Here is a 56,042-nt window from a genome sequence, read left to right as displayed (position 1 = left end):
GACCGACTGGTCTGCGCGCTCGATGTTCTGAACGACGACGCCAGACATCAGAGTTCATCCACGGTGCGCGGGTAGATCGACTGGAAGCCCTCGGCATACTTTGCCGGGCGCCCGCCGGCCTGGCCGCCGGAGTTGCGGGTGAAGTGGTTGGCGCGGTTCTCCGCGACATTCTTGTAGTAGTGCCAAAGGTGTTCCTGACCTTCCATGCACTGGATGGCGGCCCACTTCTTGTCCCAGACGTCGGTGATGTCGAGGAAGACGTCCGGCTTCCACTCCATCTGCTCGGTCTGGTGCGGTTCGAAGAGATAGACCTGCGGCGCGCCGAGGATCTTCTGGCCCGGATTGTGGCCCCAGGCCTGCGCGATAGCGCGGCACTCGAGCGTCCACTGCGACACGTACATGTGGTCCGTGTTGTACGGATCGTACTTGGAGTGGGTCATCATGAAGGACGGCTGCACCGCGCGCATGACGTCGACCAGGCGATCCTTGGCCTCGCGGGTCATCTCGAGCGGGTAGTCGCCGAGGTCGAAGAACTGGATGTCATGGACGTCCAGCGCCTTGGCGGCATTCTCGGCTTCCCGGCGACGCTCCGACTTGACCTTATCGAGGGTCATGCCCGGCTGCTTCCAGAGCTTGGCGCTCTCGCCGCGCTCGCCGAAGGAGAGGCAGACCACGGTAACGTCGTAGCCCTTGGCCGCATGCAACGCGATCGCGCCGCCGCAGCGCCACACGAAGTCGGCGGAATGTGCGGAAATGATGAGGGCGGTTTTCTTCGACAAGGCTTAAGCCTCCTTCTTCTTGACCGGCGGGGTGCCGTGCGTGTGGAAAGTTTCGATGGTCTTGAGGCCCCAGGCTTGGCCCTTCTTGCGCTCAGCCTCGGTCCAGGCGACCGGCTCCCAGTCGGGAGCGAGGATCAGGCGCGCGCCTGCATTGGCGAGCTCGATGCGGTTGCCGGCGGGCTCCCAGACGTAGAGGAAGAACGAACCCTGGATCGCATGCTTGTGCGGGCCGGTTTCGATGTGGACGCCGTTCTCGAGGAAGATGTCAGCCGCGCGCAGGATGTCCTCGCGCTGGTCGGTCGCGTAGGTGACGTGATGCAGGCGGCCATCGCCACCACCGCGCTCTTCCGAGCAGACGGTGTCGTAGGTCTTGTTGTTGCAGGAGAACCAGACGCCACCCAGACGGCCGTTGTCGAGCTGGATGTACTCGGTCACACGCGAGCCCAGGCAGGTTTCCATGAACGCGCGGAATTCCTTCACGTCCTCACCGAGCAGGTTGACGTGATCGATACGGCGCGGCGAGACGCCCTGAGCATGGAAGCGGCTTGCGTTGTTCTTCAGCGCCGGCTTGTCGGCCTCGTCCGGCACGTAGCGACGGGTATCGTAGTAGATCTCGAAGACGTGGCCGAACGGATCCTCGAATCGGAACGCCTTGTTGCCGCCGTGGCCGATGTCGCCGTCGATCCAGCCGATGACCTTGTACTTGGAAGCCTCGATCGCCTTGACGCGGCGCTCAAGCGCAGCCTGCGAAGAGCAACGGTAGGATACATGCCCGATGCCGGTCGTATGCGACCGGGTCAACTTCATCGAGTGGAACTCGTAGTCGTCCCAGGCGCGCAGGTATGCGCTGTTCTCGTCCTGCCCCGACAGCTTCAGGCCATAGACGCGGGTAAAGAAGTCCAGGCTCTCTTCGAACTTGTCAGTCAGGACTTCGACATGCGCCAGATGCGCGATGTCATAGCAGGGCTCGGAACCGCTCATACGGCATTCTCCTCCACGAACTTGATTGTTTGTTCCTGACCTAGCCCCTCCACGCCGCGAGAGCCAATCGAAAGGCGAACCCTCCACATAAGTTTTGGCTACAGACCATACCTAACCGAGGACTCAAGGCGCCTGTGGGTGAAGCTGCGATTACGTTATCGTCCCCGCGATCGGAGGATAACGGTAGGTCTTTTATGTCCGCGCTCATGGCCGACACTCTGCGCCGGTGAGACGGTCATTCTCATTGTGAAACAAAGGGTTGCGTCGGATCGGAAGCGTTTCCGCCCTACTCGGAGCAAGCACCCCCGAACGATAGTCCGGTGGCAGCATTCAGGAGACAACCCACAGCCGAACACCAGCTGCAGGCCATAAATCCCATTGCGTACCGCTGCAAAAACGAAAGGCCGCCCTCCGGCTTCGGAGAACGGCCTTACCATATTCATTCCGCGGTCCGGAGCATGTCCGGACGCCGTTGAGCCAATCAGGCAGCGGCGACAGCCGCCCCGGTCTGCTGATTGCACCACTCGGCGCTGGTCTTGATGCCGCCCAGCGGGAAGACGTGGACCTGCGAGATCAGGCTGTTCGGGTTCTTCGCCTTGTACGCAGCGAGATCGCTGAGAATCTCGGTCGGCTCGAACGGAACCATCAGCTTGGTGAGGTCCATCGCACGGCGCTGCAGGACGCGCAGCGACGGGCCAACACCGCACGACACGGCGAACTTAATCAGCGTCTGCAGCTTGGTCGGGCCGGCAATGCCGATGTGGATCGGCAGCGTCACGCCCATCGCCTGCAGGCGCTCGGCCCACTCGATTACCGGTTCCGCCTCAAACGCGAACTGGGTCGCGATCGCCATTTCCGCGTCAGTGCGCTTGGAGAACTCCTGCTTCCACTTCACGGCAGCATCGACATTGGCTGAACCGCCGTTCGGGTCGATGTCCTTGTTACCCTCCGGGTGGCCGGCGACATGCAGGCGCTTGAAGCCGTACTTGTCGAACAGACCGGTCTCCATCAGCTGCATGGAATTGTCGTAGTCGCCATGCGGGGTCGTGACGCCGCCGCCAAGGAGCAGCGCCTGGTTGATGCCGGCGGCATCAACATAACGCTTGATCCAGTCCTCGAGCGTGTCGCGGTCCTTGATGATGCGAGCGGGGAAGTGCGGCATGACCGGGAAGCCTTCCTCGGTGATGCGCTTCGCCGTCTCGACCATTTCCTCAATCGGGGTGCCGTCAATATGAGCGATATAGACGCGCGTACCGGCCGGGAGGATCGCACGGAAGTCCTCGATCTTGGCCGCGGTGCGCGGCATCACCTCGATCGAGTAGCCCGACAGGAAACCTGCAACCTCGGCGCTGGGGGCGGTGTCGCCACCTTCCGACCGCTTGAACATATTGAGCAACGACACAGCTTCCTCCGCAGTCTGTTGAATGCGACCTGTATACAATAGGTATCAATCCGGCCGCAACCGCATTTCGACGTCGTGTCCGATGTACGGGAGGCGATACCTGCTTGCACTCGATTTGCCAGCTTTTGCGGCACGGGACCCGCTTGAAAGACGACATTGCGTGTCGTTGCTGCAGAACCCGCATCGCCTGGATTGTCATTCCTAGAGCACTTCGAAGACGGAAATGCGGACGCTCGACGCCTCGCGCGCACCGGTGCCGACGAAGATGCAGGTGTTGATCCAGCGATAGCGGTCATCGCCGGTTTCGAAGCGCGGGTGCGTGCGCATGTAATACAGGCTCGGATCGACATTCTCGCCCCGCCCCACCGCTGCCAGGACGTCAGCCGGGCCGTGCCGGTAGCCGAAATTGCGGATGTCGATCAGCGCCCCGTCCTCGGTTTCCATGGAATATCGCGTATCGAGCTCCGCGCTGCCGTCGGCAAAGACGGTCTGCCAGTCAGCACCGAGATTGAGAATCCTGCCGCGGATTCGCTCACCCGTAACGGTGCCGCCGATGATCGGAATGATCCGCCGCCTGCCCCCTCGCCCGTCGCCAAGCTCCATCGGCGCGGCGAGCTGAGCGACGATGTCGCAGAAATGCACGAGGCGCGGTTGTTCCAGCATGTCGTTCCTCCTCCAAAAATTCTCGCGAACGCTAGTTGCCCAGCGAATTGTATGCAAGTCTTGCGCGCTGGGGCCAAACCTGTTTGATACCGGCGAGGCCAGGTAGAGGAGGTACCATGCTTCAGGATCGCGCAAAGGGGCTGTCGCAAATGACAGCGGGAGCGGCGCTTTTCACCCGACTGAAGGCGCTCGGCGTCGACTACGTCTTCTGCAATTCCGGCACGGACTTCCCGCCAATTATCGAAGGCCTCGCCGAGGCTGCGGCCAAGGACCTCGACCTTCCCGAAGCCATCGTGATCCCGCACGAGCATGCGGCGATGGGCATGGCGCACGGCTACTATTTTGCCACCGGCAAGGCACAGGCGGTCATCCTGCACACCAATGTCGGCCTCGCCAACGGTTCGATCGGCGCGCTCAACGCTGCAGTCGACCAGGTGCCGGTGCTGATGATGTCGGGGCGCACGCCGGTCATGGAAGGCGGCCGCTTTGGCGCGCGTACAGTACCAATCGGCTGGGGTCAGGAGATGCGTGACCAGACGGCGCTGGTGCGCGAGGCGTGCAAGTGGGACTACGAACTGAAGTTCCCGGAGCAGGTTGCATCGCTGCTTGATCGCGCCCACGCCATCGCCAACTCCCTGCCTAAGGGGCCGGTCTATCTCAGCCTCCCACGAGAAGTGCTGTGTGAATCGACGCCGGCCGAAGGACTGGAAGAACCTCCGACGGTGCAGCCGACGGAGGTCGCCCCCTCGCCCGCCGACATTGCCGCGGCAGCCAGGCTGCTCGCCGGTGCGCGCTCGCCGCTCATCATCGCCCAGCGCGGCGCAGGCAGCGATGCGGGCTTCGCCGCGCTCGCCAGACTGGCAGAGGAATGGGCGATCCCGGTCTGCCAGTGGTGGGCGGTGGCGACTGCGATCGCGAGCGAACATCCTTGCAGTGTCGGCTCCGATCCGCTCCCGTGGATCGAGGAAGCCGACGTCATCCTGGTTATCGACAGCCTGGCGCCCTGGTCGCCGGACATCCACCATCCGCCGCAGGATGCGAAGGTCATCCACCTCGGTCCCGACCCGCTGTTCACACGCACGCCCGTGCGCACCTTCCGCTCGGATGTCTCGATCGGCTGCGCGACGGCTGACGGGCTGATCCAGCTCGAGGAGGCGATGCGTCCTTATCTGAGCCGCCATGTGAACGCGCGCATGCGGCGCAAGGATTTGATCGCCAATCGCGTCAGGGACATTCGCGCGAAGATCGCCAAGGCGGCCGCGCCGAGCTATCCGATGACCAAGGCCTATGTATCCAAGTGCCTGTCGGATGCGATCGCCGGCAAGGATGCGACGGTGCTTTCCGAGCTCGGTGCACCCCTCGATCCACTGGTGCTCAACCGCCACAATTCCTGGCATCAGGAGCCGCATGCCGGCGGGCTTGGCTGGTCGTTCCCCACCGCGCTCGGCATGCAGCTTGCCGACCGCTCGAAGCTGATCGTCGCGACGATGGGCGACGGCTCGTACATGTTCGCAAACCCGGTTGCCTGCCATCAGATTGCCGAAGCAATGGAGCTGCCGGTGCTCGTGGTCGTCCTCAACAACAGCGAGTGGGCTGCGGTACGCTATTCGGTGCTCGGCCTCTACCCGAATGGCTACGCCGCCAAGGCCAACCAGATGCCGCTGACCTCGCTGCAGCCGAGCCCCAACTTCACGAAGGTGGCAGAAGCGAGCCGCGCCTGGGCCGTACGTGTCGACCAGCCGGACAAGCTCACCGAGACGCTCCGGCAGGCAATCCGCCATATCGAAGAGAAGCGCACCATGGCGCTCGTCGAAATCGCCATCGGTTAGTTGACACGCCTCGACGGCTGTATACAACGAGACCCCATGCATAACCCCGGGAGGAGCCCGACATGAACCTGGACGACCTCGTCGCCATTGACTTCCACACCCATGCCGAGGAGCCCTGCTGCGGCCCGCGCGACGACGGCTATGACGAATTCCAGGCTGCGATGGCGAAGTACTTCCGCAATCCGGCCGGCACCAAGGGCATGCTGCCGACGATCCCGGAGACGGCCGCCTATTACCGTGAGCGCAAGATCGGTGCGGTAATCTTCGCCGTCGACGCCGAGCGCGAGACGGGCTTCCGCCGCTACAACAATGAGGAGATCGCCGAACTCGCCGCAGAGAACAGCGACATCCTGATCCCGTTCGCTTCGATCGACCCGGCCAAGGGCAAGGTCGGCGCGCGTGAGGCACGCCGTCTGATCCGCGACTTCGGCATCAAGGGCTTCAAGTTCCACCCGACGATGCAGGGCTTTTATCCGAACGACCGTTCGGCCTATACGCTCTACGAGGCGATCGCCGAGGAGAACTGCATCGCCCTGTTCCACACCGGCCAGACCGGCGTCGGCAACGGCATGCGCGGCGGCATGGGCATGCGCCTGAAGTTCTCGAACCCGATGTATCTCGACGACGTCGCGGTCGATTTCCCGGACATGCCGATCATCCTCGCCCACCCTTCGTTCCCGTGGCAGGAAGAGGCGCTGTCGGTCGCAACCCACAAGCCGAACGTCTATATCGACCTCTCCGGCTGGTCGCCGAAGTATTTTCCGCCGATCCTCGTTCAGTACACCAACACCATCCTCAAGCATAAGATGCTGTTCGGTTCTGACTGGCCGGCGATCACGCCGGACCGCTGGCTGTCCGACTTCGAGAAGCTCGACATCCGCGAGGACGTCCGCCCGCTCGTTCTCAAGGAGAACGCCGCGAAGCTCTTGAAGCTGAAGTAACCGGCGGCTGGCACAAGCCAGCCATCCGCGCCATACTCCTCCTGCTTTCCGGCAATGCGGGCGGCAGGAGGATGCGCCATGAACTGCCTCACAATTCGGATCTGCGTCGCGCTGGGCTTCGCCTTCGGTGTCTCAGTTGCCGTCGCACAGGACCGGCCGCAGCCTGAAAACACGACGGCGGTCGCCGAGCGCACATCGGTCAAAGCCAGCGACTTCATGATCGCGACGGCCCATCCGCTGGCAACGCAGGCGGGCTATGAGGTCCTTGCCGCCGGCGGTACGGCCGCTGATGCGGCAGTTGCGGTTCAGACCATGCTGGGGCTCGTCGAACCGCAGAGCTCAGGCCTCGGCGGCGGCGCCTTCTTCGTCTACCGCGACGCCGGGACGAACGAGATCATCACCTACGATGCCCGCGAAACGGCGCCGAAGGCCGCCGACGACAAATACTGGATGAACCCTGACGGGACGCCGATGGAGTTCCAGGCTGCGGTGGTGGGTGGCCGCTCGGCCGGCGTGCCCGGCACGCCGATGCTGCTCGAAACCTTCCACCGCGAACACGGCAGCATGGATTGGGCAGCGCTCATACAGCCCGCAATTGAAACCGCCCGGAACGGTTTCACCGTGAGCCAGCGCCTCGCTGCGGCAGTAGCAGAGGCCAAAGGCCTCGACACCTTCGTTACCACTTCCGAGTATTTTCTTCCCGGCGGCAGGCCTATCGCCGAGGGCGACACGCTGAAGAACCCGGCCTATGCCGAGACCCTGGAAATCTTTGCCCGGGAAGGCGCACCGCCCTTCTACACCGGCGAAATTGCTCGCGACGTCCTTGCGGCGCTGAGGACGAACATCAATCCGAGCATCCTGTCGGAGGAAGATTTTGCCAGCTACAAGGTGGTAAAGCGCGAGCCCGTCTGTGCGCCCTATCGCGAATACGAAGTCTGCGGCATGGGCCCGCCGAGCTCAGGTGCCCTCACCGTCGGCCAGATGCTCGGCATCCTTTCGCACTTTGACATCGCTTTATTGGAGGACGGCATCGAGTTCCGCCATCTCTTCGCTGAGGCCTCCCGCCTCGCCTTCGCGGACCGCGGCCTCTACATGGCGGACGGAGATTTCGTCGACGTTCCGGAAGGCCTGCTTGATCAGGACTATCTCGCCGAGCGGGCGAAGCTGATCGATCTGTCGAAATCGAGGGGTGTCGCCCAGGCTGGCACTCCGCCGGGCCTCGGCGATGACAAGCTGACGCCTGACAGCGAGCGCCCGCGCAAGGGCACCTCGCACTTCGTCATCGTCGACAAGGACGGCAATATGCTTTCGGCGACCACGACGATCGAGAGCGGCTTCGGCAATCGCGTCATGGCGCGCGGCTTCCTATTGAACAACGAGCTGACAGACTTCGCCTTCGTTCCAGAAGCCGATGGCGCGCCAGTCGCCAACCGCGTCGAGCCGGGCAAGCGCCCGCGTTCTTCCATGTCGCCGACGATCGTGCTGCGCGATGGTAAGCCGGTGCTGCTAACGGGGAGCCCCGGCGGCGCGGCGATCATCAACTACACCGCGCTGTCGCTGGTTGCGATCCTCGACTGGGGCGTGGACCCACAGGAGGCGATCGACCTTCGCCACGTCACCAACCTCAACGGCCGCACCAGCGTCGAGGAAGGCGATGGCGCCGAGGAACTGGCAGCAGGGCTCACCGCCTTGGGCCACGAGGTGGCGATCACCAACCTCAATTCCGGGCTGCACGTCATCCAAATCAGCGATAACGGGCTGATCGGCGCCGCCGACAAGCGCCGCGAAGGCGTGGTGATGGGAGACTGAGGATATGAAGCGCCGCGACATTCGCCGCGGCGCCATCTCGTGACTAGTTCGAGGCCTTCGCGAGTGCGCCGTACATGGTCTCGCCCTTTGCGGCGAGCCTGCGGCGCGCGAAGTCGACGAACCAGTCCATCGCCTTCGGGTCGCGCATCGCGTCGGGGCTGTAGGCCTTCTCAACCGGCCAGCCCATCAGCAGCTTGCGCACCGGCACTTCCATCTTCTTGCCAGTTAGCGTGTAGGGCGTCATCGGCACTGCATGCACCTCGTCGGGCACGTGGCGCGGGCTGCGTTCCGCGCGCAGACGCTGGCGGATTGCCTTGTCCAGCGCCTCGTCGAAGACGACGCCCTCCTTCAGCTGCACGAACAGCGGCATGTAGAAGCCGCCGCCCGGCTCCTCGATGCAGACGATCAGGCTGTCCTCGATCTCGGCCATGCCTTCGAGCGTGCGATAGATCTCGGCCGAGCCGATGCGCACGCCAAAGCGGTTAAGCGTCGAGTCCGAGCGGCCATAGACGAAGCAGCCGCCGCGGCTGTTGATCTTCATGAAGTCGCCGTGGCGCCAGATGCCCGGATAGGTATCGAAATAGGCTTCCTTGTAGCGCTTGAAGTCCGGATCGTTCCAGAAAAACAGCGGCATGCTGGGCATCGGGCTGCAGACGACCAGCTCGCCGACCTCGTCGATCAGCTCGTTGCCGGCGTCGTCGAAGACGCGCACGTCGATCCCCAGGCAGCGCGCCTGGATCTCACCGGCGTAGACCGGCTGCGTCGGCGTGGCGCCGACGAGGCCGCAGCAGAACTCGGTGCCGCCCGACTGGGAGGTGACCCAAAGGTCCTCCTTCACCGCATCGTACAGCCACTTGAAGCTCTCGGGTGTTGCCGGCGAGCCAGACAGCATGATGCTCTCGATCGCCGACAGGTCGAAGCGCTCCTTCGGCACGATGCCGTGCTTGCGCATGTTCTCGACGAAGGTCGGGCTGGCGCCGAACGAGGTGGTCTTTGTGTCGGCCGCGAGCTGCCAGAGCAGGTCCGGCCCCGGATGGGTCGGGCTGCCGTCGTAGAGCACGGCGCTGCCACCGACCAGCGGACCCCACATCAGCGAGTTCCACATTACCCAACCGGTGGTGGAGTAGAAGAACATCCGCGAGCTGGCCTTGAGGTTCAGGTGGAACACGGCCGACTTGTAGTGCTCGAGGATGATGCCGATGTGGCTCTGCACGATCGCCTTCGGCAGGCCCGTGGTGCCGGACGAGAACAGGATCCACAGCGGGTGGTCGTGCGCCACGCGCTCATAGCGGAATTCCTCGCGCGAAATGGCCGGCCCTTCGAGAAGCTCTGCAAAGCGCGTAACCGACTTGCCTTCAAAAGCAGGTGCGGGCTCGTCAGTCAGATAGTCGAGCCAGACGACTTGCTCGAGGCTCGGCAGCCCGTCAACGATGCCGCTGACCTCGGCGCGGCGCCAGAAATCCTTGCCGGCGAAGCGGTAGCCATCCGCGGCAAACAGCACCTTGGGACCGATCTGCGAGAAGCGGTCGGCGACGGTTCCGACGCCGAACTCCGGCGCGGCCGACGACCAGATCGCACCGATCGCGGTCACTGCCAGCATCGCCGCCATGGTCTCTGGGATGTTCGGCATGTAGGAGACGACGCGGTCGCCCGGAACCACGCCCATCGCGCGCAACCGCGTTGCGATCTTGCGCACCATGTCGCCAAGTTCGCGCCACTTCATGCCAGCGAGCGGCCGGATTTCCGAAAGATGGTGCACAACCACCTTCTCCGGATCGTCCGCCTCGTGGCGCAGGATGTGCTCGGCGTAATTGACGCGCGCTCCCACGAACCACTGCGCACCAGGCATCTCGCGCTTTGCGAGGACCGTCTCGTACGGTGTGTCCGACATCACTTCGAAATAGTCGTAGATCGCTGCCCAGAATGCCTCGATCTCCTTGGCGGACCACGTCTGCAACTCGCCGTAGTTGGCGAAGTCGAGGCCCCGCTTCTCGCGGAGCCAGCGCAGGAAATCAGCAACCCCTGTCGACTGCTTGAAGGCATCGCTGCCTTCCCACAGGAAATCCCCCTCCTTCAGCATCCGCTCCTCCTTCGAATGTATACAATGCGGGTCGTGGCCCTGTATTACAGGGATGGGGGCGCCGGGTCCACTGGCCGTCGCGCTAAAAATTTTGGAGGATGGTATGCCGCGCTTTTCGATCAATCTGTCGATGATGCTGCAGGAGCATGCCTTCCTCGACCGCTTCCAAGCGGCAGCCGATCTCGGCTTCAGGGGCGTCGACATCCAATTCCCCTATGATCATCCTGCGGAAGAGATTGCCGAGCGCGCGCAGAGCGCAGGCGTCGAGATCGTTCTGATCAACATTCCGGCTGGGGATCTGATTACCGGCGGCGACGGCCTCGCCTGCGTGCCTGGCCGGGAGGAAGGGTTCGCGGCTGGTCTGGAAACCGCGAAGGCGTACGTGCGGGCACTCCGCTGCCAGCGCGTCAACGTTCTGACGGGTCGGGTTCCCGTCGGCGTCTCGCAAGCGGAGGCCGAGGAGGCGTTCGTCCGGAACCTGAGGCTTGCGGCCGACGCCTTCGCGCCGCTCGGCGTGACGGTCATGATGGAACCCTGCAACCAGCGCGACGTCCCGCGTTACCTGGTAAGCCGTACCGAACACGCCCTCGCCCTGATCGACCGGGCGGATCGCGAAAACCTTGCCCTGCAGTTTGACTTCTACCACCGCCAGATCACCGAGGGGGACCTGATCGAGGGTTTCCGCTCCTCCCTACCCCGCATCGCCCACGTGCAGTTCGCCGACAATCCCGGCCGACATGAGCCCGGTACCGGCGAGATCAACTACGAGCGGATTTTCGAAGCGATCGACGTCTCAGGCTACACCGGCTGGGTTGGCGCCGAGTATCGGCCGAGCGGCCGCACGGCCGACTCGATCAACTGGCTGCGATCAGCCAGGAATCTCGAGAACCAATAGCCCGCTGCGCCGTTGTGGGGCGTGCCGGCAGGAAGGTGCAGGCATTCATTTTCCAGCGCAAAATTTTCGCGCGGGTTGTGGAAAAAAGGAAATCGACAAAGTCTACAAGTTTTGTAGACTGAGCTGGAAACGGAGGTCCTGAATGGTCCATTCTGATAGCTCAAGACGTCTGCCTCGCCACGCGTCTCCTGCTAGTGCCCTGAGCTACCTGCCTTTTGCACTAGCGGTCGGTTTTGCAGTCGCCGTCGTGTTCGGCCTGCTTGGCTAAAGAACTTTCAGCGACTTCCAGTCCCATCCGCGCGGCTAGCGCGGATAGACATTTCCGCGCAGCACCTGAACGAAGCCGCGATCGCCCGACGAAGCCCGGATATCGATCGGCACATCAAGCTCCAGCGTCTCCCCCGCGTCTGTCCGAACGAGGAACCGCCGCCCCTCTGGACGGTCGATAACCCGAAGGACGCTGACCGGAATTCCCTCCCCGTCAAACGACCAACTCAGATCGCCCGGGCGGGCCAGAACCTCCACCGGCCCGTCGGCAAGCCCGGATGCGGATAGCCGCGCCCCCGGAATATCCACCATCCCGCTCTTGGCGGTCGCAGTAATACGGTTGGTGTCTCCGAGGAATTTCATCACGAAGGCCGAGGCGGGCTTGCGGCAGACCTCCTCAGGTGTACCCTCCTGCACGATGGTGCCCTGATCGAGGATCACGACACGGTCGGCAAGGTCGAGCGCCTCTTCCTGGTCGTGGGTCACGAACAGCGTCGTGATGCCGAGCTCGTCGTGGATTTCCCGCAACCAGCGGCGCAGGTCATGGCGCACGTTGGCGTCGAGCGCGCCGAACGGCTCATCTAGCAGCAGAACTTTTGGATCGACAGCGAGGGCACGCGCAAGCGCAACACGCTGGCGCTGACCGCCGGAAATCTGGCTCGGGAAGCGGTTGTTCAGGCCTTCGAGCTTCACCAACCGTAGCAGATCGTTCACGCGGGCGTGAATCTCCTGCTTTGAGCGCGCCTTCTTCGACACCTTCATGCCAAAGGCGATGTTTTCGCCGACGGTCATGTGCGGGAACAGGGCATAGTGCTGGAACACGAAGCCGACGCCGCGCTCGCGCACCGGAATGTCGGTCGCATCCTCGTCGCCGAAGTAGATCGCTCCCTGGTCGGGAAATTCGAGGCCGGCCACCGTTCGCAGAATCGTCGTCTTACCGGAACCCGACGGCCCAAGCAGCGCTACCAGCTGGCCGCTGCCGATCTCCAGCGACACGCCGCGCACCGCGCGGAACGTGTCGAATTCCTTGACGACATCTTTGAGAACGATCTTCATTGCGTTCCACCCTTGTTGGCGGCGAGCGTCGGTCTGCCGGCGCGTCCCGCGCCCTGCCTCTCAAGCAGAACCTTGGCGATGATGGTGAACAGCGCCAGCACCGTCAGGATCGACGCGGCGGCAAAGGCTCCGACCGTGTTGTAGTCGTGGTAGAGCAGCTCTACATGCAGCGGCAGCGTGTTGGTCTGGCCGCGGATCTTGCCCGACACGACCGACACCGCGCCGAACTCGCCCATCACGCGCGCATTGCACAGCACCACGCCGTAGAGCAGCGCCCAGCGGATATTTGGCAGCGTCACGGTCAGGAACGTGCGCCAGCCGGATGCGCCGAGGGAAGTTGCCGCCTCCTCGAGCTCGCGCCCCTGCGCCTGCATCAGCGGGATCAGCTCGCGCGCCACGAACGGTGCCGTCACGAACATCGAAGCGAGCACGATGCCGGGCAGCGCAAACAGGATCTTGATGTCGGCTGCCTGTAGCGCCGGGCCGAACAGTCCCTGCAGGCCATAGACGAATAGGTAGGCGACGCCCGCCACGATGGGCGACACCGAAAACGGGATCTCGATGACGATCAGCAGGAAGCGCTTGCCCGGGAAGTCGAACTTGGTGATTGCCCATGCGGCGGCAATGCCGAACATGGTGTTGATCGGCACGGCAAGCAGCGCCGTCACCACAGTCAGGTAGATGGCGTGGCGCGTGTCGGGATTCGCGATTGTGGTCGTGAAATGCTCGAGGCCGAGCGAAAATGCCTGCGCGAAGATGACAAGCAGCGGCGCAAGCACGAGCAGCGTGCCGAAGATGAGCACAAGGGCGATCAGCAGGCGCCTGACGACTGCGCTGTCTCCCACCCGCGGCGGCTGTCCGGCGATCCGGTGCGATTTCATCGTCAGTCCCTCGCCGTGTATCGCAGAGCGCGCGCCTGCAGGAAATTCGTCACGGCCAGCATGACAAACGCGGCAAACAGCATGGTGGATGCAATCGCGGCCGCCGCCTGGTAGTTGTATTCTTCCAGCCGGATGAACGCGAGAAGCGAGGTAATCTCCGTCGAGTTGGGCCGGTTGCCCGCGATGAAGATCACGGCACCGAACTCGCCAAGGCTGCGCGCGAAGGACAGTGACAGACCGGCAAGCAGCGCCGGCGTCAGCAGCGGCAGGATCACCATCCGGAAAATGCTCCAGTCCGAGCCGCCGAGCGACTGCGCCGCTTCCTCCAGCGCGGGATCAAGATCCTCGAGAACCGGCTGCACCGTGCGCACCACGAAGGGCAGGCTGGTGAAGAACATCGCGATCATGATGCCGAGCGGCGTGTAGACGACGGTCACGCCGATGCTGGCGAGCGCTGAACCGAGCCAGCTGTTCTGCGCAAACAGCGCCGTCAGAGCGATACCAGCAACGGAAGTCGGCAATGCGAAAGGCAGGTCGACGATCGCATCGACGAAGCGCTTGCCGGGGAAATCGTAGCGCACCAGCACCCAAGCCAAGGCCAGCCCGAAGACGAGGTTGGTCAGGGTCGCGCCGAGCGCGCTCAGGATCGTCACGCGATAGCTGGCCACCGCGCGCGGCGACGAAACGATGCGCCAATATTCCTCCGGCCCGAGACTGGCGGCCTTAAAGATCAGCGCCCCGATCGGCAGCGCGATGATCAGTGTCACGTAAAAGAGTGTAATCCCGAGCGACAGGGGGAATCCGGGCAATACGCGGCGTCTCAAACAACTGCCCCCATGGGTGGATGCGTGGTCATTATACATGCAACCGGCGGGCTTTCACCCGCCGGCTGGCAAATTCATGGACCGGAAAGATTAACGGTCGCCGTAGATCTGATCGAGGATCGCTCCGGAAGCAAAGTGTTCTTCCGCAACCTTCGCCCAGCCGCCAAAGACGTCCTCCACCGTAACCAGACGAATCTCCGGGAACTGGTCGGCGACCTCGCCTTTCACCTTCTCGTCATGTACGCGGTTGCCGTGCTGGGCGAGAATGCGCTGGCCTTCCTCAGAATAGAGGAAGTTGAGGTAGTCAGTCGCGAGTTTGGCGGTACCATGCTTCTCGGCAACCTTCCCCACCACCGCGACGGGGAACTCGGCGAGCAGGCTGACCGACGGAACGACCGGGTCGAACTTGTCTTCGCCGAACTCCTTGGCGATGCCGCGGGTCTCTGCCTCGAAGGTGATGATGACGTCGCCGGTCTCGCGCTCGACGAAGGTGGTCGTCGCCGCGCGGCCACCGGTGTCGAACACCGGAACGTTGTCAAAGATCTTGCGGACGAACTCGCGAACCTTCTCCTGGTCGCCGTTGAACTTCTCCAGCGCATAGGCGGTCGCCGCGAGATAGGTGTAGCGCGCATTGCCAGAGGTCTTCGGATTCGGGAAGATCACCTGCACGTCGTCGCGAGCAAGATCGTCCCAATCCTTGATGTTCTTCGGGTTGCCTTCGCGAACGAGGAAGGACGGGAAGGAGAAGTACGGCGAGGCGTTGTTCGGGAACTCGCTCTGCCAGTTCTCCGACACGAAGCCGTTCTTCACGAGGAAGTCGATGTCGGTGACCTGGTTGAAGGTGACGACATCCGCCTCGAGGCCTTCAACGATGGCGCGCGCCTGCGCCGACGATCCGCCATGCGACTGGTCGACCGTGACGTCCTGACCGGTCTGGGCCTTGTAGGCCGGGACGAATGCCTTGTTCACCGCCGCAAAGAGTTCACGACCGATGTCGTAGGACGAGTTGAGGATCTTGTTGGCGGTCTGTGCATGAGCCGGCGCGGTGGCGAGCGCTGCAAGTGCGGCAGTAACGAGAAGTAGGCGTTTCATGGCTGCTCCCTGAGGCAAACGGCAATGTCCGTCATTGGGCAGAAGATATACGCGTACATGCCCCTGAGTGAGGCACGTTGATGCCATTTAGCTGACCTTGCTAGAAATGCATACCACTTTTCCGAATTCGGGAGAACATCATTCTCAAATATCCAGGAAATCTATCTCGGCGGGAAACAGCTTGCTATTTTATTGGAACCGTCACCCCGTCTCCGCCGTTTGTGGGTTCGGAGTCGGTGTGCCGGCAGGCCGCCTCGCGGCTCGGGAAGAAAATCATTCTCGCCACGGGCGCCAGAACGAATGGAAAAATCAATCGCGCGGCCAAGTTTAATGGTTTTGCGGCGCAGGAAATGCGGGACACGCCCATAGAGTAATCATGTTTCCGACAGGAGGATGACATGACCCTCAAACGCAGTTCCCTCGTTGTTGCAGCAGCAATTGCAGCAACCGTGCAGTTTGGCGGCCTCGGACTGGCCTTTGCACAGGACGCGCTGACCAACGTTTCTTACGATCCGACCCGCGAGCTCTATCGCAAGTACAACGACGCCTTCACCAAGCATTGGAAAGAAACGACTGGGCGGGACGTGACGGTCACTGCCACCCACGGCGGTTCGGGCTCGCAGGTCCGCACCGTGATCGACGGCCTGCCGGCCGACGTCGTCACCCTGGCGCTGGCCAGCGACATCCTGGCAGCCGAGGAAGCCGGCCTGATCGAACCGGGCTGGCAGAGCGAGTTCCCGAAGAACTCGTCGCCCTACTATTCCACCATCGTCTTCCTGGTCCGCTCGAGCAATCCGAAGAACATCAAGGACTGGGACGACCTGATCCGTGATGACGTCGAGGTCATCACGCCTAACCCCAAGACTTCGGGCGGCGCCCGCTGGAACTATCTTGCGGCGTGGGCCTACGAGCTCGACCGCTCCGGCGGTGACGAAAACGCCGCCAAGGACTTCGTCGCCAAGCTCTACGCCAACGTACCGGTTCTCGACAGCGGAGCGCGCGGCTCGACCAACACCTTCGTGAAGAATGGCACCGGCGACGTGCTTCTTGCCTGGGAAAACGAGGCTTTCCTGGCGCTGGAGGAACTTGAGCCGGGTAGCGTCGAAATCGTCGTGCCGAAATTCTCGATCCTGGCCGAACCGCCGGTAGCGATTGTCGACAAGAACGTCGACGAAAAGGGCACCCGCGAACTCGCCAAGGCCTACCTCGACTACCTCTACAGCCCGGAAGGCCAGAAGATTATCGCCTCGAGCTACTACCGTCCGCAGCATCCCGAACATGCGGATCCGGAGGATGTGGCTCGCTTCCCCGACCTCAAGCTGATCACCATCGATGAGTTCGGCGGCTGGAAGGAAGCGCAGTCCAAGCATTTCGGTGACGGCGGCATCTTCGACCAGATCTACTCGAGCAATTGAGCAGAAGCAGCGTGACGCGTGAGGAGCCCGCGACGGGCTCCTTGCGCGACGTTAAGGGGACATTTGCCGATGGCGACATTCCGATTTCGGGAGCCGAGCATCATCCCGGGTTTCCGGCTGACCTTCGGATTCACGATCTTCTACCTCATGGTCATCGTGATCATCCCGATTGCCGGGCTGTTCCTGAAGACGTTCGAACTGGACTGGCAGGCCTTCTATCCGATCATTTCCGGCCCGCGTTTTCTCGCGGCGCTGAAACTCAGCTTCGGCGCCTCGCTTCTGGCGGCAATGTTCAACGCCGTCATCGGCGTGCTGGTCGCCTGGGTGCTGGTCCGCTACGAATTCCCCGGCCGGCGCGCGCTTGACGCGATGGTCGACCTTCCGTTTGCGCTGCCGACGGCTGTGGCGGGCATTTCGCTCGCGTCGATCTACTCGCCGAATGGCTGGATCGGCAGCCTGTTTGCCCCGTTCGGCATCAAGATCGCCTACACGCCGCTCGGCATCTGGATCGCGCTGGTCTTTATCGGCCTGCCCTTCGTGGTGCGCTCGGTTCAGCCGGTGCTGCAGGACTTCAGCAAGGAGATCGAGGAGGCCTCGGCCACGTTGGGCGCCTCGCGGCCGCAGACGATTTCCCGCGTAATGCTGCCTGCGCTGCTTCCGGCGATCCTCACCGGCTTCTCGCTCGCCTTCGCCCGCGCGGTGGGCGAGTACGGCTCGGTCATCTTCATCGCCGGCAACCTGCCGCGCCAGACCGAGATCCTGCCGCTGCTGATCGTCTTCCGGCTGGAAGAGTTCAACTACGCGGCCGCCGCGGCGATCGCTGCCGTCATGCTGGTCGCGTCCTTCATCATCCTGCTTGCGATCAATCTCATCCAGGTCTGGAGCCAGAGGAGGTTCGGCAATGGCTGATGCAGCCCTGCATCCTGCGCGCCCCGAAGCAGCGTCCGCCTTCCGCTCGCCGGTGACCGAGCCGCTCGGCTTCCGGGTGTTCGCGATCGGCGTCACTGTCCTTCTGATGGCACTGTTCCTGCTGCTGCCGCTCGCAGCCGTGTTCGTCGAGGCGTTTCGCTTCGGCCTCGACAAGTATCTCGAGGTGTTCAAGAACCCGGATGCGATCGGGGCCATCAAGCTCACGCTGCTGGTTGCGGCCATCGCCGTTCCCTGCAACCTGATCTTCGGCATCGCTGCCGCGTGGTCGATCGCAAAGTACCGCTTCCCCGGCCGCGCCTTCCTGATCTCGCTGATCGACCTGCCCTTCTCGGTCTCGCCGGTCGTGGCAGGCCTCGTCTACATCCTGCTGCTCGGCTCGAACTCCGCGATCGGCAGCTGGCTGCTGCAGGATTTCGGCATCCGCGTCATCTTCGCGGTTCCGGGCGTCGTGCTCGCGACGATCTTCGTCACCTTCCCCTTCATTGCCCGCGAGCTGATCCCGCTGATGGAAGATCAGGGCAATGGCGACGAGGAAGCCGCAATCTCGCTCGGCGCCTCCGGCTGGCAGGCCTTCTGGTACGTCACGCTGCCGAACGTGAAGTGGGCGCTGCTTTACGGCGTGCTCCTCTGCAACGCCCGCGCGATGGGTGAGTTCGGTGCGGTCGCCGTGCTCTCCGGCAAGCTGCGCGGCGAAACGGTGACGATGCCGCTGCAGGTCGAGCTTTTCTACAACGAGTACATGACCGTCGCCGCCTTCAGCCTCGCCTCCGTGCTGGCTGGCCTAGCGCTGGTGACCCTGGTCGTGAAGTCCTGGCTGGAGTGGCGTTACGCCGACCAACTCGCGACCGGCGCAAGAACCCACTGAGGAGAGACCAATGGAACTGAGCATCCGCAACGTCCAGAAAGAGTTCGGCGGCTTCAATGCGCTGCATGAGGTCTCTCTCGACATCCGCTCGGGCGAGCTGATCGCGCTGCTGGGTCCCTCCGGCTCCGGCAAGACGACGCTGCTGCGCCTAATTGCCGGTCTCGACTTCCCCTCCTCGGGACAGATCTTCTTCGGTGAGGAAGACGCCTCGCGGAAGTCTGTGAGCGAGCGCAATGTCGGTTTCGTCTTCCAGCACTACGCTCTGTTCCGGCATATGACAGTGGCGGACAACGTCGCCTTTGGCCTCAAAATCCGTCCGGCGGCCACCCGCCCGACGCGTGCCGAAATCAAACGCCGAGCGCTCGAACTGCTGGACCTCGTTCAGCTGTCTGGTCTCGCGCATCGCTATCCGAGCCAGCTGTCCGGCGGCCAGCGCCAGCGCGTAGCACTTGCCCGTGCACTTGCCATCGAGCCGCGCGTGCTCCTTCTCGATGAACCGTTCGGCGCACTCGACGCGCAAGTGCGCCGCGAACTGCGCCGCTGGCTGCGTGAGATCCATGACGCGACCGGCCACACGACGGTCTTCGTCACTCATGATCAGGAAGAGGCGCTGGAGCTTGCCGACCGCGTCGTCGTCATGAGCCAGGGCCGCATCGAGCAGGTCGGCACCGCCGATCAGGTCTACGACAACCCGGTCTCGCCCTTTGTCTACGGCTTCATCGGCGATTCCAGCACCTTGCCCGTCCGCGTCGAACAAGGTGACGTCTGGTTCGAGGACCGTTCGATCGGCCTGCGTGCCCCGCACGTCCCGGACGGGGAAGCCACCTTGTATTTCCGCCCGCATGACGTGGAGCTCCTCGACGGCTGCGGCGGCTGCATTGCCGGCACCGCCGGAGTCAGCCGCCGAGTGGCGGGCACCAAGCGGGTCGAACTTGCCATTGGCGGCGCCGGGCACCGCGTCGAGATCGAACTGCCGGTCGACCATCCGGCGGCGACCCGCAGTCGTATCGCCTTCCGACCGCGCCGCTGGAAGCTGTTTCCGGCGCGGGAACTCGCAGCGGCTCCCGCGACGCCGCTCCCTGAACCTGTCGCGGCCTGAGAAATTCCCCCTCCTCTGGCTGGCGGTCGCTCCGGCGGCCGCCCTTTTTCTTTTGTCTTTCGCAGATTTGTTCGGTCAGAATCCTGCTTATTTTGACAGCCCGGTGAAATGAGATTCATTGGCAGCCGTCCGATCCGGAAAGGTTGTTTCCCAACGCCGCCTAAACTGCACGTTTTGCTTGAAACGCGGCGATTTCCGCCCAGCTTCCCTCTGTAGACAGAGCGAAAATCTTCGCTTTAGCTGTTGATGATGCATCGGCAGGCGGAGGAGACCATCATGGCCGAAGCTGGAAGGTTGAGCCTTCATGTCCCGGAGCCGGAGGTACGTCCCGGCGACACGCCGGACTTCTCCCACGTCCCCATTCCCCGTGCTGGCAGCGTCGAACGTCCCCCGGTCGATGTCGATCCCAGAGAGATCCGTGATCTCGCCTACTCCATCATTCGCGTCCTCAACCGCGACGGCGAAGCGGTCGGCCCCTGGGCCGGCACGCTGAGCGACGAGGAACTGCTGGAAGGCCTGCGCCACATGATGACGCTGCGCACCTTCGATGCGCGCATGCTGATGGCGCAGCGCCAGGGCAAGACCTCCTTCTACATGCAGCACATGGGCGAGGAAGCCGTGAGCTGCGCCTTCCGCAAGGCGCTCGAGCCCGGCGACATGAACTTTCCGACCTATCGGCAGGCAGGCCTGCTTATCGCGGGCGGTTACCCGATGGTCGACATGATGAACCAGATCTACTCGAACGAGGCCGACCCGCTGAAGGGCCGCCAGCTGCCGATCATGTATTCGGCGCGCGACCATGGCTTCTTTTCGATCTCCGGCAATCTCGGCACCCAGTTCATCCAGGCGGTCGGCTGGGCGATGGCCTCGGCGATCAAGAACGATACGCGGATCGCAGCCGGCTGGATCGGCGACGGCTCGACGGCCGAGAGCGATTTTCACGCAGCCCTTGTGTTCGCCTCGACCTACCGCGCCCCGGTCGTGCTCAACATCGTCAACAACCAGTGGGCAATCTCGACCTTCCAGGGCATTGCGCGGGGAGGCTCTGGCACCTTTGCCGCGCGCGGCCTCGGCTTCGGTCTGCCGGCCCTGCGCGTGGACGGCAACGACTACCTTGCCGTCCACTCCGTGGCGAAGTGGGCGATCGAGCGCGCAAGGCGCAATCTGGGGCCGACGCTGATCGAATACGTCACCTACCGCGTCGGCGCGCATTCCACTTCTGACGATCCTTCCGCCTATCGGCCGAAGACGGAGTCCGACGCCTGGCCGCTCGGCGACCCGGTGATCCGGCTGAAGAACCATCTCATCGTCAGGGGCGTCTGGTCCGAGGAGCGCCACAAACAGGCGGAAGCCGAAATCCTCGACGAGGTCATCACGGCGCAAAAGCAGGCGGAGCAGCACGGCACCCTGCATTCTGGCGGCAAGCCATCGACCCGCGACATGTTCGAGGGCGTCTACGCGACCATGCCGCCACATCTGCGTCGCCAGCGGCAGCAGGCGGGGGTGTGAGGATGCATAGGTTCCTGCCCGACATCGCCCCCTCCGGTCCTTCGGACCACCTCCCGCGCTTCGCACGGGAGGATCACACTGCCGCGACGTGGTTCTTCTTACATTTGCGAGGAATGTGTCGCGAAGCGGCTGATGTGGCGCCGCGCCCCGCCTCGCCAATCTTCGCGGAGGCCCCGCCATGCCGCGCATGACGATGATCGAGGCGATACGTTCGGCGATGGACGTCGCCATGGGGCGCGATGAGAACGTCGTCGTCTTCGGCGAGGATGTCGGCTATTTCGGCGGCGTGTTCCGTTGCACCGCCGGCCTGCAGCAGAAATACGGCAAGAGCCGCTGCTTCGACACGCCCATCAACGAATCCGGCATCGTCGGAGCCGCGATCGGCATGGCGGCCTACGGCCTTCGCCCCTGCATCGAGGTGCAGTTCGCCGACTACGTCTACCCGGCCTACGACCAGATCGTCTCCGAGGCCGCGCGGCTGCGCTACCGCTCGAACGGCCAGTTCACCTGCCCTATCGTCATCCGCATGCCGACCGGCGGCGGCATATTTGGCGGCCAGACCCACAGCCAGAGCCCGGAAGCGCTGTTCACACACGTCGCCGGCCTCAAGGTGGTTGTCCCGTCCAATCCGTATGATGCGAAGGGGCTGCTGATCGCCGCGATCGAGGATCCCGACCCGGTGATCTTCCTCGAGCCCAAGCGGCTCTACAACGGCCCGTTCGACGGACACTACGAGCGCCCCGTGACCTCATGGGCGAAGCATCCGCTGTCCGAAACACCGGAAGGCCACTACACGGTGCCGCTCGGCAGGGCCGAGGTGCGCCGCGAGGGCTCGGCGGTCACGGTGCTCGCTTACGGCACGATGGTTTATGTCGCGCAGGCGGCAGCTGAGGACACCGGCGTCGATGCCGAGGTCATCGACCTGCGCACGCTGCTGCCGCTCGACCTCGACACTATCGTCGCTTCGGTGGGCAAGACCGGCCGCTGCGTCGTCGTGCATGAGGCAACGCTCACCTCCGGCTTCGGCGCGGAGCTTGCTGCCCTCGTGCAGGAACACTGCTTCTACAATCTCGAAGCGCCTGTCATGCGCGTCACGGGGTGGGACACGCCATACCCCCACGCGCAGGAATGGGACTACTTCCCCGGTCCGAAGCGCGTTGGTGAGGCGCTCGTGCAGGTGATGGAGGCGTGAGCATGGCCGAATTCATCATCAAGATGCCGGATGTCGGCGAAGGCGTTGCCGAGGCAGAACTCATCGAGTGGCACGTCAAAGTCGGCGACCTGGTGCGCGAGGACACCATCCTCGCCGCTGTGATGACCGACAAGGCGACCGTCGAGATCCCCTCGCCGGTCGAAGGAACCATCACCTGGCTCGGCGCCGAAATCGGCGACACCGTAGCTGTCGGCTCTCCGATCGTGAAGATAGAGGTGGCGGGAAGTGCTGGGGAGGTTGCCGGGGGTGATGGGCAGCCTGCTGGTGAGCCAAGCAACGCAGCCGGCGCTACTGGCGTCAGCTCGCCAGAGGCCGACGCGGATGAAGATACCCCCACCCCTAGCCCCTCGCCACAAGGGGGAGGGGAATTGGGGGAGCCTGGCATGAAAGGTACTGCCAGCTCTGCAGCCTCGTCCAAGGCTGACGCCTCAGCGCCGTCATCTTCCGTCGTAGCTCCCGCTCCACCGGACACCCCAACGCGCTCTGCCCCGTCGTTGGAAGCGGCTAACCGCGGGGATCCGGACGCTGGCGACGCTGTAGGAGATGATGCAGGACCGAATGCAACGACAGCGGTGAGACCTGGCTCTGCCGCTTCAGGCACGCCAACGTCCCCCTCCCCCGTGTGGGGAGGGGTTAGGGGTGGGGGTAGCATCGCATCCACGGGCACGGCTTCCGCAGACTTGGGATCCGTCAGCACCGCCCCCGCAGGCAGAGCTTCCTCCACAACCTCTCCGCTCATCCCCCGCCCCACGGGCGAGAAGCCGCTCGCCTCGCCGGCTGTCCGCCTGCGCGCGAAGGAAGCGGGGATAGACCTGCGCCAGGTTCACGGCACCGGCCCTGCCGGGCGCATCACCCATGAAGACCTCGACCAGTTCATCAGCCGCGGCGCGCAGCAGCCCTCGCCTGCAGGGCAGCAGCCAAACACGTCGGTCGAGGAGATCAAGGTTGTCGGCCTGCGCCGCCGCATCGCCGAAAAAATGTCGCGGGCGAAAGCGCGCATCCCGCACATCACCTATGTTGAGGAGGTCAACGTCGAGGCGCTGGAGGAACTGCGCGCCCGCCTTAATGCCGAGCGGCACCCGGACCGGCCAAAGCTGACAATCCTGCCGTTTTTGATGCGCGCGATGGTGAAGGCGATTGCCGAGCAGCCGCAGATCAACGCGATCTTCGATGACGATGCCGGCATCATCCACCGCCATGGCGGCGTGCATGTCGGCGTCGCCACGCAGACGCCGTCCGGGCTGATGGTGCCGGTGGTACGCCACGCCGAGGCGCGCGACCTGTGGGACTGCGCGCGCGAGGTCAACCGTCTGGCCGACGCCGCGCGCTCCGGCACCGCCTCCCGCGAGGAGTTGACCGGCTCGACCATCACCATCACCTCGCTTGGCGCGATGGGCGGCATCGCAACCACCCCCGTCATCAACTATCCGGAAGTGGCGATCGTCGGCGTCAACAAGATCATGGTGCGACCGGTCTGGGATGGCCAGCAGTTCATCCCGGCGAAGATGATGAACCTGTCATCGTCATTCGACCACCGCGTCATCGACGGCTGGGACGCGGCGGTCTTCGTCCAGCGCCTCAAGGCGCTGCTGGAAACGCCGGCGCTGATTTTCGTGGAGTGAGCCTATGAAGGAAATCTCCTGCAAGCTCGCGGTAATCGGTGCAGGCCCCGGCGGCTATGTCTGCGCGATCCGCGCCGGCCAGCTCGGCATCGACACGGTGATCGTCGAGGCGGCGAAAGCCGGCGGCACCTGCCTCAATGTCGGCTGCATCCCATCGAAGGCAATCATCCACGCCGCCGACGAGTTTTACAGAGCAACGAAGTTTGCCGCGGGGCGCGATCCTCTTGGCATTTCGCATGGCTCCCCGACCATCGACTTTTCGCAGACAGTGGCCTGGAAGGACCGCATCGTCGGCCGTCTCAACTCCGGTGTCGTCAGCCTGCTCAAGAAAGCGGGCGTGAAGGCTGTGGTCGGCCATGCGCGCTTTCGCGACGGCAAGACGCTGGAGGTCGAGACCGAGACCGGGCAGCAGGTAATCCGCGCCGAGACGATCGTGATCGCCACCGGCTCCGCCCGGGTCGAGCTGCCGTTCATGCCGTTTGGCGGCAATGTGATCTCGTCGACGGAAGCACTTGCGCTGAAGGAGGTGCCGAAAGTGCTGGCCGTCGTCGGCGGCGGCTATATCGGCCTGGAACTCGGCACCGCCTTCGCCAAGCTCGGATCGAAGGTGACAGTCGTCGAGGCGCTGCCGAAGATCCTGCCGCTCTACGATGCGGAGCTGACCCGACCTGTTCTCAAGCGGCTCGACGAACTTGGCGTTTCGGTGATGACCGGCGTCAAGGCGAAGGGCCTTGCCTCCGACGGCAAAGGCCTCGTCATCGAAACCGCGGAGGGCGACCAGAAGACGATCAGCGCCGAAAAGATCCTCGTCACGGTCGGCCGCAGGCCAAAGACTGACGGCTGGGGCCTCGAAGAAATCGACTTGGATATGGCCGGCCCCTTCATCCGCATCGACGAACAGTGCCGCACGTCGATGCGGGGCATCTATGCGATTGGCGACGTCACGGGCGAGCCGATGCTGGCGCATCGGGCGACGGCGCAGGGCGAGATGGTTGCCGAGATCATCGCCGGCAAGCGCCGCAGCTGGGACAAGCGGGCGATCCCCGCCGTTTGCTTCACCGATCCGGAAATCGTCAGCGTCGGCTTGTCGCCGGATGAGGCGCGGCAGGGGGGCATCGAGGTGAAGGTCGGCCAGTTCCCGTTTGCGGCCAACGGCAGGGCGATGACGCTGCAGGGCGAGGCTGGCTTCGTCCGGGTCGTCGCGCGGGCCGACAACAACCTCGTCGTCGGCATCCAGGGCGTCGGCTCAGGCATTTCCGAGCTGTCGGCGACCTTCTCGCTCGCACTAGAGATGGCGGCGCGGCTGGAGGACATTGCCGGCACCATCCACGCCCATCCGACGCAGAGCGAAGGTTTCCAGGAAGCCGCCCTGAAAGCCCTCGGTCACGCCATTCACATCTGATCGACGTCGATGCGGCGCAGGCGCTTGCCCATTTCAGCGATCTGCTCGGCGTCGACATTGGCAAATGCAACGCGCAGGTGCTGCTCGAGCCCCTCGCCGAAATACGAGCCGGGGATCGTGACAATGCCGAAATCTTTGGCCAGACGCTCGGCAGCCTGCGACGAGGTCAGTCCCTCGAAGGGATGGCGGACGAAGGCGAAATAGGCGCCGATCGCCTGCAGCTGCCAGCCGTTCTGACGGGCAAACGCAGCGCGCATCGCGGCAGCGCGGCGGCCGATCTCCAACCGGTTTTCCTCGCGCCAGTCGACCAGCGCCGGGATGCCCCTGGCCACGGCAAACTGTGGCGTGCGGGGGGCGCAGATCTGCAGATTGTCCATCACCTTCGCCACCTGCTCGATGACGGCTTCGCTCGCAGTGATCGCGCCGAGGCGATGGCCAGGAATGCAGAAAGACTTCGAGAAGCTGTAGAGCTGGATGAGGTAGTCGCGCCAATCCTTGACGTCGAACAGCGCGTGCGGGCGCCCTGCCCCGGGCTCGATGAAGTCGCGATATGTCTCGTCGAGCACCAGCCAGATCCCCTTGCGGCGGCAGAGCTCGAAGATCTCGCTGATGACTTCGGCCGGATAGACAGCGCCGGTGGGGTTGTTCGGCGTCACCAGCGCCAGCACCTTTACGCCATCCAGCGCCGCCTCGACATCCTCGACGCGCGGCACAAAACCGTTCTCGGCGTGGCAAGGGAAGTAACGCGGCTCGATGCCCATCATCTGCAGCGTTGTCTCGTGGTTGAAGTAGCACGGATTGGTCATCAGCACTGCATCGCCCGCCTTGGCGATCGCGGTGATCGTCGCGACGAAGGCCTGGTTGCAGCCGGCGGTGAGGTGAATGTTCGCCGCCGTCAGCATCGTCCCGTAGAGCGATCCGACATGCTCCGCGTAGACTTTGCGCAGTTCAAGATCGCCCTCGATCGCGCCATAGCCGGCATAAGCAGGCGAACCGGCAGCATCAGAGAGCCACTTCAGAAGGTCGGCATGCGGGGCGTAGCCCGGCACGGCCTGCGACATGTCGATGAGGTTGCCGTGCGCGCCGTCATAGCTGCGCGCCCAGGCCTGGACAGACGGGATCGGCGGTGGCGCCAGCTTCTCGACCAGCGGGTTGAAGGACGGCTTCACGTAATCTGCTGACGTCATGCTCTTGTCTTTGCGTTCGAAGTGACTTTTCGCTTGCTGCGTGCGCCATCAGCGCTACGCAGCTTTGTCCTGAGCGCCAGGCCTTGCGGCTCGGCGCGGGCATCTTCTTCCTCCAGCTGCGCAAACAGCCAGTCTATGAATACGCTGACCACCGGCACGGAGCGCAGGTCACTCCGGCACGCAACGTAAAAGGCGTCGGCGGCGGGCACCGCCAGGTTGAACGGCGCGACCAGTTGGCCTTTGGCGAGCAGGCCCGCCGCCGTCATCGTGTCGCCCAGCGCGATGCCATGCCCGTGCAGGGCAGCCTCGGTCGCCAGCCGCGCATCGCTGAGATGATGCTGCGGCCCGCGCGCAAGGTCGAGCGCATCGGCCGCCGCCAGCCACTGGTGCCACTCGCGCCCGTCGTCGGCGTGCAGCAGCACGTGGTTGCTGAGGTCGCGGATCGTGCGCACCGGCTTGGCGTTCATCAGTGTCGGGCTAAGAACTGGAAAAAGGTCGAGATGCGACCAGCGCTTGACCCAGCAGTCGGTCCAGCTTCCATCGCCATAAAGGATCGAGACGTCGACATCCGGCGAGCGCAGCGCTTCCGCGTCATTGCTCCCCTCCAGCTTCAGCCTGATTTCGGGAAAGCGTGAGGTAAAACTGGCAAGGCGTGGGATCACCCACAGCGACAGCAGCGCCGGAACGCAGGTGACCGACAGCGAGCCCGCCGTCACCGGCCGTTCCATCCGCGCCGTCGCGGCCGCGATGGCATCAAAGGCCGAGGAAACCGCGGGCAAAAGCTCCGCGCCCTGCGGGCTCAGCCGGAACCGCGCGCCGTCCCTTTCGAACAGCCGGACATTGAGCGCGGCCTCCAGCGCCTTGATCTGGTGGCTGATCGCACCGTGCGTGACGTTGAGCTCGCCCGCTGCCCGCGTCAGCGAGCCCAGTCGCGCGGTCGCCTCGAAGGCCCGCAGCGGATTCAGAGGCGGCAAACGCTTGACCAAACATATCCCCGGTTGTGAATTTTTCTCACACGATAGCGTACAACAATATCAATTGAATTTCCAAGATTTATGACGCACGATCGATCCCTCAAAAATGCCGGCACAGGGAACGCCGCATCGCGGAAAGAGCTGGCACCGAGAATGGGGTCTGATCATGAGCTGGAACGACGAACAACTCGCCAAACTTCGCGAGCGGTATGGCGAAGGCGGCGGTGGCGACATCTATGACCCGCGCTTCCGGCGTGTTGCCGACCGCATCTTCTCGGGCAATACGCGTGTTGCACCATTTGCCGGCATCCCGACTTTCCTTGATGCGCCGTTCCGCCAGGTTGACCCGAAGAACCCGGATTTCAGCGACCTCGACGTCGCGATCGTCGGCATGCCGATGGACCTCGGCGTGACCAACCGCCCGGGCTCTCGATTCGGCCCCCGCGCCGTTCGCGCCATCGAGCGCGTCGGCCCGTACAACCACGTGCTTGACTGCGCGCCGGTGCAGCAGCTGCGTGTTGCGGACGTGGGCGACGTCCCGTTCCGCAGCCGCTACATGCTCGAGCAGAGCCATCAGGACATTGAGAACTGGATCGGCAAGATCGTCGCGGCCGGCGTCGTGCCGCTCTCGGTCGGCGGCGACCACTCGATCAGCCATCCGATCCTCAAGGCGGTCGGCAAGGACCGCCCGGTGGGCATGATCCACATCGATGCGCACTGCGACACCTCGGGCGCGTTCGACGGCACCAAGTTCCACCACGGCGGCCCGTTCCGCAACGCGGTGCTGGACGGCGTGCTCGACCCGACCCGCACGATCCAGATCGGCATTCGCGGCTCGTCCGAATATCTGTGGGAGTTCTCCTACGACTCCGGCATGACGGTGATCCACGCAGAGGAAATGCCTGCCATGGGCATTCCGGCGATCATCAAGAAGGCGCTGGAAGTGGTCGGCGACGGCCCGACCTACCTGTCCTTCGACATCGACAGCCTCGATCCGGCTTACGCGCCCGGCACCGGCACGCCGGAGATCGGCGGTCCGTCCAGCCGCGAGATCCTCGAGCTGATCCGCGGTCTCAAGGGCGTGAACCTTGTTGGCGGCGACGTCGTTGAAGTGGCGCCGCAATACGACTCCACGACCAACACCGCGCACGCCGGCGCGCAGATGCTGTTCGAAATCCTGAGCCTGATGGTTTTCAGCCCATTCGTGACTGGCGAGTCCCGCTGAACACACTTTATGCTAGCCGGCAAACGGCTAAACATAACACAAAGGGCGCAACCCAAGACCGCCCATACAGAGGAGAACACGATGACCAAGATTTTTGAAACCAGGATCAGTCGCCGCGCCGCACTCGGCGCGGGCCTGGCCACGGCCGGCATCCTTGCCATGCCGTCGATCCTTCGCGCGCAGGACCGCTCGATCAAGGTCGGCGTCTACGGTGGCTACTTCAAGGATTCCTTCGACAAGCACATCTTCCCGGAATTCACCAAGGCAACCGGCATCGCCGTCGAGTCAATTGCCGAGCCGACGGGCGAGGCATGGCTTGTTCAGCTCGAGCAGGCTGCCCGCGCTGGCCAGGCTCCGGCTGACCTGTCGATGATGTCCCAGGTTGCAATGCTGAAGGGCCAGGCGACCGAACTGTGGACGCCGCTTGACACCGCCAAGCTGAAGAACGCCGGAAATCTCCTCGACCAGTTTGTCAACAAGTACCCGGATGGCCGCGTTGCCGGCATCGGTGCTGTGGCCTGGTACATCACGCTCGTCACCAACACCGACGTCTACAAGGATGCGCCGGAAAGCTGGGCTGCGCTGTGGGATGAGGCCAACAAGGACAAGCTCGGCCTGCTCGCGCTCGTCTCCAACTCGTTCCTGCTGGAAGTTACCGCCAAGACCTTCTTCGGCGGCACCAACGCCCTCGACACCGAGGAAGGCCAGCTTAAGGTCTTCGAGAAACTCGCCGAGGTTCGCCCGAACGTCCGCCTCTGGTACCGTGACGAGGCTCAGTTCGAGCAGGCGCTGAAGTCGGGCGAAATCCCGATGGGCCAGTACTACCATGACGTGACCGGCCTCGCGGCTGCCGATGGTCACCCGGTCCGCTCGACCTTCCCGAAGGAAGGCGGCATCCTCGACTCCGGCTGCTGGGCGCTGTCGCGCGCTTCGCAGAAGGGCGAAGAGGCACACATCTTCATCGACTACATGTGCCAGCCTGAGATTCAGGCTCAGCTGTCGCGCAAGGTCGGCACGGCCCCAACCGTCCGCCGCGACCTGCTCGACCTCACCGACGAAGAGTTCGCAGCCGTGTCGTCCGAGATCGATCCGATCATCCCCCGCTACGACCTCTACACCTCCAAGTCCGACTGGCTGAACCAGAAGTGGACGGAGATGATCGCGGGCTGATCATCATCCCGCCTTGCGATTTCCTCGTGCTGATGGCACGAGGAAATCCGGATCACGCTGCAGGGCGGCACCCAGACCGCCCGCGGCCCTTAAGAGGGTGACTGCATGTCGGGGCTCCAGCTACAGGATCTCACAAAGCGCTTCGGCTCCGTGAACGCGGTCGATGGCGTGAATCTTTCCGTTCCGCATGGCACCTTCGTGTGTCTGCTGGGACCGTCCGGTTGCGGCAAGACGACCTTGCTGCGCATGATTGCCGGGCTTGAAGACCCCACCGCCGGCGCGATCGTCCTTGACGGCAAGGACATGACGGGCGTTCCGACGCACCAGCGCGACTTTGGCATGGTGTTCCAGTCGCTCGCCCTCTTTCCTCATCTCAACGTGGGCGAGAACATCGCCTACCCGCTGCGCATCCGCGGCGTTGACAAGGCAGAGCAGAAGAAGCGCGTTGACGAGCTGCTGAACCTCGTCCGCCTCCCGGGCCTCGCCGACCGTCCCGTTGCCAAGCTTTCCGGCGGCCAGCGCCAGCGCGTCGCCATCGCGCGTGCGCTTGCACTGCGCCCGAAACTTTTCCTTCTCGACGAACCGCTGTCGGCACTCGACGCCAAGCTGCGCGAGGCGATGCAGGTCGAACTGCGCCAGCTGCAGCAGTCGCTCGGCATCACCACCATCGTCGTCACCCACGACCAGCGCGAAGCCATGACCATGGCCGACCTCGTCGTCGTCATGGGTGAAGGCCGCATTCGCCAGGCCGCCTCGCCGATCCAGGTCTACCGCAAGCCGTCCGACGCCTTCGTCGCCGACTTCATCGGCATGACCAACCTTTTGCCTCTCAAGGGCAATGGCGACCTTCTCGGCACCAATTTCCCGAGCCTCGGCATGGCCGTGGGATCGGCCGGCGGCCATCTGTCGATCCGTCCGGAAGACGTGCGCCTGGTCGCGCCCGAACAGGGCACGCTGACCGGCACCGTCACCTTCGTCCGCGACCTCGGCGGCACCATCGAAACCTTCGTCGACGTCCAGGGCGTCTCGATCGTCTCGGTGACGACCCCGCGCGAGCGTACGCCCTTTGTCGCCGGCGACGCCGTCGGCGTCCGGCTGCCGGTCGAAAGCTGCGTGGTGCTCAAGGGATGAGACGCGAACCGCCCCGCAGCCTGGCCGACTACGCGCCGCTCGCCTTCCCGGCGATCATGCTGCTGGTCTTCTTCGTCATTCCCTTCTCGACGATGATCGCGGTGTCGTTCTTCCGCCGCGACCCGGCCGGCTTCTATTCGCGTGATTTCATCTTCGACAATTACGAGCGCTTCCTCTCCGCCTTCTTCGGCGGCGTGCTCGGCTTCTCGATCATGCTCGCCGTGATCGTGGCGGTGGTCTGCGTCATCATCGCATTCCCCTTCACCTGGCTGCTGGCGCAGGCGTCGCGCCGCGTCCAGATCGTTTGGCTGGTGGTGATCCTGTCGATTCTGTCGCTGTCCGAAGTCATCATCGGCTTTGCCTGGACCACCCTCTTCTCGCGCACCGCCGGCATCACCAACATCTTCGTCTGGATGGGCCTGATGAGCGAGGCGCAGGCACTGTCGCCGAACTTTGGCGCGGTGCTGACGGGCATGGTCTACCAGGCACTGCCCTACACTGTGCTCGTTCTCTATCCGGCCATCGTGCGGCTTGATCCGACGCTGATGGAGGCTGCCCGCACGCTCGGCTCCTCGCCGCTGCGCGCCTTCTTCAACGTGGTCGTTCCCGCCATGCGCAGCACTATCGTCGCAACGCTGATCATGGTGTTCGTCTTTGCGCTCGGTTCCTACCTGCTGCCACAGATGCTCGGCCGCCCTCAGCACTGGACGCTGTCGGTGCTGATCACGGATCAGGCGATCTACCAGTCGAACATGCCTTTCGCGGCTGCGATGGCCGTGTTCCTGGTGCTGATGTCGCTTGCTTTCGTCGGGCTCACCCTACTCGTCGGCGCGCGCAAGGGAGGCGAAGCATGAGCCAAGTCGGGCTTCGTCGCATCATCTTCACGCTGGTCGCGCTGTTCCTTGCCGGGCCGCTGGTCGTCGTCGCCGGCGTTTCGGTCAACGAGAAGCAGTCGCTGACCTTCCCGCCGCAGGGCTTTTCGCTGAACTGGTACTACCAGATCTTTGCCGACGACGGCTGGCGTGCGGCCCTGATCAATTCGGTTACGCTCGCTGCCGCCTCGGCGGCCATCGCGGTGCTGATGGCGCTGCCGCTCTCGTGGTTCCTCTGGCGGCGCATCGCGCCGTGGGCGAACATCTTCCGCCTGCTCGGCGTCGCGCCATTCATCCTGCCGCCGGTCATCACCGCGCTCGGCTTCCTGACCTTCTGGGCGACGGTTGGCGCTTATGGGCAGGCGTGGACCGCGGCGATCAGCCACGCGATCTTCTTCATCACGCTGCCGCTGGTCACGCTCTCGCTCGGCTTTGCCTCGATCGACCGTTCGCTGGTCGAAGCCGCCGCAACCATGGGCGGCAATGACCGCACCATCCTGCGCACCGTGGTGTTGCCGCTGATCCTGCCCTACCTGATTTCGGGCTTCGCCTTTGCCTTCGTGCTGTCGCTCAACGAGTACATCATCGCCTACATGACCGTGGGCTTCACGATGGAAACGCTGCCGATCAAGATCTTCAACGCCCTGCGCTACGGCTACACACCGATCATGGCCTCGGTTTCGGTGTTCTTCGTCTTGCTGGCAGCCATCATCTTCGGCCTGATTGCCCGCTTTGGCGACCTGCCGAAGCTGCTCGGCGCCCTGTCGGGAGGCGGCAAGTGAGGCTGGCGGTTCTGCAGATGCGGGCGCTGCCCGGCAATGTGGAAGCCAACCTGAAGATGATCGAGGACGGCCTGCGGGCTGCCGCCGCGCAGAACGCGGATCTGCTGATCGCGCCAGAGCTGGCTGTCACCGGCTATGGCGCGGGCGATGCGATTACCCGGCTGGCGGAACCCGCTTCTGGCCCGTCGCTTCATCGCCTAAACGCACTTGTTGCTGAAACCGGCACCGCGCTCGTCACCGGCTTTGCCGAGGCGGCCGATGGCGCAGTCTGGAACAGCGCAGCCTTCCTTGATGGGAAGGGTGCGCCGGTCATCTATCGCAAGTCGCACCTCTACGGCGACTACGAGAAAAACCTCTGCAAGGCGGCAGCCCCTTCGGCCGTCACGTTCGAACATGCCGGCATGAAGATCGGCATGCTGATCTGCTTCGACGTGGAGTTTCCCGAAAACGTCCGGCGGCTCGCGCTCGCCGGCTGCAACCTTGTCGTAGTACCGACCGCGCTGCCGGAGAGCCCCTACTCGCCCTTCATCGCCCGGTCGATGCTGCCGGTGCGTGCTTTCGAGAACCAGATCTTCGTGGCCTACGCCAACCACGCCGGCGCGGACGACGCATTCCGCTATGCCGGCTTGTCGGTGATCGCCGCGCCGGATGGGGCAATGCTCGCCCATCAGGATGACAGCGAGGCGGCGCTGCTCGTTGCCGACCTTGACCCCGACGGCTACGCCGAGGCCAGGAAGCAGAACTCCTACCTGGCCGATCTGCGCCTATAGCTTCGTCCAGGCGCCGTTGTCCTTCGACGAGCGCACACAGGCCTCAACGAAAGCGACACCCTCGACGCCATCCTCGACGGTCGGGAACACGACGTCCTCGGGGATCGGCGTGCCATCTCGCACCGCGCGGATGGCTCTTGCTGCCTCAGCATAGATGTTGGCGAAACCTTCGAGATAGCCTTCCGGATGGCCGCTTGGAACGCGGGTCAACCGCGCCGCCGATGCTCCGGCACCCGTTCCGCCGCGCGTGATCAGGCGCTTCTCGCCGCCGAAGGGCGTAAACCACAGGTGGTTTGGCTGCTCCTGTTCCCATTCGAGCCCGCCCTTCGAGCCGTAGATCCGCAGCTTGAGGCCATTCTCGTTGCCAGGCGCGACCTGGCTCGCCCACAACATGCCCTTGGCCCCGCCTCTGAAGCGCAGCATCACATGCGCGTTGTCATCGAGCTGGCGACCATCGACGAACGCCGTGAGATCGGCGGCGAGGCTGTCCAACTCGAGCCCGGTGACGAAGCGGGCGAGGTTGTAGGCGTGGGTGCCGATGTCGCCCAGCGCACCGCCCGCGCCAGATCGCGCCGGATCAGTGCGCCAGTCCGCCTGCTTGTTGCTGACGGGCTCGGTCAGCCAATCCTGCGGGTATTCCGCCTGCACCACCCTGATAGTCCCGAGCAGCCCTTCGGCGACCATCTGCCGGGCGTGGCGGACCATCGGATAGCCGGTGTAGTTGTGAGTGAGCACCAGCAGCTTGCCGCTGGACTTCACGAGGTCGGCGAGCTGCTTTGCATCAGCAAGGTTCGACGTCAGCGGCTTGTCGCAGATGACGTGTATGCCGGCTTCAAGGAAAGCCTTCGCCGCCGGGAAGTGGACATGATTGGGCGTGACGATCGAGACCGCCTCGATCCCGTCGGGCCGGGCGGCTTCCGCCTTCGCCATTTCCTCGAACGAGTCGTAGCAGCGTTCGGGATCAAGCCCGAGTTCCGCCCCCGAAACCTTTGCGCGTTCGGGGTCCGACGATAGCGCGCCGGCTGCGAGTTCGAATTCTCCGTCCAGCCTTGCGGCTATCCGATGCACCGCACCGATGAATGCGCCCTGCCCGCCGCCGACCATGCCGTAGCGGATCGGCCGGTTTGACTTCTGCTCACGTCCCTCGATTGCCACGCTGCACCTCCCTACTGCGAAGCTTCTCCACATTGTCCTAAACCGATTCAATCGCGAGATAAACCCGCCCGCCCCGCGCTTCATAATGAGACAGCGCATAGTGGCATGCCCCTTGCACACCCCGAAGCAGGCAAAGGTCCCAGCACAAGTCGAGGGCCAACAATGGGGGTATGTGCCATGCATAACCGTCAGAACATTCTCTCGGTCAATCTGGAAGACTACTTCCAGGTCGCGCCCATGCGACAGGTCATTCCGCACCGATACTGGCCGCGCTTCGAGCTGCGTATTGAGAAGTCGACGGGCGAGGTACTGGACCTGCTCGATCGCTATGGAGCCAGGGCAACCTTCTTTTCCGTCGGCTGGCTGGCCGAGCGCTGCCCGGACCTGATTGCCGAAATCTCGCGGCGCGGCCACGAGGTTGCAAGCAAGGGCTACTTCCACCGCAATTTCAGCCAGATGTGCCTCGATGAGCTGCGCGACGACTTCCTGCGCTCGCGCGATGCCATCGAGAAAGCGACCGGTGAGACCGTCCTTGGCTACCGCATGGCGGAAGGCTCGCTTCCCGCTGACGACATTGCGCCCTATCGCGTGCTCGCAGAGGCAGGCGTGCGCTATGACTCCAGCCTGCGCCCGTTCGGCCCGCGCTTCATCGGCAAGCCGCAACAGCGCCGCATCCACGAAATTTCTGGCGATGGCTGGTCCATCACCGAAGTGCCGCTCTCGTCCGACACCTTCCTCGGTGTGCCAATTCCGGTCACCGGTGGCAACTACATGCGCCAGCTGCCGCGCGGGCTGCATGAGGGCCGCGTCGCCGCATGGCACCAGCACCATGACGAGCCGTGGCACTTCTACTTCCATTCCTGGGAACTCGACCCCGACCAGCCGCGCGTGTCGGCCACGACCCGGCTTGGCCGGCTACGCCAGTACCGCAATCTGGACGAAATGCGCGAGCGCATCGAAGGCTGGCTGGAGCGCTACTCGTTCCGCAGCATCGCCGAGCATCTCCAGCTTGCGATTGAGCCCGCTCCGGTCCGCGCCGCGCGCGAGGCAACGCCGATCGTCGTCAAGACCAATGCGCCGACGCGCGAAGTACAGAAGGTGACGATCGTCACCCCCTGCTACAATGAGGAAGAAACGCTTCCCTACCTCGCCAGCACACTCGCTTCGGTCGAGCGCGAGAATGAAGGCCTCTACGAGTTCTCCTACGTCTTTGTCGACGACGGCAGTAAGGACGGCACCTGGAACAAGCTGCACGAGCTCTTCGGCGGGAAAGAGAACGTCCAGCTCATCCGCCACCAGGTCAATCGCGGCATCGCCGCCGCGACCATGACCGGAATCCGCGCCGCAAGGGACGAGATCGTCTGCGGCATCGACTGCGACTGCTCGTTCGACCCGCACCTGCTGGCGAAGATGATCCCGCTACTGACGCCCGGGGTCGACATGGTGCAGGCGTCCCCCTACCACCGCGACGGCGGCGTTTTGAACGTGCCCGCCTGGCGGCTCGCGCTGTCGAAGGGCGTGTGCCTGATCTACCGCCACATCCTCAACCACGCCTTCTCGAGCTATACGGCGTGCTTCCGTGTCTACCGCCGTTCGAAGGTGCTCGGCATGAAGCTGGATGACGAAGGCTTCATGGGCATCATGGAAATCTTCGTCCGCCTCGACCAGTCGAATGCGCGGATCGTTGAATTCCCGGCAGTGCTCGAAAGCCGCCTGATCGGCCACTCGAAAATGAAGGTGGTGCGGGTCATCCGCAATCACCTCGGCCTCATCCGCCGGCTCGTCCTGCGGCGCCGCGGTGATCGCACCTTCGCCATTCCCGCAACTCCGGCAACAGGGAACTCTCGCTATGGCTCGTGAACGCTGGTGCATCGTAGGCGGTGGCATGCTGGGTCTTGCCCTCGCCCACAAGCTCGAACAGCCGAGACGGGAGATCACCGTCCTAGAAGCGTCCGACCGCTTCGGCGGCCTTGCTGATGCCTGGACGGTTGGTCCGGTCACCTGGGATCGCCACTACCACGTCACGCTCATGTCCGACCTGCACATGCGGGGTCTCCTCAAGGACATCGGCCTCGACGGCGAACTCAACTGGCGCACGACCCGCACTGATTTCTACGAAAACGGCCGCTTCCACCCGCTCAACAATGCGATCGACTTCCTGCGTTTCCCGCCGCTCGGGCTGATCGACAAGGCGCGCCTCGCCTTCACGATCCTCTACGCGTCGCGGCTGAAGAATGGCGTCGCGCTCGAAAGCATCCCGGTCGCCGAGTGGCTGACGAAACTGTCGGGGAAGCGCACCTACGAGCGCATCTGGAAGCCGCTGCTGCGTGCCAAGCTCGGCGACAACTACAAGATCGTCTCAGCCTCGTTCATCTGGTCCGTCATCAACCGCTTCTACAGCGCCCGCCGCGCCGGCATCGAAAAGGAGATGTTCGGCTACGTGACCGGCGGCTACGAGCGGATCGTCAACACGTTTGTCGCCGACCTTGAGACGCGCGGGGTCATCTGCCGCGAGAACCAGCCTGTGCTGGATATCGCGCAAGGCCCGGACGGCATCAGCGTCCGCACACCGGCCGGCACCGAGACGTTCGACCGCGTCATCGTTACCGCCCCGGGCGACATCGCCGCGCGCATGTGCTCCGCGCTGGCACAGTCGGAGCGCGAGCGGCTTGCAGCCCTGCGCTATCAGGGCGTCGTCTGCGCCTCCGTGGTGCTGAAGAAGCCGTTGCGGGGCCGCTACCTCACCTATGTCGCCGACGAGACGATCCCCTTCACCGGTGTCATCGAAATGACGGCGGTCGTCGATCGCGAGACCTTCAACGGGCTTAGCCTCGTCTACCTGCCGCACTATCTGCCGGCGGATCACCCGCTGTTCGATGAGAAGGAGGAGGTGCTGCGCGAGCGCTGCATCTCCAACCTCCGGCGCATGTACCCCCACATCGCCGACGATGACGTCGTCGCCTTCCGTGTCTCCCGCGCGCGCAACGTGATGGCGGTGCAGGCGCTGAACTACTCGAAGGCTGTGCCGCCGATGCACACCAGCGTCGAGGGCCTGCACATCGTCAACTCGGCGCAGATCATCAACGGCAACCTCAATGTCGACGAGACCATCGCGCTTGCCGAGCGTGCAGCGCGCGACCTTGACGCACTGACGGCGCCAAGCACCACGGTATGCGGAGCCGCATGCGGCGACGAGGCGATGCCAATAGCGGCGGAATAAGAAATGGCCTGGATTTTCCTGACGATAGCAGTGCTCTCCAACATCACTTCCAACATGATGTTCAAGCTAGCCATGGCGGCGTTTCCGCAGGAGCGCACCTTCGAGACGCTGCTGCGCTTCGCCTTCAATCCTTACCTGTGGGCCGGCGGGCTCGCATGCGTGCTGCTCCTCGGCTGCTACCTGCTGGCATTGCGCGACCTCAGCCTGATGATGTCCTACGTCTTCGTCATCTCGCTCTCGATGGTCGGCATCACGGTCGCCTCGGTCGTCTTCTTCGGCGACGCCCTGTCCCTGAAGGCGTCGGTCGGAGCCGCGCTCGTCATTGCGGGCGTATCGCTGATTGCGTCTGCAAACCACGCGCCGGAAGTCGACACCGCGGACACCGCCAATCCTGTCGGAATGGCCGCACGATGAGCGCAGGCGATACCCTCGACTATGCGCGGGCGCTGCCGCGCACCGAGCCGCTGGCAAAGCGCGTCTTCGACATTATCGGCGCGCTGCTGGCGATCCTCGTCTTCTCGCCGCTATTCATCATCATCGCCATTGCGATCCGCCTTGAAAGCAAGGGACCAGTGCTGTTCCGCCAGGAACGTTATGGCCAGGGCCGCACCCGCTTTCGCATCTACAAGTTCCGCACCATGCGGCACGAGCGCGACGCCGAGTTCCGCCAGGCGGTGCGCGGCGACGACCGCATTACTCGCGTTGGCCGCGTCCTGCGCCGGGTCAATCTGGACGAGCTGCCGCAGCTCTTCAACGTGCTGCTGGGGGATATGTCGCTCGTTGGACCTCGGCCCCACCCGATTGCGCTCGACGAACAATTCGGTTCGCGGATCGACCGCTATTGGGACCGTTATGACGTGCGGCCCGGCATCACGGGCTGGGCACAGGTTAACGGGTTTCGCGGCGAGACCGACACAATCAAGAAGATGCAGCTGCGCGTTCTGCACGACCTGGAATATCTGCGCCGCCGTTCCTTCTGGTTCGACATCCGCATCCTCTTGATGACGCTCGTCTCCGCCCGCGCCTATCGCAACGCGTTCTGAGGTAGCCATGCGCCCCGCCAGCCTGTCTCTCGATCTCGACAATCTCTGGAGCTACATGAAGACGGCCGGGATCTCGGGCTGGCAGGATTTCCCATCCTATCTCGATCTCGTCACGCCCCGGATCCTCGAGCGCCTCGACCGCCACGGGCTGAAGATCACCTTCTTCATCGTCGGGCAGGATGCGGCGTTGAAGGAAAATGCGGCGGCGCTGCGCATGATCGCCGACTCAGGGCACGAGATCGCCAACCACTCGTTTCACCATGAGCCCTGGCTCTCGCGCCGCTCGCGCGAGGCAATGAACGCCGAGCTCGAAGCTGCGGAACAGGCCATCGGCGAGGCCACCGGCCAGCGCACCATCGGCTTCCGCGGTCCGAGCTTCTGCCTGTCGACACCACTGCTGGAGACGCTGTTCGAGCGCGCCTACCAGTACGACGCCTCCACGCTGCCAACCTTCCTCGGGCCGCTCGCCCGCGCCTATTATTTCACCCGCGCGGACCTTTCGGCCGAAGAGCGCCGGAAGCGCTCGCTGCTGTTCGGTTCGCTGGCAGACGGCCTGCGCCCCATCCGCCCCTATGAGTGGAAGCTGCCGAAGGGCAGCATGGTCGAGATCCCGGTCACGACCATTCCGGTCGCCCGCGCCCCGTTCCATCTGACCTATCTGTCATTTCTGGCAACCCATTCAGGCGCCGCTGCCACTGCGTACTGGAAGGCCGCGCTCGCCGCCTGCCGCGTCTTCGGCGTCGAGCCATCCGTGCTCCTGCACCCGCTCGACTTCCTTGGCTGCGACGACCTCGACATCCTGGCGCGCTTCCCCGGCATGCAGCTGCCGTCGCAGCGCAAGCTTGCCATCGTCGACATGGTACTGTCGGACCTTTCCCGCAGCCACCGCGTGCTCACCATGCGCGCTTACGCCGACGAAGTCCGCCAGCGCGGGCTGAAGCTACGCCAGCCCTCGTTCGAGGCTGACACGGCGGCGCTGGCTGCATCCTGAGCGGACGTCCCAATCTGGGACGACCTGCCGGTGAGCTGCACCTACTGCTTCACGTAAAGGATCCAGCAAGGATCGATGCGCACTGCGCGGCGCTCCGCCAGGACGGGTTCGGCAATGGCACGAATGTCTGCCCTCTGGTCTAGCAACGGGCACAGCGGTTCTACGATCGCGTCGACTTCAGCTAGCCCCGCACGATAGGATTCATGCCGGCCGGCCGGATATCCTCGCGTGGGGTCGAGCCCCATTGGCATTCCTTTGGCGCCCTTGCGCCCCAGTAGCATCGGCATCGGATCAACATAGTCGAGTCCGGCAATGCTCTCGTAGCGAACCCCCGCCTCCTGCTCGTGGCGCTGGATAGCCTTCATCCCCTCAACGAGATCAATCAGGTACAGCAGCTGTGTATCGGGCATGGTGTAGTAGAGGAAGGAGGGATCCTCGCCCTCCTGTACGAGCGTCCGGTATGTTTCCGAGTGCTCGGTGTAATGCTCCCGCATCAACCGTGCCCGGCGAATGTACTCCTCACGTGAAGACACGCTGTTGAGGACGCCAAGCTCGGGAAGGTTCAGGCTCACCTGCGCAGGCATGATCGCCACAGCGCGAGCAAGCCGGTGTGCCGCCTTGCTGAATGTCGGCAGTGCCGTGAGGGCCAGAAGCAAGATAACGGCAAGACGAACATGACCTCCGAGCTTCTTTCCCAAAAACAGGATGCCGGACAGCAGCGGCCACAGATAGATGAACTCCTGGGAGCCGGTGTTCTGCATCTCGAAGCTGATCGCAAAGACAGTCATCAGCGCGAGCTGAACGGCAGTCAGCGAGAATATCCCGGTGATCTTGTTAAGACCCGGTGCCCGGAGCGAATGCAACAGCCGGTCACGCTCGGCGAATGCCAGCACGATGCAGAGAATCCCCAGCGGCGCAAGCAGGTCCAGCTCTTGCGAGATCAGACGCAGCACACGGCGCAGGAGGCCTCCGCTGTTGTGCGCGAGCATGGCAAGAACGTCGGAGATATAGATCGAGACGATGCCGAGGCTCGCTTCCACGACAACAACTGGCACGAGAAACGCGACCAAACCGGCGCCCATTAACTTGGCGCCGAGCCTGCCCGCAAGGAATGCGCAAAGGATGAAGCCCGCGCCAGCGACAAAACCGGTGATCTTGAGAAAGAAAAGCGCTGCCGCGGCAAGCCCCGCGATCGATCCCAAAGCTAGCGGAACACGGACCAGTGCCAGGGCAGATGCCAGCACATAAAGAACCAGGCCTGCCTGACGGTTGTAGAGCCCATAGCCGTCGACCGCCGGAACCGTCACGAATTCATTGGAATTGACCGGGGCAAGGCTGAAGAACGCAAAGGGCAGCACAACCGCCAGCACACGCCCGGGCTCCGCATCTGCTGCAAGTATGACGGCTGCCATCAACGGCGCCGTCACAAGCAGAAGCGAATACTGCCCTACCAGAAGCGGCTGACCGTCAGGCCAGATGCGTTGCGTCAGCTCGTACAGATAGTATGGAAGCGCGCCTACCGAGAGGAAGAAGTCCTGATGCGGAACCTCCCCGACGCGGATCCTGTGCGCCGCGTCGACGAAGAAATAGATGTCCCAGTAGTAGGTACCGATCGGTAGCACGGTCACGACGCTCAGAAGGACTGCGGCAAGCGCCACCGTGGCGACAAGCGCCCACATCGCGGCGGCCCGGGAAGAGACAGTCACTCCCCTGGCACGCTCTTCAGAAACAACCTCAACCATCAGCGCGCCCCGCCCAGAACTGACCTTGGTTCAGGCCTCTCGCTCGGACCGGCGGGTGAGCCCGCGAACAGCTTCGACAACAGCGCAAGTCCAACTCCCAGGCCGAGACCGACAATCAGCGCGACGGCCAGCAGGAGGTACGGCGACGGCCAGCTCGGCGTGAAGTCCGGCCGCGCGGTCGTGATCACGCGGGCAACGTCCGTCGGGACATTGACCTGCTCGCGCGCGTCCTTGGAGCGAACGAGGAACTGTTCGTAGATTGCAGCGTCAGACGCGGCCTGCCGCTCCAGGTCGCGCAGCTCGACGCTTGCCTGGTTGCTCGTCGCCATCTGCTCCTCGAGCCTCGCGATCTGCTCGCGCACCGCCCGTTCGTTGGCAGCCGCCACATCATGCTCGACCTGGTAGCGGGCAATCAGCCGATCAACCTCGCGCCGGATATCGGCCTGTACTGTCGCCTTGGAATCCCGCAGAGCCTGCAGCGAGGGATGCCGCGAAGCGAGGGTCGCCGAAAGCGAGGCCTCGCGCGAGGTCAGCGAAGAATACTGCTGGCGTAGCGAGTCGAGATGCGGGGAGTCCAGCGAGCCGGACGCAAGCACGCGCTCGACCGTTTGGCCGCGAAGGCGCGACACTTCTTCCCAGCGCGCACGGGCGGCACTGGCAGTGGTCGACACCACGCTGAGCTGCTGGTTGAGGTCGCGCAGCTGCTGCTCGACGACGGTCATGCGTTCCGCGTTGAGGAGGCCGTTTTGCGCGCGGTATTCCTCGACCTTGCGCTGCGACTCAAGTGCGGCCAGCCGCAGTTCCTCAAGGCGTCCGCCGAGCTGTTCCTCGACCTGGTTGATCTGCGACCGCGTGTTGTTGGCGAGTTCCTCGATGTAGAGGTCGGTCAGGCGATTGGCGATGTCGGCAGCAAGGATCGGGTCCTTCGACTTGACTGTGACGCCAAGCACATAGGTATTGCCGACGCGCGCGACCTCGACATCTTCCTGCAGCGCCTTGAGCACCCTGTCCTCAAGAGTGAGGCCGCTCGTGGAAGCTGCGCGCGGTCCGCGCAGGATCAACCGGGCGAAATCTTGGAGCGGCGAACTGCTGCTGGCGCTCTCGACGAGTTCGGGATCATCGAGCAGATTCAAATCAGCGATGACTTTGCGCAGCAGCAGCTGCGAGGTCATCACGTTGACCTGGCTGTCGAGCAGGAAGGTGTCCGCACCGAACGAGGACTGGCCCATGCCGCTCTGCACGATTTCCTGCTGAAACACGGCACGCCGGCGCGGGTCGATCAGCACTTCCGCAGTGGCCTTGTAGACCGGCGGGACGATCCAGATGTAGGCGAGGGTAAGCAGAAGGGTTCCGATGACACAGCCGCCAATCAGGCGGACGCGTGTGGAGACGGCCGACCAGAGGGTTCGGACATCGGAAACGAAAGCAGCCTCCGGCCTCTCGGGGCTCTCGGAGCGCCGATAGGTGATCAGTTCAACCTGCTCGTGAGGTCGAGTATCCTCTCTGTCCAGCCGGAATCTGCGCATCGCGATTTTGTCCTGTGCCAGATTGTGTCACCACACGGCCTAAAAGTCCGTTAGCGGCGCCTCCATGGCTTCCACAGCAAGCCGCGTGCCACCGCACCCACGCGTTTCATATCGGACCATCGGCGCTGGCACGGTCGTTGCTTGAACTCGTGAACGAGGTTCAGGAGCTAATCATGCAACGTGGCGAAAAGCTGCCCATTCTGGGCGTCGGCGTCAATGCGATCGATTACGACGGCGCGGTGAAGCGGATCATCGAGGCCGCGAAGCTCGGAAAGCCGTTTTCCGTCACCGCTCTTGCTGTCCACGGGGTGATGACGGGTCTGCAGGACCACACACATCGCTATCGCCTCAACCGGCTGAACCTTGTCGTTCCCGACGGCCAGCCCGTGCGCTGGGCACTGAACCTCCTCTACCGCGCAGGCCTGAAGGACCGCGTCTACGGCCCGAACCTGATGCTGCGCGTCTGCGAGGCAGCAACCCGCGAGTGCGTGCCTATCTTTCTCTACGGCAGTCGCCACGAGGTGATGTCGCGTCTGGAGAAGAACCTGCGCCGGAAATTTCCCGGCATCCGTATCGTCGGCACCGCCACCTCGCGCTTCCGTATGGCAAATGATGAGGAAAACGCTGAGGTCATCGCCTCCATCCGCGAAACCGGAGCAAAGATCATCTTTGTCGGCCTTGGCTGCCCGCGCCAGGAGGTTTTTGCCTACGAGAACGCAGAAGAACTTTCCTGTGCGGTGATTGCAGTCGGCGCGGCGTTCGACTTTCACGCCGGCACCCAGCCACAGGCGCCGCGCTGGATGCAGGATCGCGGCCTCGAATGGCTGTTCCGGCTGATGTGCGAGCCCCGCCGCCTCTGGCGCCGCTACATCATCCTCAACCCGCTCTTTTGCTGGAATCTCGCGCGCCAGTGGCTGTCACCCGAGGTATTCCGGCCGGAGGACGACCTGAAGCCCTCCCGCCGCCAGAACTACGTCTGACCTTGGGGCGCGGGCGAGAAATGGCGAGCACCAACACGACACCATCGATCGCGCGGCCGAAGGCACCGCTCGGCATCGGCGCGGTCGTACTGTCGTTCGTTGACCAGGGACTGCACAGCCTCGGCTCGCTCGTCCTTTCTGCATTTCTGATCGCAGGAACCGATCCAGCCACCTTCGGTCGCTTCGCCTTCGTGACGACCTGCGCGTTGGTTGCCGCCAGCCTGCACTATGGCGCGATCGGGGTACCGCTGCTCGTTCATGTCCGGCAGGCTCATGCCGCAGACCGAATGCAGCAGCTGGCGATCCTGCGCAGTGTCGACCTGCGCTTCCGTGCAGCAGCCGCACTTGTTGTGGGGCTGGCCGCCTTCTGGGCCAGTGGAAGCATCGCGACCGCGTTGGCTGGGGCGGCTTTCGTAGTCGCCTGGCTTGCGCGCGAAACCCGCCGCAACCTTTTCTATCTCGAGGGAGACAGCCGGTCAGCCGCCCGCTTCGGCGCGACATCTTTTGTGCTGCTCCTGCTCGTCTATGCCATCCTTTTCTATCTGGAGCGCTCTGAACTTGCCGCGCTCATGGCCGCGGCGCTGTCGACCGTGCTTGCCCTTGCGGCCTTCCCCGCTCGTCACGAGCGGAACGATGCAGCCATCACCGGCCTCCTGCAGCGCTACCGCCAAACCTTCCCCGGCGCGGGCTGGTCGCTGCTGAATTCCGCAACGAACGAGGCTCAGACGCGCGCGCATGTGCTCGTCATCCAGCTTGTCCGTGGCGCGGATCAGGTCGGTCTGATCGAGGCGGGCCGCATCCTCTGGGCGCCGCTGCAGCTCATGGGCTCGGCCTGGCAACGCGTTGCCCAGCCCCGCATCGCCGGGCTCGTCGAAGCCGGCGACCTTGCAACCGCCCGTTGGCTCACGCTGGCTGGTATCGGCCTGATGGTTGCCGCCACCGCCTTCTGCGGCGGCGCGATCGCCGCGCTCTGGCCGCTAATCGAACGGCACCTGTTCGCTAAGTTCAGTGACATCGGCCCTCTGGTCGCCGGATGGGGATTCGTCAGCCTGCTCGTCCTCAGCAACTGGTCGCTTGTCGTCTTCCTGAACGCGACGCGCCGCTTTCGCCTCATCGCAATGGTCGGCATCGCAGCGGCAACCGCGACGACCGGGCTTCTCGCCACTCTCGCCTTCGATGTCGATCTGGTCATCGCGCTGGTGGCGATGGCCGTGGTGCAGCTCGCCATGCTCACCGCCTTCCTGCTTGTGGGTCTCAGAAACGTGGCGATGCCTCTCGGAGGGTCGCGCCCATGATGTTCTCGATCATCATCCCGACCCACAACAGCAACGCGACACTGACGGTCGCACTGCGCTCCTGTCTCAACCAGACCTTTGGTGACTTCGAGATCATCGTCATTGATGATGCCTCTCAGGAGCCCGCTGCCAAGATATGCGAAGGCTTTGCAGATCCACGCATCGTGTGCCTGCGCAATGGCTTCAATATCGGCGCCTCGGCCTCCCGCAACCGCGGGCTGGAAGCGGCACGCGGCGACTATGCCGTCTTTCTCGACGCCGACGACGTCTACCTGCCCAACAAGTTGGAAGTGCTGTCGCGCGCCATCGCGATTGGGCATCCCGACGTCCTGCTCCATCGCCAGTATCGTCTATTTAAGACGCAGGAAGGCGCAGCCTCCTGGTCTGAGCTGCCGACCCGCAGCCTTGAACCCGGCGAGCCAATCGAGGAATTCACCTTCCGCGCCGGCGAGTACTACAACATCAACGTCCTGTGCGTGCGCCGCCGGATATTCGAAGTAACGCGATTCCGGCCCGGTATGCGGATGCTCGAGGACCAGGCTTTTGTCTTCGACTGCGTCCGCGCCGCGAAGACCGTGGCAGTGCTCGACGATCTGCTTGCCGTCTACGTGGATGATAGCCGGGCTGGCCGAGCCTCCAGGCGCCACCGCACCCCCGAGGATTTTCGCGCTTTTCAGGACTACGCGCAGAACCACCTAACCGTGCGCGGCCAGGCACTGATCGACGCCACCATCGCCTCGGAACTCAGCATCTTCAGCCATCCGCTGAAGGTGACGGGTGCCCTCTGGCGTGGGTACCGGGCGGGTATGGCCTTCCCGCGGCTGCTCTTCTACGGCTTCCGTTCACTCGCGGGCGCACGAATTTCAGCCGTTCTGCTGGACCTTGCCCGGAACTCCACCCCTGCATCGTCCTCGCCCAAGTGGATGTCCCTGCTGCACCCGTCTCAGGAGGCTGAGATCTCATGAATGCACGCACATTCTTGCTTCCCAGCCATGTTGTAATCGCAGCCAGTTCATCGGAAGCCCAAGCCCTACAGCTGGCTCTTGCGCGCCTTAGCAGCCCGGTTGCGTCGCTCATACCGGTGTTGATGCTTGGCTATGTGATGATCATCTGGCCCCTGGTCTTCGGCGGTGGCGACTATTCGCCGATCGAGGTCCAGGCGGGCTGGATGGCGCCGCTGCCGCCGGATGCGGGCGAGCGCTCTCCGCTCAAGATGATCGCCTACCCGCTGCTGTTCGTGCTGGCGGTGATTTCCAGTATTTTCACTGGCTCCTATCGCAGGCTCCCGTTCGACAATCCGGGCATCGCAGCAGTTGTTGGGGTGATCGCCCTTGCGGTCGCCTCCGCATCATGGAGCCTGTTTCCTCAATTCACCTTCATGCGCGGCGCGCTGCTCGGCATCATCTCGACGACGCTGATCCTATCCGTCTACTCAGCGCATTCGTTCCGGGTGATGATGCTCGGTCTGTTCGCCGTGGTCGTCGTGGCGATGGCGCTCAATCTCGTCTCCGTAGCAACACAGCCGCCCGGACCGATCGGTCACACTGGCATCTACCCGCAGAAGAACGTGTTTGGCTGGGTCTCCGGCGTCATCCTGTTCGTAGGGCTCTACCACCTGACCTTCGGCGGCCTCCTCCAGCGCAGCATAGCGCTCGCCATGATCGTGGCAGCCCCCGTCTTCCTGATCCTGTCGCAGTCAAAGACGTCGCTCGGCCTGTCGCTGCTGGCACCTGTTGTGGGCCTGATGCTGCTCTACCCTGCGCGGCGGATGCTGATCTCGCCGGCCATCGTTGTCTCAGCCGGGGTGCTGCTCGCGGCGCTCGTCTACTTCATCGGCGAATCGGCCGGCCTCTGGACCTTCAAGTGGCTCAGCCAGAAGCTCCTTGGCGATCCGACGCTAACCGGCCGCACCGACCTCTGGGACTTCGCGGCGACGCTGATCGCGGCCCAGCCCTGGCTAGGCTATGGCTACGAAGCAGTGTGGGGCCTGGGCTACGATGGCCTGCCTTACAGGATGACGCTGGGCTTTGCCCGCGTGGCGCCTACCGGTCATAACGGCTACATCGACATGCTGCTACATCTCGGCCTGTTTGGCTTTGCGCTGAAGGTGACCTTCCTGCTCGCCGCGCTCACGGCTGCGGGGCGGCTTGCCCGGCGCGATGCGCGGCTCGGCTGGCTGTCGCTGACGATCGTCGTCTTCGTCCTGCTGCACAACAACCTGGAATCGGACATCTTCATCTCGTCGAACCCGCTCTGGATGCTGATGCTGCTGTTCTTTGCCATTGGCCTGCGGGTTTCCTCTGCGCGCTAGTCGGTCACGGCCAGCCCGTTTCCTTCGGCCAAATAGCAGAAGGGCGCGGCATCGCTGCCGCGCCCTTTCCGCATCTTCCGCTCTCCAGCGAACCTAGCCTGCCTGGCGCCAGCGCTGATGGTTGGCGGCGTAAATCTCCTCGAGGATCGCGCTGACGTCGTGGCGGATCGACCAGTTCGGATAGTGTTCGCGGAACCGGCGCGTATCGGAAATCCACCAGATGTGGTCGCCAGCGCGGTTCTGCTCGCTGTAGGTCCAGTCGAGCTTCTTGCCGGTGATCTGCTCACAGATCTCGATCGCTTCGAGCATCGAGCAGTTGCAGTCGCGCCCGCCGCCCATGTTGTAGACCTCGCCTGAGCGCGGGGCCTGGAAGAACTCCCAGAACGCCGCGATCAGATCGGCGCTATGGATGTTGTCGCGGACCTGCTTTCCCTCGTAGCCGAATACCGTATAGGGCGTGCCGGTAGCGGCGCACTTCATCAGGTAGGCGAGGAAGCCGTGCAGCTGCGTGCCGCTGTGCGACGGGCCGGTCAGGCAGCCGCCGCGGAAGCAGGCGGTCTTCATGCCGAAATAGCGGCCGTACTCCTGCACCAGCACGTCAGCTGCCACCTTCGAGGCGCCGAACAGCGAGTGCATCGAGCGATCGATCGACATCGTCTCGTCGATGCCGTGCTCGAAATAAGTGTGATCTGACGCGATCTCCCAGCGCTTTTCAAGCTCCACCAGCGGCAAGCTGTTCGGCGTGTCGCCATAGACCTTGTTGGTCGAGGTGAAGACGAACGGCGCGTGCGGGCAAAAGCGCCGCGTCAGTTCCAGCAGGTTGAGCGTCCCGTTCGCATTGATGGTGAAGTCCGCATGCGGGTCGCGCGCCGCCCAATCGTGCGAAGGCTGCGCGGCCGTATGGATCACCAGCCTGATGTTGCGCTCATAGGTGCGGAAGACCTCCTCGAGCTGTTCGCGATCACGGATGTCGAGGTTCGCATGAACATAATTCGGCAGGTCCTGGATCAGACGCTCCCTGTTCCATGCGGTGGAGGCCTCGGCGCCGAACAGCCTCGCGCGCATATCGTTGTCGATGCCGACAACGCGGAAACCGCGCGCCGAGAAAAAGCGCGCGGCTTCCGAGCCTATCAGTCCGGCTGAGCCGGTGATGAGGACGACTTGTGGCATATGCCCTTCCCTACTCTGCGGCGATGCGGCGCTGGGCTGCGCGCATCAGAAGTTCCTCGAAGTATTCGATGGTCTTCATCAGGCCGTCGCGCAGGTCGACGCTGGGCTCCCAGTCCAGCATTGCCTTGGCCTTGGAGATGTCCGGCCGGCGCTGCATCGGATCGTCCTTCGGCAGCGGCTTGTAGACGATCGGGGAACGCGAGCCGGTCAGCTCGATCACCAGCTTTGCGAGCTCGTTGATGGTTACTTCCTGCGGATTGCCGATATTGACCGGCATGCCATCGCTCTGCGGCAAATCCATCACCTGCACCAGCGCGTCGAGCAGGTCATCGACGTAGCAGAAGCTGCGCGTGTGGTTGCCGTCGCCGTAGACGGTGATTGGCTGGCCGGTCAGCGCCTGCATGATGAAGTTCGAGACGACACGCCCGTCTTCGGGGAGCATGCGCGGGCCGTAGGTATTGAAGATGCGGACGACGCGCGTATCGACCCCATGAAGCTGGCGGTAGCTGTAGAACAGGGTCTCGGCAACGCGCTTGCCCTCGTCGTAGCAGGCGCGCGGTCCCATCGTGTTGACGTTGCCGAGGTAGCCCTCGTGCTGCGGCGAGATGGTTGGGTCGCCGTAAACCTCGCTGGTCGAGGTCTGCAGGATCTTCGCCCGCGTACGCTTGGCGAGACCCAGCATGTTCAGCGCGCCGTTGACCGACGTCTTGATCGTGTGGATCGGATCGAACTGGTAGTGCACCGGGCTCGCCGGACACGCCAGGTTGTAGATCTCGTCGATCTCGCAGAACAGCGGCACGGTCACATCGTGACGAAGAAATTCGAAGCGCGGATGGTCGCGCAGATGCTCGATGTTGGCGCGCGATCCTGAAAAGAGGCTATCGGCCGCGACAATCTCTACATCGGGGTCCGATGCGAGAAGCCGGTCGCAAAGATGCGACCCGAGGAAACCGGCTGCGCCGGTCACTAGGATGCGCCGCTGCGACTTTGTTGTAAATCCGGACATGACTGCTCCGACTGAACTTGGATGGACCCCCGTCCCTCCGATCCTGTCCAAGCATGAAGCGTGCCAACCCGGATTTTGGCCCCGCCCCAATCGTTAACGCGCCCGCGTCCCTTCCTGTGGAATCGCACCTGAACCGGATTGAAACACATCGCGCCATTTCGGGATGGCCCTGCCGATGCGTTACCACTTCCGGGTGATGTTTCTGCGTAAGCGTCGCACAAGGAATCTTGACGCGAATCAATCGGATACATACAAAATTAACTATAGGCGGGCTTGAGCGGTTTGGGTGATTCGCAGTCGAAAGTCGTAACAGGACTTTCGTGTCTTCTGCAGATTCCAGCGTGCGCTTCGGTCTGATTGCAGCCTGTACAGGACTGCCGTCTGCAGGTCTTTACCCTGTCGCCATCCGTTAGTTCGTCCGTATCCGCGTCTGTTGTCCAGCCCGCGTTCGCGCGTGGCTGCGATTGGATTCGTGCGTGCGAAATTCACCGCTCCGAGCCGGTTTACGGTTGGGGCAAGGCATAACAGGTCGGCTTTGGGCCTACGGAACCGATCAGATGGCTTATGCAGCACCGATAGTTGAGACCCAGGACGCGAATGCGCCGGTGACTTCACGTACCGGGCTCGCGCGATTCATGCGTCGCATCTGCGCCGAAATGGGAGCGCAGCGGTACATGCTCGTTCAGCCCTCCGTCGAGCGAGGCCCGAAGTCAGTCAGCATCATCACGTCCAACTGGGTCTTCGATGCGCTCGAGGACCTCGGCAGCGAGGGCATCGCCCGGATCATCGAAAGCGGCGTCGCAGTTAGTGCCGGCGCGCGCGCACGGCCTCTGCTTGCGGCAAGCGCCACTTTCCTTACGGCCGAGGAACGTCGAGCCCTGCGCGACCACGGACATATCGAGACGCACTGCCGCCGCCTCGTTGCGGACGGCGTCAATGTCTACGCCCTGTTTTCCAGCGAAACTCCCGGCGCGATCAGCGGTGCGGCCCTGTCGCGCGCGCACATGAAATGTGGCTACGCGCTGGTCCAGTTCTTCGCTGCCACCGGCGGACGCGCTTCAGCAGATCCGCTGTCTGAACGCGAGCGCGAATGCCTCATGTGGGTCTCGGAGGGCAAGACGACCGACGAGGTCGCGCTGATCCTGGGCGTGTCGTCCAACACCGTGAACAGTTACATCGCGCACGCGATCCAGAAGTTCCGCGCCAGCAACCGGGCTATGGCGATCGCGACGGCGATCAGGAGCGGCATCATCTGAGTCCCTGCGGGGGCACGGAGCGAGGGGATTTTGGGGATGCTAAGCCTGGTTTCCAGTAGTCAGCCATCGGCAACGTCGAACGATGAAGGCGAAGCGCGCTCGCTGATCGATGCGGTCAGCATGTGCCGCAACATTGCCGGCCGTATCGGCGCCGAAAGCTTCAGCCTGTTCTTCACCGCGGTTCACGGCGAGGCCCGCCGGCTGGTTCCGGTGTTCGACGAAACCTTCCCGGGCGTGTCGCCGGTGACACGCCGGCTTTCTGGTCCGGACACAACAGACTTCGTGCGCCTCGTCAGCACGACGACCTGCCCGCTATGGTGGCGCGGAAACGGTGCGCCGACATTCCTCGACGCGCAGGCGCGCGTCTGGACGCGCGAGGTGGCGCCGTCGCTCACCAAACAGTCGGGGATAGCATTCCCGGTCGCAAATGACCGCCGCCGGCTTGGTGCCATCATCTTTACCGGCAACGAGATGAAGCTAGACGAAGAATTGCTCTGCGACACGCACGCGGAATGCTTCGACCTCTTCGCTCAGGTCGCGAAGCTACGCGAGCAGGAATGCAATGCGCAACGGCCGATGTCGAAGCGTGAACTCGAGTGCCTGCGGCTGACCGCCAACGGCCTCACCAGCGATGAGATCGCGACCGCACTGGGTCTGTCGGTGCACACGGCGAACCAGTATCTGACCAATTCGACGCAGAAGCTGAACGCGATGAACCGTATCCACGCAGTGGCCAAGGCTCTGCGCAGCGGCATGATCGCCTGAGACGTGAATTCTCTACAGACGCGACGCGCCGCCGCCCTCAGTCGCGGGCGCGTCAGTCGAGTGCAGGAGCCAGCGGCGCACTCTTGCGCACCCGCGCATGTTCAAGGGCTTCCCTGAGGAACCTGTTGTTCTCTTCCGGGTCTTCCGACGGGTTTTCAAACCAGACGTAGTGAACCTCGACTGACGCAAACTCGTCGGCCAGCGTCAGCTGGAAATAGACGGTCGCGCCTAGAGGACGCAGCTCCAGATCAAGCACGATCTTCGGCGCATCTTCCCACGTTACCATCGCCTCGCCGCCATGACCCAGGGTCAGCGTACCCGGCTGGAAATAGAGTTCGGCAGCCGCATCGACGAGATCGGCAACGCTTGCGAAGCGCTCGAGGCGGATGAAGGCGATGTAGTCGGCTACATCGACCATGCGCAGTTCGCTGACAATGTCGGCAATGGCCTCGGCGACGATCACTTCCCGGGCTAAAGAGTATGGCTGACGATTCATCGCGTCACCTGACCAGTCCTTGAACCATTGTTTGCGTAAAGCAGCCGAACCAGCTCAGCCACCGCCTGATAAAACTGTGCTGGGATCACACTACTCACCGAAACTTGATCGTACATGGAGCGAGCGAGCGCGACATCCTCAAAAACAGGAATTTCGTGCGCTTCCGCGATCTCGCGGATCTTCAGGGCGATGAGATCCTGCCCCTTTGCGACGACAACCGGCGCCGGCGTCTCGTCACGCACATATCGCAGCGCAATCGCGTAGTGGGTTGGGTTCGCGATGACGAGAGTTGCCTTTGGCACGTCCGCCATCATGCGCTGGCGGGCGCGATCTCTTTGCAGCGAGCGCAGGCGCGACTTCATGATCGGGTCGCCTTCCGCCTGCTTCATCTCGTCCTTTACTTCCTGTTTCGTCATGCGCAGGTCGCGCCGCCAGCTGAAGCGGGACCAGACGAGGTCGGCAAGTGCGATCACCACCATCACGGCCGTGATCGAGACCAGGATCTGAATAGCGATCTCGCGGATCACCGAAGCGAAGGCCTCCGGCTGCGTGCCCATGCCGGACAGGAGCTGCGTCTGCGCCTCACTGAGGCCGAGGCCGACGACCGTGCCGGCCAGGATCAGCTTACCGATGGCCTTGCCGAATTCGACGAAGCCCTTCTTGCTGTAGAGCCGCTTCCAGCCGCCGATAGGCGAAATGCGCGAAAATTTCGGCTGAATGCGGTCGAGAACCATGCTTGGCAGGTTCTGGGCGAACGACGCGGCGAGACCTGCAAAGATCAGCAGCGCCATCAGGCCAGCCAGCAGCTTGGCAATCTCCAGGAAGACCTGGCGGTAGAGCAGGATCGCATCGTACTCCGTCTCCAGCGACCACGCCTCTGGCCGCTCCAGGAACATCGACAGGAAGTTGGCTAGTTCGATCGCGCGCGGTTGCGCAAGAAAGATGGTGAAGACCAGGATCGCGAGGAATGAGGCGACAACAGGCACTTCCTTGGCAAAAGGAAGCTGGCCCTTCTCGATAGCGTCACGGACTTTCTTTTCCGTGGCTTCTTCTGTTTTGCTGTCGTCGTCCGACTCTTCGCTCAAGTGCGGCCTCGTGAGTCAGTGGATGAACGCAGACGTTCAAACTACGCTGCAACCGCCGATGGTCTTGCTATGCGGATCGGGAACTTCTTCCGGAACCGGCAGCGATGTCGGTTCCGGGTCTTATTCAGGCAGCATTTTGCATTTGCGGCAGGTCGATCACGCCATTTGAGGCGAGACTGATTGCCGTACCGGCAATACGCTTGCGTGCCTGCGAGATTTCCGCAGGTGTCGCGGCGTCCGACGGGATAGAAAGCTCGGCCTCGATGAGGCGGCGAGCACGGGCGCCAAGTGCCGAAAGCACTGCCTCGACGAGTTCGGCGGGTGCATCGCGGAGCGCGAGGGTGATCATTTCCGTCGACATACCGTCGAACAGCGTGACGCGCGACTTCTGGTCGAGCAGCACGATATCGTCGAAGGTGAACAGCCGCGCCTTGACCTCTTCGACGCCATCGACGCCGCTCTGCTCGAGGTCAGAGACAATTTCATCGAGGACCTGCTTGTCGAGCGCGTTGAGGACGCTGGCGACCTTCGCCTGACCTGCCGACGCGTCGCGCGATCGCGACTCGGTAAGCATGCGGGCACGCAGCTGGTTTTCGACGAGCTGCTTCGCAGCCGGCTGAACCGTCGTCATCGCCAGCATGCGCTTCAGGATTTCGGCGCGGGTCTTCTTGTCGAAGGTGACGAGGACGTTCGCGGCGGCCTCTGAATCCAGGTTCGAGAACACCATCGCGATCGTCTGCGGATGCTCGTCCTTGATCAGTGCCTGCAGGCGCTCCGGCGCCAGCTCGGCCAGGTCCGGCCAGATCGGCGGAGCCTCCTGGCTGATCAGGGACGGCTTGCCCCAGCCCATCAGCGCGCTGATTTCTTCCGCCGACAGAGACTCGTTGATGATGGTGTTCATCTGGTCGGCCGAATCCAGCAGGCCGGCGCCCTCGGTGAACTCCTCCTCGAACTCCGCGACGATGTTTTCCAGCTCGCTCTGCGGGATGGTCCGCAGCTGGCGCGCAGCGTCGATGAGAGCCTTCAGCTCTTCGTGCTTGAAAAAGCGCAGCAAACGTCCCGCCGAAGGCTTGCCCATTGCAACCAGTACGGCGGCAGCTTTCTGAGCCTTTGTCAGCTTGCCCTCAAGGCTCATCCCCGACCCAGTCCCTGATTCGTCATTATTAAGTTTATATCGGCTAGGCGGGCTTCGCAGCCTCGATGATCTGAGTCAGCTTGATGCCGAAGCGGGACGGGTCGTGCTCGAGCACCGTGATTTCGCCGCAGGCGATCCTGCGGCCGTTGACGACGACATCAACCGGCTCGCCGACACGGCGGTTCAGCGCCACCGTAGAACCTTTTTGCAGCGCCATCAGCTCCGCAACTGCCATTTCGGTGCTGCCAAGCACAATCTGAACGTCAACCGGGATGTCCATGATGATGTTGGCATTGCCGTGCTGAGGTTCTGCAGATGGCTTCGCCTTTTCCACAGAATCATCATCATGAAGGACGCCGCGGAGCTCCTCGATCGCCTTGTTGAGCTCCAACTCCTGCGGATCGGCATCACCGCCGACACCGAGCGAACCGAAGTCGAAGGGCTCCGAGCTACCTCCCAGGTCACCGAGATTGGCAAAGTCTGGAGTTGTCGTGCTCATGTTCAGTCTCCTTCCGGCTAACTGCCGCTGGCCGTTCTATTGCTTGGCAGGAACCAGCCCGGCCATGAATTCCTTACCCGCATCGTAAGGCTCGATGATCTGCACCGTGTACTTCTCGCCCAGGCGGCCGAACTCGCAGGTAAACAGCGGCTTGCGGCGAACCGACAGCTTTGTGCTGGTCGGCGCCGTTTCCGGCATTTCAATCACCTGGCCAACGTAAAGCTTCGTCAGCTCGCCGAGCGTCATGCGCGCCAGCGGAACCGTCGCCTCCAGCCTGACCGCCGAGCGCATCACCTCTTCGCTGAAGCGCTCGCGCCAGACCTCGCCCGGCGTATCCTCCGGCTCCGGCCGCGCCTTTTCACCGGGCACGGTGTCGCCGCGGTGCAGGAGAAGGACGCGCTGCGGCATCATCACCGTGAAGCGGCCTTCGCCCGAGGGCGCAATCATCGTGAAGGAGATGCGCACTGCCGGCCCGTCGCGGATGATCAGCTTACGCAGGTCCTTGCCGGAAATGGCCGATTGCATCGGAAACTTGATCGAGAGGGCGCGAACCCCCGAGCCGTTCAGCGCCTTCGCCGCCGCCTCGAACACGACCGAGGCGAGTTCCAGTTCGATGCTCGTGAGCGGCCGGTCGATCGGCATCACGGGGGTGTTCGGATCACCACCAAAAAGCGCGCTGACCAGCAGCGCGATGGCATTGGA

Annotated in this window: 51 protein-coding genes (2 of these 51 running past the window's edge); 29 read left to right on the top strand and 22 right to left on the bottom strand. The window is 63.5% G+C overall.

Annotated features, from left to right (window positions below; all coding sequences use genetic code 11):
- The 5 genes from ligK to L630_RS0109435 all read right to left on the bottom strand — a co-directional run.
- Positions 1 to 48, bottom strand: the 5' portion of a protein-coding gene (gene ligK, locus L630_RS0109455) for a 4-carboxy-4-hydroxy-2-oxoadipate aldolase/oxaloacetate decarboxylase (protein ID WP_024848017.1). Its footprint begins 627 nt before the window's first position; 48 of the gene's 675 nt are visible here — the first part of the coding sequence; it begins with the start codon at positions 46 to 48; its stop codon lies off the left edge, out of view.
- A complete protein-coding gene (locus tag L630_RS0109450; protein ID WP_024848016.1) occupies positions 48 to 779 on the bottom strand; it encodes a PIG-L deacetylase family protein in 732 nt (243 codons plus the stop codon). Before L630_RS0109450 ends, ligK begins: the two co-directional genes overlap by 1 nt.
- Positions 780 to 782: 3 nt before the next feature.
- Positions 783 to 1,760, bottom strand: coding sequence for a VOC family protein (locus tag L630_RS0109445; protein ID WP_024848015.1), 978 nt, complete (start codon positions 1,758 to 1,760; stop codon positions 783 to 785).
- A 481-nt stretch (positions 1,761 to 2,241) separates the two neighbouring features.
- Positions 2,242 to 3,162: a methylenetetrahydrofolate reductase gene (locus tag L630_RS0109440; RefSeq protein ID WP_024848014.1), complete on the bottom strand. Its 921-nt coding sequence runs from the start codon at positions 3,160 to 3,162 to the stop codon at positions 2,242 to 2,244.
- Positions 3,163 to 3,363: 201 nt separating this feature from the next.
- Complete coding sequence (locus tag L630_RS0109435; RefSeq protein WP_034329814.1) at positions 3,364 to 3,825, bottom strand: DUF3237 domain-containing protein; 462 nt, start codon at positions 3,823 to 3,825, stop codon at positions 3,364 to 3,366.
- 116 nt (positions 3,826 to 3,941) lie between these two features.
- Here L630_RS0109435 and L630_RS0109430 point away from each other — a divergent pair, with 116 nt between their 5' ends.
- The 3 genes from L630_RS0109430 (at position 3,942) to ggt (ending at position 8,404) form a co-directional block, all read left to right on the top strand.
- Positions 3,942 to 5,654: a thiamine pyrophosphate-requiring protein gene (locus L630_RS0109430; RefSeq protein WP_024848012.1), complete on the top strand. Its 1,713-nt coding sequence runs from the start codon at positions 3,942 to 3,944 to the stop codon at positions 5,652 to 5,654.
- A 62-nt stretch (positions 5,655 to 5,716) separates the two neighbouring features.
- Positions 5,717 to 6,595, top strand: a complete 879-nt coding sequence (locus L630_RS0109425) for an amidohydrolase family protein (RefSeq protein ID WP_024848011.1) — start codon at positions 5,717 to 5,719, stop codon at positions 6,593 to 6,595.
- Between the two features lie 78 nt (positions 6,596 to 6,673).
- Entirely contained in the window at positions 6,674 to 8,404 is a 1,731-nt protein-coding gene (gene ggt / locus L630_RS0109420) for a gamma-glutamyltransferase (protein WP_024848010.1), read from the top strand.
- A gap of 43 nt (positions 8,405 to 8,447) precedes the next feature.
- Here ggt and L630_RS0109415 read toward each other — a convergent pair whose 3' ends face one another.
- Positions 8,448 to 10,484: an acetoacetate--CoA ligase gene (locus tag L630_RS0109415; RefSeq protein WP_024848009.1), complete on the bottom strand. Its 2,037-nt coding sequence runs from the start codon at positions 10,482 to 10,484 to the stop codon at positions 8,448 to 8,450.
- A 103-nt stretch (positions 10,485 to 10,587) separates the two neighbouring features.
- On the opposite strand from L630_RS0109415, the gene L630_RS0109410 reads away from it, so the two are divergent.
- The gene (locus tag L630_RS0109410; protein ID WP_024848008.1) at positions 10,588 to 11,379 is read left to right on the top strand and encodes a TIM barrel protein; all 792 of its coding nucleotides are present in this window, start codon (positions 10,588 to 10,590) and stop codon (positions 11,377 to 11,379) included.
- A 303-nt stretch (positions 11,380 to 11,682) separates the two neighbouring features.
- Here the strand turns inward: L630_RS0109410 and L630_RS0109405 are convergent, their stop codons facing one another.
- Genes L630_RS0109405 through L630_RS0109390 form a run of 4 tightly spaced genes read right to left on the bottom strand, consistent with a single transcriptional unit; the run spans position 11,683 to position 15,499 of the window.
- On the bottom strand, positions 11,683 to 12,702 hold the full coding sequence (locus L630_RS0109405; protein WP_024848007.1) for a sulfate/molybdate ABC transporter ATP-binding protein: 1,020 nt from the start codon (positions 12,700 to 12,702) through the stop codon (positions 11,683 to 11,685).
- The gene (gene cysW, locus L630_RS0109400) at positions 12,699 to 13,583 is read right to left on the bottom strand and encodes a sulfate ABC transporter permease subunit CysW (protein ID WP_024848006.1); all 885 of its coding nucleotides are present in this window, start codon (positions 13,581 to 13,583) and stop codon (positions 12,699 to 12,701) included. The genes L630_RS0109405 and cysW (L630_RS0109400) overlap by 4 nt, the downstream gene beginning before the upstream one ends.
- 2 nt (positions 13,584 to 13,585) lie before the next feature.
- Entirely contained in the window at positions 13,586 to 14,446 is an 861-nt protein-coding gene (gene cysT, locus L630_RS0109395) for a sulfate ABC transporter permease subunit CysT (RefSeq protein WP_144706936.1), read from the bottom strand.
- Between the two features lie 51 nt (positions 14,447 to 14,497).
- Positions 14,498 to 15,499: a sulfate ABC transporter substrate-binding protein gene (locus L630_RS0109390; RefSeq protein WP_024848004.1), complete on the bottom strand. Its 1,002-nt coding sequence runs from the start codon at positions 15,497 to 15,499 to the stop codon at positions 14,498 to 14,500.
- Between the two features lie 398 nt (positions 15,500 to 15,897).
- On the opposite strand from L630_RS0109390, the gene L630_RS0109385 reads away from it, so the two are divergent.
- From L630_RS0109385 to lpdA, 8 genes are all read left to right on the top strand, one after another.
- Complete coding sequence (locus tag L630_RS0109385; RefSeq protein WP_024848003.1) at positions 15,898 to 16,914, top strand: sulfate ABC transporter substrate-binding protein; 1,017 nt, start codon at positions 15,898 to 15,900, stop codon at positions 16,912 to 16,914.
- A 69-nt stretch (positions 16,915 to 16,983) separates the two neighbouring features.
- Positions 16,984 to 17,823, top strand: coding sequence for a sulfate ABC transporter permease subunit CysT (gene cysT / locus L630_RS0109380; protein ID WP_024848002.1), 840 nt, complete (start codon positions 16,984 to 16,986; stop codon positions 17,821 to 17,823).
- Positions 17,816 to 18,709 carry a sulfate ABC transporter permease subunit CysW gene (cysW, locus tag L630_RS0109375; protein WP_024848001.1) on the top strand — a complete coding sequence of 298 codons (894 nt, stop codon included), beginning with the start codon at positions 17,816 to 17,818 and terminating at the stop codon, positions 18,707 to 18,709. Before cysT (L630_RS0109380) ends, cysW (L630_RS0109375) begins: the two co-directional genes overlap by 8 nt.
- A 10-nt stretch (positions 18,710 to 18,719) precedes the next feature.
- Positions 18,720 to 19,808, top strand: a complete 1,089-nt coding sequence (locus L630_RS0109370) for a sulfate/molybdate ABC transporter ATP-binding protein (RefSeq protein WP_024848000.1) — start codon at positions 18,720 to 18,722, stop codon at positions 19,806 to 19,808.
- A 276-nt stretch (positions 19,809 to 20,084) separates the two neighbouring features.
- Positions 20,085 to 21,317 carry a 3-methyl-2-oxobutanoate dehydrogenase (2-methylpropanoyl-transferring) subunit alpha gene (locus L630_RS0109365; RefSeq protein WP_024847999.1) on the top strand — a complete coding sequence of 411 codons (1,233 nt, stop codon included), beginning with the start codon at positions 20,085 to 20,087 and terminating at the stop codon, positions 21,315 to 21,317.
- Positions 21,318 to 21,495: 178 nt separating this feature from the next.
- Positions 21,496 to 22,509, top strand: a complete 1,014-nt coding sequence (locus tag L630_RS0109360; RefSeq protein WP_024847998.1) for an alpha-ketoacid dehydrogenase subunit beta — start codon at positions 21,496 to 21,498, stop codon at positions 22,507 to 22,509.
- 2 nt (positions 22,510 to 22,511) lie between these two features.
- A complete protein-coding gene (locus tag L630_RS21260; protein WP_051473170.1) occupies positions 22,512 to 24,152 on the top strand; it encodes a dihydrolipoamide acetyltransferase family protein in 1,641 nt (546 codons plus the stop codon).
- Between the two features lie 4 nt (positions 24,153 to 24,156).
- Positions 24,157 to 25,554 carry a dihydrolipoyl dehydrogenase gene (gene lpdA, locus L630_RS0109345; protein WP_024847995.1) on the top strand — a complete coding sequence of 466 codons (1,398 nt, stop codon included), beginning with the start codon at positions 24,157 to 24,159 and terminating at the stop codon, positions 25,552 to 25,554.
- On the opposite strand, the gene L630_RS0109340 is transcribed toward lpdA, so the two are convergent.
- The gene (locus tag L630_RS0109340; RefSeq protein WP_024847994.1) at positions 25,545 to 26,741 is read right to left on the bottom strand and encodes an aminotransferase; all 1,197 of its coding nucleotides are present in this window, start codon (positions 26,739 to 26,741) and stop codon (positions 25,545 to 25,547) included. The two genes, lpdA and L630_RS0109340, sit on opposite strands and share 10 nt — an antisense overlap.
- Positions 26,738 to 27,727, bottom strand: a complete 990-nt coding sequence (gene gcvA / locus L630_RS0109335) for a transcriptional regulator GcvA (protein ID WP_024847993.1) — start codon at positions 27,725 to 27,727, stop codon at positions 26,738 to 26,740. The genes L630_RS0109340 and gcvA overlap by 4 nt, the downstream gene beginning before the upstream one ends.
- A 154-nt stretch (positions 27,728 to 27,881) precedes the next feature.
- Between gcvA and speB the strand changes: the two genes are divergently transcribed.
- The 6 genes from speB to L630_RS0109305 all read left to right on the top strand — a co-directional run bounded on the left by speB (position 27,882) and on the right by L630_RS0109305 (position 33,665).
- Positions 27,882 to 28,940, top strand: a complete 1,059-nt coding sequence (gene speB / locus L630_RS0109330; protein WP_024847992.1) for an agmatinase — start codon at positions 27,882 to 27,884, stop codon at positions 28,938 to 28,940.
- 81 nt (positions 28,941 to 29,021) lie between these two features.
- Positions 29,022 to 30,110 carry an ABC transporter substrate-binding protein gene (locus L630_RS0109325; protein WP_024847991.1) on the top strand — a complete coding sequence of 363 codons (1,089 nt, stop codon included), beginning with the start codon at positions 29,022 to 29,024 and terminating at the stop codon, positions 30,108 to 30,110.
- A gap of 105 nt (positions 30,111 to 30,215) precedes the next feature.
- Positions 30,216 to 31,241, top strand: a complete 1,026-nt coding sequence (locus tag L630_RS0109320) for an ABC transporter ATP-binding protein (protein WP_024847990.1) — start codon at positions 30,216 to 30,218, stop codon at positions 31,239 to 31,241.
- Entirely contained in the window at positions 31,238 to 32,095 is an 858-nt protein-coding gene (locus tag L630_RS0109315) for an ABC transporter permease (protein ID WP_024847989.1), read from the top strand. The genes L630_RS0109320 and L630_RS0109315 overlap by 4 nt, the downstream gene beginning before the upstream one ends.
- Positions 32,092 to 32,895 carry an ABC transporter permease gene (locus L630_RS0109310; RefSeq protein ID WP_024847988.1) on the top strand — a complete coding sequence of 268 codons (804 nt, stop codon included), beginning with the start codon at positions 32,092 to 32,094 and terminating at the stop codon, positions 32,893 to 32,895. Before L630_RS0109315 ends, L630_RS0109310 begins: the two co-directional genes overlap by 4 nt.
- Entirely contained in the window at positions 32,892 to 33,665 is a 774-nt protein-coding gene (locus tag L630_RS0109305) for a carbon-nitrogen hydrolase family protein (RefSeq protein WP_024847987.1), read from the top strand. Before L630_RS0109310 ends, L630_RS0109305 begins: the two co-directional genes overlap by 4 nt.
- Here the strand turns inward: L630_RS0109305 and L630_RS0109300 are convergent.
- Positions 33,660 to 34,769 carry a Gfo/Idh/MocA family oxidoreductase gene (locus L630_RS0109300; RefSeq protein ID WP_051473181.1) on the bottom strand — a complete coding sequence of 370 codons (1,110 nt, stop codon included), beginning with the start codon at positions 34,767 to 34,769 and terminating at the stop codon, positions 33,660 to 33,662. The genes L630_RS0109305 and L630_RS0109300 overlap by 6 nt on opposite strands.
- A gap of 228 nt (positions 34,770 to 34,997) precedes the next feature.
- On the opposite strand from L630_RS0109300, the gene L630_RS22165 reads away from it, so the two are divergent.
- The 5 genes from L630_RS22165 to L630_RS0109275 are packed head-to-tail and all read left to right on the top strand — an operon-like array spanning position 34,998 to position 40,074.
- Positions 34,998 to 36,680, top strand: coding sequence for a glycosyltransferase (locus L630_RS22165; RefSeq protein ID WP_024847985.1), 1,683 nt, complete (start codon positions 34,998 to 35,000; stop codon positions 36,678 to 36,680).
- On the top strand, positions 36,670 to 38,040 hold the full coding sequence (locus L630_RS0109290; protein ID WP_024847984.1) for an NAD(P)/FAD-dependent oxidoreductase: 1,371 nt from the start codon (positions 36,670 to 36,672) through the stop codon (positions 38,038 to 38,040). The genes L630_RS22165 and L630_RS0109290 overlap by 11 nt, the downstream gene beginning before the upstream one ends.
- A gap of 3 nt (positions 38,041 to 38,043) precedes the next feature.
- Positions 38,044 to 38,454: a hypothetical protein gene (locus L630_RS22820; RefSeq protein WP_024847983.1), complete on the top strand. Its 411-nt coding sequence runs from the start codon at positions 38,044 to 38,046 to the stop codon at positions 38,452 to 38,454.
- On the top strand, positions 38,451 to 39,083 hold the full coding sequence (locus L630_RS22815; RefSeq protein WP_024847982.1) for an exopolysaccharide biosynthesis polyprenyl glycosylphosphotransferase: 633 nt from the start codon (positions 38,451 to 38,453) through the stop codon (positions 39,081 to 39,083). Before L630_RS22820 ends, L630_RS22815 begins: the two co-directional genes overlap by 4 nt.
- Positions 39,084 to 39,090: 7 nt before the next feature.
- Positions 39,091 to 40,074, top strand: a complete 984-nt coding sequence (locus tag L630_RS0109275) for a polysaccharide deacetylase family protein (protein ID WP_024847981.1) — start codon at positions 39,091 to 39,093, stop codon at positions 40,072 to 40,074.
- Positions 40,075 to 40,115: 41 nt separating this feature from the next.
- Here the strand turns inward: L630_RS0109275 and L630_RS0109270 are convergent, their stop codons facing one another.
- Positions 40,116 to 41,816, bottom strand: a complete 1,701-nt coding sequence (locus L630_RS0109270; protein ID WP_144708994.1) for a hypothetical protein — start codon at positions 41,814 to 41,816, stop codon at positions 40,116 to 40,118.
- Complete coding sequence (locus L630_RS0109265) at positions 41,816 to 43,342, bottom strand: GumC family protein (RefSeq protein ID WP_024847979.1); 1,527 nt, start codon at positions 43,340 to 43,342, stop codon at positions 41,816 to 41,818. Before L630_RS0109265 ends, L630_RS0109270 begins: the two co-directional genes overlap by 1 nt.
- A 173-nt stretch (positions 43,343 to 43,515) precedes the next feature.
- Between L630_RS0109265 and L630_RS0109260 the strand changes: the two genes are divergently transcribed.
- The 4 genes from L630_RS0109260 to L630_RS0109245 all read left to right on the top strand — a co-directional run bounded on the left by L630_RS0109260 (position 43,516) and on the right by L630_RS0109245 (position 47,928).
- Positions 43,516 to 44,322, top strand: coding sequence for a WecB/TagA/CpsF family glycosyltransferase (locus tag L630_RS0109260; RefSeq protein WP_198019540.1), 807 nt, complete (start codon positions 43,516 to 43,518; stop codon positions 44,320 to 44,322).
- A gap of 20 nt (positions 44,323 to 44,342) precedes the next feature.
- Positions 44,343 to 45,617, top strand: a complete 1,275-nt coding sequence (locus L630_RS23145; protein WP_024847977.1) for a hypothetical protein — start codon at positions 44,343 to 44,345, stop codon at positions 45,615 to 45,617.
- Positions 45,614 to 46,582 (top strand): glycosyltransferase family 2 protein, encoded by a 969-nt coding sequence (locus tag L630_RS22160; RefSeq protein WP_024847976.1) that lies wholly within the window; start codon positions 45,614 to 45,616, stop codon positions 46,580 to 46,582. The genes L630_RS23145 and L630_RS22160 overlap by 4 nt, the downstream gene beginning before the upstream one ends.
- 137 nt (positions 46,583 to 46,719) lie before the next feature.
- Entirely contained in the window at positions 46,720 to 47,928 is a 1,209-nt protein-coding gene (locus L630_RS0109245) for an O-antigen ligase family protein (RefSeq protein ID WP_186441624.1), read from the top strand.
- Positions 47,929 to 48,021: 93 nt separating this feature from the next.
- Here the strand turns inward: L630_RS0109245 and L630_RS0109240 are convergent, their stop codons facing one another.
- Together L630_RS0109240 and L630_RS0109235 are read right to left on the bottom strand one after the other, a co-directional pair.
- Entirely contained in the window at positions 48,022 to 49,098 is a 1,077-nt protein-coding gene (locus L630_RS0109240; protein WP_024847974.1) for an NAD-dependent epimerase/dehydratase family protein, read from the bottom strand.
- A gap of 10 nt (positions 49,099 to 49,108) precedes the next feature.
- On the bottom strand, positions 49,109 to 50,104 hold the full coding sequence (locus L630_RS0109235) for a UDP-glucuronic acid decarboxylase family protein (protein WP_024847973.1): 996 nt from the start codon (positions 50,102 to 50,104) through the stop codon (positions 49,109 to 49,111).
- A gap of 557 nt (positions 50,105 to 50,661) precedes the next feature.
- On the opposite strand from L630_RS0109235, the gene L630_RS0109230 reads away from it, so the two are divergent.
- On the top strand, positions 50,662 to 51,360 hold the full coding sequence (locus L630_RS0109230) for a helix-turn-helix transcriptional regulator (protein ID WP_024847972.1): 699 nt from the start codon (positions 50,662 to 50,664) through the stop codon (positions 51,358 to 51,360).
- A gap of 36 nt (positions 51,361 to 51,396) precedes the next feature.
- Entirely contained in the window at positions 51,397 to 52,125 is a 729-nt protein-coding gene (locus L630_RS0109225) for a helix-turn-helix transcriptional regulator (protein WP_024847971.1), read from the top strand.
- A 52-nt stretch (positions 52,126 to 52,177) separates the two neighbouring features.
- On the opposite strand, the gene L630_RS0109220 is transcribed toward L630_RS0109225, so the two are convergent.
- The 5 genes from L630_RS0109220 to L630_RS0109200 all read right to left on the bottom strand — a co-directional run.
- Complete coding sequence (locus tag L630_RS0109220) at positions 52,178 to 52,621, bottom strand: hypothetical protein (protein ID WP_024847970.1); 444 nt, start codon at positions 52,619 to 52,621, stop codon at positions 52,178 to 52,180.
- Positions 52,618 to 53,706 carry a flagellar biosynthesis protein FlhB gene (flhB, locus tag L630_RS0109215; protein ID WP_024847969.1) on the bottom strand — a complete coding sequence of 363 codons (1,089 nt, stop codon included), beginning with the start codon at positions 53,704 to 53,706 and terminating at the stop codon, positions 52,618 to 52,620. Before flhB ends, L630_RS0109220 begins: the two co-directional genes overlap by 4 nt.
- 124 nt (positions 53,707 to 53,830) lie before the next feature.
- Positions 53,831 to 54,841: a flagellar motor switch protein FliG gene (locus tag L630_RS0109210; protein ID WP_024847968.1), complete on the bottom strand. Its 1,011-nt coding sequence runs from the start codon at positions 54,839 to 54,841 to the stop codon at positions 53,831 to 53,833.
- A 43-nt stretch (positions 54,842 to 54,884) separates the two neighbouring features.
- On the bottom strand, positions 54,885 to 55,340 hold the full coding sequence (gene fliN, locus L630_RS21245; protein WP_024847967.1) for a flagellar motor switch protein FliN: 456 nt from the start codon (positions 55,338 to 55,340) through the stop codon (positions 54,885 to 54,887).
- 36 nt (positions 55,341 to 55,376) lie between these two features.
- Positions 55,377 to 56,042, bottom strand: partial view of a FliM/FliN family flagellar motor switch protein gene (locus L630_RS0109200; RefSeq protein ID WP_051473168.1) — the 3' portion only. It continues 318 nt past the right edge of the window; only the last 666 of its 984 coding nucleotides appear in the window; the start codon falls outside the window, past its right edge; it ends in the stop codon at positions 55,377 to 55,379.

Source organism: Aminobacter sp. J41, assembly GCF_000526635.1.
Lineage (GTDB): Bacteria > Pseudomonadota > Alphaproteobacteria > Rhizobiales > Rhizobiaceae > Aerobium.
This window is presented reverse-complemented; position numbering and strand designations above follow the sequence as displayed.

What these genes read in the sequence shown, in the direction of transcription:
- L630_RS0109445 (WP_024848015.1), bottom strand. Translation starts at nt 1,760, where the DNA reads ATGAGCGGTTCCGAGCCCTGCTATGACATCGCGCATCTGGCGCATGTC.
- L630_RS0109435 (WP_034329814.1), bottom strand. Translation starts at nt 3,825, where the DNA reads ATGCTGGAACAACCGCGCCTCGTGCATTTCTGCGACATCGTCGCTCAG.
- L630_RS0109430 (WP_024848012.1), top strand. Translation starts at nt 3,942, where the DNA reads ATGCTTCAGGATCGCGCAAAGGGGCTGTCGCAAATGACAGCGGGAGCG.
- L630_RS0109425 (WP_024848011.1), top strand. Translation starts at nt 5,717, where the DNA reads ATGAACCTGGACGACCTCGTCGCCATTGACTTCCACACCCATGCCGAG.
- ggt (WP_024848010.1), top strand. Translation starts at nt 6,674, where the DNA reads ATGAACTGCCTCACAATTCGGATCTGCGTCGCGCTGGGCTTCGCCTTC.
- L630_RS0109415 (WP_024848009.1), bottom strand. Translation starts at nt 10,484, where the DNA reads ATGCTGAAGGAGGGGGATTTCCTGTGGGAAGGCAGCGATGCCTTCAAG.
- L630_RS0109410 (WP_024848008.1), top strand. Translation starts at nt 10,588, where the DNA reads ATGCCGCGCTTTTCGATCAATCTGTCGATGATGCTGCAGGAGCATGCC.
- L630_RS0109405 (WP_024848007.1), bottom strand. Translation starts at nt 12,702, where the DNA reads ATGAAGATCGTTCTCAAAGATGTCGTCAAGGAATTCGACACGTTCCGC.
- cysW (WP_024848006.1), bottom strand. Translation starts at nt 13,583, where the DNA reads ATGAAATCGCACCGGATCGCCGGACAGCCGCCGCGGGTGGGAGACAGC.
- cysT (WP_144706936.1), bottom strand. Translation starts at nt 14,446, where the DNA reads ATGTATAATGACCACGCATCCACCCATGGGGGCAGTTGTTTGAGACGC.
- L630_RS0109390 (WP_024848004.1), bottom strand. Translation starts at nt 15,499, where the DNA reads ATGAAACGCCTACTTCTCGTTACTGCCGCACTTGCAGCGCTCGCCACC.
- L630_RS0109385 (WP_024848003.1), top strand. Translation starts at nt 15,898, where the DNA reads ATGACCCTCAAACGCAGTTCCCTCGTTGTTGCAGCAGCAATTGCAGCA.
- cysT (WP_024848002.1), top strand. Translation starts at nt 16,984, where the DNA reads ATGGCGACATTCCGATTTCGGGAGCCGAGCATCATCCCGGGTTTCCGG.
- cysW (WP_024848001.1), top strand. Translation starts at nt 17,816, where the DNA reads ATGGCTGATGCAGCCCTGCATCCTGCGCGCCCCGAAGCAGCGTCCGCC.
- L630_RS0109370 (WP_024848000.1), top strand. Translation starts at nt 18,720, where the DNA reads ATGGAACTGAGCATCCGCAACGTCCAGAAAGAGTTCGGCGGCTTCAAT.
- L630_RS0109365 (WP_024847999.1), top strand. Translation starts at nt 20,085, where the DNA reads ATGGCCGAAGCTGGAAGGTTGAGCCTTCATGTCCCGGAGCCGGAGGTA.
- L630_RS0109360 (WP_024847998.1), top strand. Translation starts at nt 21,496, where the DNA reads ATGCCGCGCATGACGATGATCGAGGCGATACGTTCGGCGATGGACGTC.
- L630_RS21260 (WP_051473170.1), top strand. Translation starts at nt 22,512, where the DNA reads ATGGCCGAATTCATCATCAAGATGCCGGATGTCGGCGAAGGCGTTGCC.
- lpdA (WP_024847995.1), top strand. Translation starts at nt 24,157, where the DNA reads ATGAAGGAAATCTCCTGCAAGCTCGCGGTAATCGGTGCAGGCCCCGGC.
- L630_RS0109340 (WP_024847994.1), bottom strand. Translation starts at nt 26,741, where the DNA reads ATGACGTCAGCAGATTACGTGAAGCCGTCCTTCAACCCGCTGGTCGAG.
- speB (WP_024847992.1), top strand. Translation starts at nt 27,882, where the DNA reads ATGAGCTGGAACGACGAACAACTCGCCAAACTTCGCGAGCGGTATGGC.
- L630_RS0109325 (WP_024847991.1), top strand. Translation starts at nt 29,022, where the DNA reads ATGACCAAGATTTTTGAAACCAGGATCAGTCGCCGCGCCGCACTCGGC.
- L630_RS0109320 (WP_024847990.1), top strand. Translation starts at nt 30,216, where the DNA reads ATGTCGGGGCTCCAGCTACAGGATCTCACAAAGCGCTTCGGCTCCGTG.
- L630_RS0109315 (WP_024847989.1), top strand. Translation starts at nt 31,238, where the DNA reads ATGAGACGCGAACCGCCCCGCAGCCTGGCCGACTACGCGCCGCTCGCC.
- L630_RS0109310 (WP_024847988.1), top strand. Translation starts at nt 32,092, where the DNA reads ATGAGCCAAGTCGGGCTTCGTCGCATCATCTTCACGCTGGTCGCGCTG.
- L630_RS0109300 (WP_051473181.1), bottom strand. Translation starts at nt 34,769, where the DNA reads ATGGTCGGCGGCGGGCAGGGCGCATTCATCGGTGCGGTGCATCGGATA.
- L630_RS22165 (WP_024847985.1), top strand. Translation starts at nt 34,998, where the DNA reads ATGCATAACCGTCAGAACATTCTCTCGGTCAATCTGGAAGACTACTTC.
- L630_RS0109290 (WP_024847984.1), top strand. Translation starts at nt 36,670, where the DNA reads ATGGCTCGTGAACGCTGGTGCATCGTAGGCGGTGGCATGCTGGGTCTT.
- L630_RS22820 (WP_024847983.1), top strand. Translation starts at nt 38,044, where the DNA reads ATGGCCTGGATTTTCCTGACGATAGCAGTGCTCTCCAACATCACTTCC.
- L630_RS22815 (WP_024847982.1), top strand. Translation starts at nt 38,451, where the DNA reads ATGAGCGCAGGCGATACCCTCGACTATGCGCGGGCGCTGCCGCGCACC.
- L630_RS0109275 (WP_024847981.1), top strand. Translation starts at nt 39,091, where the DNA reads ATGCGCCCCGCCAGCCTGTCTCTCGATCTCGACAATCTCTGGAGCTAC.
- L630_RS0109270 (WP_144708994.1), bottom strand. Translation starts at nt 41,816, where the DNA reads ATGGTTGAGGTTGTTTCTGAAGAGCGTGCCAGGGGAGTGACTGTCTCT.
- L630_RS0109265 (WP_024847979.1), bottom strand. Translation starts at nt 43,342, where the DNA reads ATGCGCAGATTCCGGCTGGACAGAGAGGATACTCGACCTCACGAGCAG.
- L630_RS0109260 (WP_198019540.1), top strand. Translation starts at nt 43,516, where the DNA reads ATGCAACGTGGCGAAAAGCTGCCCATTCTGGGCGTCGGCGTCAATGCG.
- L630_RS23145 (WP_024847977.1), top strand. Translation starts at nt 44,343, where the DNA reads ATGGCGAGCACCAACACGACACCATCGATCGCGCGGCCGAAGGCACCG.
- L630_RS22160 (WP_024847976.1), top strand. Translation starts at nt 45,614, where the DNA reads ATGATGTTCTCGATCATCATCCCGACCCACAACAGCAACGCGACACTG.
- L630_RS0109245 (WP_186441624.1), top strand. Translation starts at nt 46,720, where the DNA reads ATGATCATCTGGCCCCTGGTCTTCGGCGGTGGCGACTATTCGCCGATC.
- L630_RS0109240 (WP_024847974.1), bottom strand. Translation starts at nt 49,098, where the DNA reads ATGCCACAAGTCGTCCTCATCACCGGCTCAGCCGGACTGATAGGCTCG.
- L630_RS0109235 (WP_024847973.1), bottom strand. Translation starts at nt 50,104, where the DNA reads ATGTCCGGATTTACAACAAAGTCGCAGCGGCGCATCCTAGTGACCGGC.
- L630_RS0109230 (WP_024847972.1), top strand. Translation starts at nt 50,662, where the DNA reads ATGGCTTATGCAGCACCGATAGTTGAGACCCAGGACGCGAATGCGCCG.
- L630_RS0109225 (WP_024847971.1), top strand. Translation starts at nt 51,397, where the DNA reads ATGCTAAGCCTGGTTTCCAGTAGTCAGCCATCGGCAACGTCGAACGAT.
- L630_RS0109220 (WP_024847970.1), bottom strand. Translation starts at nt 52,621, where the DNA reads ATGAATCGTCAGCCATACTCTTTAGCCCGGGAAGTGATCGTCGCCGAG.
- L630_RS0109210 (WP_024847968.1), bottom strand. Translation starts at nt 54,841, where the DNA reads ATGAGCCTTGAGGGCAAGCTGACAAAGGCTCAGAAAGCTGCCGCCGTA.
- fliN (WP_024847967.1), bottom strand. Translation starts at nt 55,340, where the DNA reads ATGAGCACGACAACTCCAGACTTTGCCAATCTCGGTGACCTGGGAGGT.